The organism is Lamprobacter sp., from assembly GCF_034860625.1.
Taxonomy (GTDB): Bacteria; Pseudomonadota; Gammaproteobacteria; order Chromatiales; family Chromatiaceae; genus Lamprobacter.
In genome coordinates, this window is the sequence record NZ_JAYESN010000025.1 from 1 (window position 1) to 55,723 (window position 55,723).

56 protein-coding genes, 3 tRNA genes and 1 pseudogene (1 of these 60 cut by a window edge) are annotated in these 55,723 nt (G+C 62.1%); 40 read left to right on the forward strand and 20 right to left on the reverse strand.

Annotated elements, in window-relative coordinates:
• Together VBE63_RS08740 and VBE63_RS08745 are read right to left on the reverse strand one after the other, a co-directional pair.
• Positions 1–459, reverse strand: a pseudogene (locus tag VBE63_RS08740) (hypothetical protein); the annotation flags it as partial.
• Between the two features lie 127 nt (positions 460–586).
• Positions 587–1,147, reverse strand: coding sequence for a hypothetical protein (locus VBE63_RS08745; RefSeq protein ID WP_323682633.1), 561 nt, complete (start codon positions 1,145–1,147; stop codon positions 587–589).
• 255 nt (positions 1,148–1,402) lie between these two features.
• Between VBE63_RS08745 and VBE63_RS08750 the strand changes: the two genes are divergently transcribed.
• Complete coding sequence (locus tag VBE63_RS08750) at positions 1,403–2,122, forward strand: MBL fold metallo-hydrolase (protein ID WP_323682634.1); 720 nt, start codon at positions 1,403–1,405, stop codon at positions 2,120–2,122.
• 258 nt (positions 2,123–2,380) lie between these two features.
• Here VBE63_RS08750 and VBE63_RS08755 read toward each other — a convergent pair whose 3' ends face one another.
• From VBE63_RS08755 to VBE63_RS08775, 5 genes are all read right to left on the reverse strand, one after another.
• Positions 2,381–3,100: a hypothetical protein gene (locus tag VBE63_RS08755; RefSeq protein ID WP_323682635.1), complete on the reverse strand. Its 720-nt coding sequence runs from the start codon at positions 3,098–3,100 to the stop codon at positions 2,381–2,383.
• A gap of 294 nt (positions 3,101–3,394) precedes the next feature.
• Positions 3,395–3,850 carry an ATP-binding protein gene (locus VBE63_RS08760; protein WP_323682686.1) on the reverse strand — a complete coding sequence of 152 codons (456 nt, stop codon included), beginning with the start codon at positions 3,848–3,850 and terminating at the stop codon, positions 3,395–3,397.
• A gap of 24 nt (positions 3,851–3,874) precedes the next feature.
• Positions 3,875–4,090 (reverse strand): hypothetical protein, encoded by a 216-nt coding sequence (locus VBE63_RS08765; protein ID WP_323682636.1) that lies wholly within the window; start codon positions 4,088–4,090, stop codon positions 3,875–3,877.
• A complete protein-coding gene (locus VBE63_RS08770) occupies positions 4,080–4,994 on the reverse strand; it encodes a DnaT-like ssDNA-binding domain-containing protein (RefSeq protein WP_323682637.1) in 915 nt (304 codons plus the stop codon). Before VBE63_RS08770 ends, VBE63_RS08765 begins: the two co-directional genes overlap by 11 nt.
• Entirely contained in the window at positions 4,991–5,200 is a 210-nt protein-coding gene (locus tag VBE63_RS08775) for a helix-turn-helix transcriptional regulator (RefSeq protein WP_323682638.1), read from the reverse strand. The genes VBE63_RS08770 and VBE63_RS08775 overlap by 4 nt, the downstream gene beginning before the upstream one ends.
• Positions 5,201–5,945: 745 nt before the next feature.
• On the opposite strand from VBE63_RS08775, the gene VBE63_RS08780 reads away from it, so the two are divergent.
• On the forward strand, positions 5,946–6,071 hold the full coding sequence (locus VBE63_RS08780) for a hypothetical protein (protein WP_323682639.1): 126 nt from the start codon (positions 5,946–5,948) through the stop codon (positions 6,069–6,071).
• A gap of 301 nt (positions 6,072–6,372) precedes the next feature.
• Here the strand turns inward: VBE63_RS08780 and VBE63_RS08785 are convergent, their stop codons facing one another.
• Positions 6,373–6,840 (reverse strand): helix-turn-helix transcriptional regulator, encoded by a 468-nt coding sequence (locus VBE63_RS08785; RefSeq protein WP_323682640.1) that lies wholly within the window; start codon positions 6,838–6,840, stop codon positions 6,373–6,375.
• A gap of 111 nt (positions 6,841–6,951) precedes the next feature.
• Here VBE63_RS08785 and VBE63_RS08790 point away from each other — a divergent pair, with 111 nt between their 5' ends.
• The 3 genes from VBE63_RS08790 (at position 6,952) to VBE63_RS08800 (ending at position 8,352) form a co-directional block, all read left to right on the forward strand.
• A complete protein-coding gene (locus VBE63_RS08790; RefSeq protein ID WP_323682641.1) occupies positions 6,952–7,290 on the forward strand; it encodes a flagellar transcriptional regulator FlhD in 339 nt (112 codons plus the stop codon).
• Positions 7,287–7,823, forward strand: coding sequence for a FlhC family transcriptional regulator (locus VBE63_RS08795; protein WP_323682642.1), 537 nt, complete (start codon positions 7,287–7,289; stop codon positions 7,821–7,823). Before VBE63_RS08790 ends, VBE63_RS08795 begins: the two co-directional genes overlap by 4 nt.
• A 277-nt stretch (positions 7,824–8,100) precedes the next feature.
• The gene (locus VBE63_RS08800) at positions 8,101–8,352 is read left to right on the forward strand and encodes a hypothetical protein (RefSeq protein ID WP_323682643.1); all 252 of its coding nucleotides are present in this window, start codon (positions 8,101–8,103) and stop codon (positions 8,350–8,352) included.
• A gap of 236 nt (positions 8,353–8,588) precedes the next feature.
• Here the strand turns inward: VBE63_RS08800 and VBE63_RS08805 are convergent.
• Positions 8,589–8,664, reverse strand: a tRNA-Thr gene (locus tag VBE63_RS08805).
• Positions 8,665–8,809: 145 nt separating this feature from the next.
• Here VBE63_RS08805 and VBE63_RS08810 point away from each other — a divergent pair.
• The 11 genes from VBE63_RS08810 to VBE63_RS08860 all read left to right on the forward strand — a co-directional run bounded on the left by VBE63_RS08810 (position 8,810) and on the right by VBE63_RS08860 (position 19,990).
• Positions 8,810–8,886, forward strand: a tRNA-Val gene (locus VBE63_RS08810).
• A 186-nt stretch (positions 8,887–9,072) separates the two neighbouring features.
• Positions 9,073–11,004: a threonine--tRNA ligase gene (thrS, locus tag VBE63_RS08815; RefSeq protein WP_323682644.1), complete on the forward strand. Its 1,932-nt coding sequence runs from the start codon at positions 9,073–9,075 to the stop codon at positions 11,002–11,004.
• Between the two features lie 194 nt (positions 11,005–11,198).
• Positions 11,199–11,717 carry a translation initiation factor IF-3 gene (gene infC, locus VBE63_RS08820; RefSeq protein ID WP_323682687.1) on the forward strand — a complete coding sequence of 173 codons (519 nt, stop codon included), beginning with the start codon at positions 11,199–11,201 and terminating at the stop codon, positions 11,715–11,717.
• A 120-nt stretch (positions 11,718–11,837) separates the two neighbouring features.
• Positions 11,838–12,035 (forward strand): 50S ribosomal protein L35, encoded by a 198-nt coding sequence (rpmI, locus tag VBE63_RS08825; RefSeq protein WP_200251268.1) that lies wholly within the window; start codon positions 11,838–11,840, stop codon positions 12,033–12,035.
• Positions 12,036–12,125: 90 nt separating this feature from the next.
• Complete coding sequence (gene rplT / locus VBE63_RS08830; protein ID WP_323682645.1) at positions 12,126–12,491, forward strand: 50S ribosomal protein L20; 366 nt, start codon at positions 12,126–12,128, stop codon at positions 12,489–12,491.
• A gap of 77 nt (positions 12,492–12,568) precedes the next feature.
• On the forward strand, positions 12,569–13,618 hold the full coding sequence (gene pheS, locus VBE63_RS08835; RefSeq protein ID WP_323682646.1) for a phenylalanine--tRNA ligase subunit alpha: 1,050 nt from the start codon (positions 12,569–12,571) through the stop codon (positions 13,616–13,618).
• Between the two features lie 74 nt (positions 13,619–13,692).
• On the forward strand, positions 13,693–16,152 hold the full coding sequence (gene pheT, locus VBE63_RS08840) for a phenylalanine--tRNA ligase subunit beta (protein WP_323682647.1): 2,460 nt from the start codon (positions 13,693–13,695) through the stop codon (positions 16,150–16,152).
• A 115-nt stretch (positions 16,153–16,267) separates the two neighbouring features.
• The gene (ihfA, locus tag VBE63_RS08845; RefSeq protein WP_323682648.1) at positions 16,268–16,567 is read left to right on the forward strand and encodes an integration host factor subunit alpha; all 300 of its coding nucleotides are present in this window, start codon (positions 16,268–16,270) and stop codon (positions 16,565–16,567) included.
• Complete coding sequence (locus tag VBE63_RS08850) at positions 16,548–16,916, forward strand: MerR family transcriptional regulator (protein WP_323682649.1); 369 nt, start codon at positions 16,548–16,550, stop codon at positions 16,914–16,916. The genes ihfA and VBE63_RS08850 overlap by 20 nt, the downstream gene beginning before the upstream one ends.
• A 35-nt stretch (positions 16,917–16,951) precedes the next feature.
• A tRNA-Pro gene (locus tag VBE63_RS08855) sits at positions 16,952–17,028 on the forward strand.
• A gap of 253 nt (positions 17,029–17,281) precedes the next feature.
• Positions 17,282–19,990: a carbamoyltransferase HypF gene (locus VBE63_RS08860; RefSeq protein WP_323682650.1), complete on the forward strand. Its 2,709-nt coding sequence runs from the start codon at positions 17,282–17,284 to the stop codon at positions 19,988–19,990.
• Between the two features lie 186 nt (positions 19,991–20,176).
• Here VBE63_RS08860 and nadB read toward each other — a convergent pair whose 3' ends face one another.
• Positions 20,177–21,832, reverse strand: a complete 1,656-nt coding sequence (nadB, locus tag VBE63_RS08865; RefSeq protein WP_323682651.1) for an L-aspartate oxidase — start codon at positions 21,830–21,832, stop codon at positions 20,177–20,179.
• A gap of 356 nt (positions 21,833–22,188) precedes the next feature.
• Here nadB and rpoE point away from each other — a divergent pair, with 356 nt between their 5' ends.
• The 15 genes from rpoE (at position 22,189) to VBE63_RS08940 (ending at position 37,498) form a co-directional block, all read left to right on the forward strand.
• Positions 22,189–22,767, forward strand: coding sequence for an RNA polymerase sigma factor RpoE (gene rpoE, locus VBE63_RS08870; RefSeq protein ID WP_323682652.1), 579 nt, complete (start codon positions 22,189–22,191; stop codon positions 22,765–22,767).
• A gap of 65 nt (positions 22,768–22,832) precedes the next feature.
• Positions 22,833–23,441, forward strand: coding sequence for a sigma-E factor negative regulatory protein (locus VBE63_RS08875; RefSeq protein WP_323682653.1), 609 nt, complete (start codon positions 22,833–22,835; stop codon positions 23,439–23,441).
• Positions 23,428–24,435 (forward strand): MucB/RseB C-terminal domain-containing protein, encoded by a 1,008-nt coding sequence (locus VBE63_RS08880; RefSeq protein ID WP_323682654.1) that lies wholly within the window; start codon positions 23,428–23,430, stop codon positions 24,433–24,435. The genes VBE63_RS08875 and VBE63_RS08880 overlap by 14 nt, the downstream gene beginning before the upstream one ends.
• Entirely contained in the window at positions 24,432–24,914 is a 483-nt protein-coding gene (locus VBE63_RS08885; protein ID WP_323682655.1) for a SoxR reducing system RseC family protein, read from the forward strand. Before VBE63_RS08880 ends, VBE63_RS08885 begins: the two co-directional genes overlap by 4 nt.
• Before the next feature lie 253 nt (positions 24,915–25,167).
• Complete coding sequence (locus tag VBE63_RS08890) at positions 25,168–26,520, forward strand: DegQ family serine endoprotease (RefSeq protein WP_323682656.1); 1,353 nt, start codon at positions 25,168–25,170, stop codon at positions 26,518–26,520.
• Between the two features lie 101 nt (positions 26,521–26,621).
• Positions 26,622–28,427 carry a translation elongation factor 4 gene (lepA, locus tag VBE63_RS08895; RefSeq protein ID WP_323682657.1) on the forward strand — a complete coding sequence of 602 codons (1,806 nt, stop codon included), beginning with the start codon at positions 26,622–26,624 and terminating at the stop codon, positions 28,425–28,427.
• Positions 28,428–28,510: 83 nt separating this feature from the next.
• Positions 28,511–29,365, forward strand: a complete 855-nt coding sequence (gene lepB, locus VBE63_RS08900) for a signal peptidase I (RefSeq protein WP_323682658.1) — start codon at positions 28,511–28,513, stop codon at positions 29,363–29,365.
• A gap of 178 nt (positions 29,366–29,543) precedes the next feature.
• Entirely contained in the window at positions 29,544–29,783 is a 240-nt protein-coding gene (locus tag VBE63_RS08905) for a DUF4845 domain-containing protein (RefSeq protein ID WP_323682659.1), read from the forward strand.
• On the forward strand, positions 29,780–30,463 hold the full coding sequence (rnc, locus tag VBE63_RS08910; RefSeq protein ID WP_323682660.1) for a ribonuclease III: 684 nt from the start codon (positions 29,780–29,782) through the stop codon (positions 30,461–30,463). Before VBE63_RS08905 ends, rnc begins: the two co-directional genes overlap by 4 nt.
• Positions 30,464–30,467: 4 nt before the next feature.
• Positions 30,468–31,460: a GTPase Era gene (gene era, locus VBE63_RS08915; RefSeq protein ID WP_323682661.1), complete on the forward strand. Its 993-nt coding sequence runs from the start codon at positions 30,468–30,470 to the stop codon at positions 31,458–31,460.
• 252 nt (positions 31,461–31,712) lie between these two features.
• Complete coding sequence (gene recO, locus VBE63_RS08920) at positions 31,713–32,603, forward strand: DNA repair protein RecO (RefSeq protein WP_323682662.1); 891 nt, start codon at positions 31,713–31,715, stop codon at positions 32,601–32,603.
• A 56-nt stretch (positions 32,604–32,659) separates the two neighbouring features.
• Entirely contained in the window at positions 32,660–33,418 is a 759-nt protein-coding gene (gene pdxJ / locus VBE63_RS08925; protein ID WP_323682663.1) for a pyridoxine 5'-phosphate synthase, read from the forward strand.
• 141 nt (positions 33,419–33,559) lie between these two features.
• A complete protein-coding gene (gene gpmI, locus VBE63_RS08930; RefSeq protein WP_323682664.1) occupies positions 33,560–35,155 on the forward strand; it encodes a 2,3-bisphosphoglycerate-independent phosphoglycerate mutase in 1,596 nt (531 codons plus the stop codon).
• Between the two features lie 388 nt (positions 35,156–35,543).
• Positions 35,544–36,767, forward strand: coding sequence for a glucose-1-phosphate adenylyltransferase family protein (locus tag VBE63_RS08935; protein ID WP_323682665.1), 1,224 nt, complete (start codon positions 35,544–35,546; stop codon positions 36,765–36,767).
• An 11-nt stretch (positions 36,768–36,778) separates the two neighbouring features.
• Positions 36,779–37,498 carry an endonuclease III domain-containing protein gene (locus VBE63_RS08940; protein ID WP_323682666.1) on the forward strand — a complete coding sequence of 240 codons (720 nt, stop codon included), beginning with the start codon at positions 36,779–36,781 and terminating at the stop codon, positions 37,496–37,498.
• On the opposite strand, the gene VBE63_RS08945 is transcribed toward VBE63_RS08940, so the two are convergent.
• The 3 genes from VBE63_RS08945 to VBE63_RS08955 form a co-directional block, all read right to left on the reverse strand.
• Positions 37,499–38,434: an isoaspartyl peptidase/L-asparaginase family protein gene (locus VBE63_RS08945; protein ID WP_323682667.1), complete on the reverse strand. Its 936-nt coding sequence runs from the start codon at positions 38,432–38,434 to the stop codon at positions 37,499–37,501. It abuts the gene before it with no gap.
• On the reverse strand, positions 38,435–39,592 hold the full coding sequence (locus VBE63_RS08950; RefSeq protein ID WP_323682668.1) for an ATP-grasp domain-containing protein: 1,158 nt from the start codon (positions 39,590–39,592) through the stop codon (positions 38,435–38,437).
• A gap of 116 nt (positions 39,593–39,708) precedes the next feature.
• Positions 39,709–40,650: a hypothetical protein gene (locus VBE63_RS08955; protein ID WP_323682669.1), complete on the reverse strand. Its 942-nt coding sequence runs from the start codon at positions 40,648–40,650 to the stop codon at positions 39,709–39,711.
• Between the two features lie 333 nt (positions 40,651–40,983).
• Here VBE63_RS08955 and VBE63_RS08960 point away from each other — a divergent pair, with 333 nt between their 5' ends.
• Positions 40,984–41,688, forward strand: a complete 705-nt coding sequence (locus VBE63_RS08960; protein ID WP_323682670.1) for a lytic transglycosylase domain-containing protein — start codon at positions 40,984–40,986, stop codon at positions 41,686–41,688.
• Here VBE63_RS08960 and nuoF read toward each other — a convergent pair.
• Complete coding sequence (gene nuoF / locus VBE63_RS08965; protein ID WP_323682671.1) at positions 41,685–43,325, reverse strand: NADH-quinone oxidoreductase subunit NuoF; 1,641 nt, start codon at positions 43,323–43,325, stop codon at positions 41,685–41,687. The genes VBE63_RS08960 and nuoF overlap by 4 nt on opposite strands.
• The gene (gene hoxE / locus VBE63_RS08970; protein ID WP_323682672.1) at positions 43,322–43,816 is read right to left on the reverse strand and encodes a bidirectional hydrogenase complex protein HoxE; all 495 of its coding nucleotides are present in this window, start codon (positions 43,814–43,816) and stop codon (positions 43,322–43,324) included. Before hoxE ends, nuoF begins: the two co-directional genes overlap by 4 nt.
• A 232-nt stretch (positions 43,817–44,048) precedes the next feature.
• On the opposite strand from hoxE, the gene pssA reads away from it, so the two are divergent.
• Together pssA and VBE63_RS08980 are read left to right on the forward strand one after the other, a co-directional pair.
• Positions 44,049–44,843 (forward strand): CDP-diacylglycerol--serine O-phosphatidyltransferase, encoded by a 795-nt coding sequence (pssA, locus tag VBE63_RS08975; protein ID WP_323682688.1) that lies wholly within the window; start codon positions 44,049–44,051, stop codon positions 44,841–44,843.
• An 86-nt stretch (positions 44,844–44,929) separates the two neighbouring features.
• Complete coding sequence (locus VBE63_RS08980; protein WP_323682673.1) at positions 44,930–45,397, forward strand: CBS domain-containing protein; 468 nt, start codon at positions 44,930–44,932, stop codon at positions 45,395–45,397.
• 154 nt (positions 45,398–45,551) lie between these two features.
• On the opposite strand, the gene hemP is transcribed toward VBE63_RS08980, so the two are convergent.
• A complete protein-coding gene (gene hemP, locus VBE63_RS08985; RefSeq protein ID WP_323682674.1) occupies positions 45,552–45,734 on the reverse strand; it encodes a hemin uptake protein HemP in 183 nt (60 codons plus the stop codon).
• A 152-nt stretch (positions 45,735–45,886) separates the two neighbouring features.
• Between hemP and cobF the strand changes: the two genes are divergently transcribed.
• Positions 45,887–46,654 carry a precorrin-6A synthase (deacetylating) gene (gene cobF / locus VBE63_RS08990; protein WP_323682675.1) on the forward strand — a complete coding sequence of 256 codons (768 nt, stop codon included), beginning with the start codon at positions 45,887–45,889 and terminating at the stop codon, positions 46,652–46,654.
• A gap of 159 nt (positions 46,655–46,813) precedes the next feature.
• On the opposite strand, the gene cobM is transcribed toward cobF, so the two are convergent.
• Positions 46,814–47,599 (reverse strand): precorrin-4 C(11)-methyltransferase, encoded by a 786-nt coding sequence (cobM, locus tag VBE63_RS08995; protein ID WP_323682676.1) that lies wholly within the window; start codon positions 47,597–47,599, stop codon positions 46,814–46,816.
• Between the two features lie 493 nt (positions 47,600–48,092).
• On the opposite strand from cobM, the gene VBE63_RS09000 reads away from it, so the two are divergent.
• The 5 genes from VBE63_RS09000 to VBE63_RS09020 all read left to right on the forward strand — a co-directional run bounded on the left by VBE63_RS09000 (position 48,093) and on the right by VBE63_RS09020 (position 53,366).
• A complete protein-coding gene (locus VBE63_RS09000) occupies positions 48,093–49,529 on the forward strand; it encodes an FAD-binding protein (protein WP_323682677.1) in 1,437 nt (478 codons plus the stop codon).
• A 435-nt stretch (positions 49,530–49,964) separates the two neighbouring features.
• Positions 49,965–51,128 carry a tricarballylate utilization 4Fe-4S protein TcuB gene (gene tcuB, locus VBE63_RS09005; protein WP_323682678.1) on the forward strand — a complete coding sequence of 388 codons (1,164 nt, stop codon included), beginning with the start codon at positions 49,965–49,967 and terminating at the stop codon, positions 51,126–51,128.
• 214 nt (positions 51,129–51,342) lie between these two features.
• Positions 51,343–52,080, forward strand: a complete 738-nt coding sequence (locus tag VBE63_RS09010; RefSeq protein ID WP_323682679.1) for a cobalt-precorrin-6A reductase — start codon at positions 51,343–51,345, stop codon at positions 52,078–52,080.
• Positions 52,081–52,232: 152 nt separating this feature from the next.
• Positions 52,233–52,481, forward strand: a complete 249-nt coding sequence (locus tag VBE63_RS09015) for a hypothetical protein (protein ID WP_323682680.1) — start codon at positions 52,233–52,235, stop codon at positions 52,479–52,481.
• A gap of 27 nt (positions 52,482–52,508) precedes the next feature.
• A complete protein-coding gene (locus tag VBE63_RS09020; RefSeq protein ID WP_323682681.1) occupies positions 52,509–53,366 on the forward strand; it encodes an IS4 family transposase in 858 nt (285 codons plus the stop codon).
• A 35-nt stretch (positions 53,367–53,401) separates the two neighbouring features.
• Here VBE63_RS09020 and VBE63_RS09025 read toward each other — a convergent pair whose 3' ends face one another.
• The 3 genes from VBE63_RS09025 to VBE63_RS09035 form a co-directional block, all read right to left on the reverse strand.
• A complete protein-coding gene (locus VBE63_RS09025) occupies positions 53,402–54,751 on the reverse strand; it encodes a transposase (RefSeq protein ID WP_323682682.1) in 1,350 nt (449 codons plus the stop codon).
• A gap of 238 nt (positions 54,752–54,989) precedes the next feature.
• On the reverse strand, positions 54,990–55,250 hold the full coding sequence (locus VBE63_RS09030) for a hypothetical protein (protein WP_323682683.1): 261 nt from the start codon (positions 55,248–55,250) through the stop codon (positions 54,990–54,992).
• Between the two features lie 172 nt (positions 55,251–55,422).
• Positions 55,423–55,723: the 3' portion of a GNAT family N-acetyltransferase gene (locus VBE63_RS09035; RefSeq protein ID WP_323682684.1), read on the reverse strand. Its footprint extends 224 nt past the window's final position; only the last 301 of its 525 coding nucleotides appear in the window; its start codon lies beyond the right edge, outside the window — the gene reads right to left on this strand; it ends in the stop codon at positions 55,423–55,425.

A 55,723-nucleotide genomic window follows, 5' to 3' on the forward strand; every position in this document is an offset into this window, starting at 1 on the left:
TGTCTGCGCCGTATGCGTCATCAACCCCTGACCGAAGAAGCGCAGCAGAAAAAAGCCCAGCACCAGACCGGGCACCCCGACGCTGAGCGCGAGCGCGACGCTGCCGAGCGCTGCTCCCAGCACCACGCCGGCGACCATCAACGGCAGTGCGACCCGGTCCACGAGATGTCCGGCCGCGATCAGCAGCAGGGCACTGAGCAGGGTGGCGGTCGAATAGACCAGCCCAAGTCCCCCGTGCGAGAGCCCAAAGGTCGCGCGCCATTCGCCGCCGAACAGCGACAGCACAAAGGTTTGGCCGACGGCAGAGAAGGCGACCATCAGAAAGCCGACGCTGAGCAAGCGCCAGTGGCGCAGTAGGGGGATGCAAGGAGCGCCTCCAGGGGACGCAGGATCGCCAGACACGCGGCCTTCACCCGAACGGCGGATGCAGCGCGACCAAGACAGGCGTGCAGTGTTCATCGTAGCGATCTGCACCGGCTGTCATTGTAGGCATCGCAGACGCCGCTCAGCATCCGGTCTGTGCAGCGAAGGCCGAAGCGCAGGGCGCCAGATGACAGAGACGCGTCAGGATCGCCCCGGCTCACGCTCAACGACGAACGACGTCTGCCACGTCAGCAATCGCGGCCTCTGCGCCCCCGAGCGCGAACGCTGTCTCAGCAAACCGACCATCGGCCGCGAGATACCCCAGACTGAGCCTGCTCTTGCAGGCTTGCAGCGCAGCGATCTGGCCCGTTGTCCCGTCCAGCCCATCGGCATGCTCGAGCACGAAGGAGACGTAATGCGCGCCGGCATGATAGAGCGAGGAGGGCGGCTCACCGCTGCGCTGCGCGAGCTGATGCGTCAGCGCATCGCGCGTGAGCCGCTGCCCCGTATCGCCACACCACCAAGCCAGGCGTGCTGTCGAGTCCAGCGCGGGAGCCGTTTTGGAGGGCAGAAAGGTTGCCCAGACCCGCGATTCATTGCTCGCGGCATGGAGCTTCAACTGATCGCCCTGCGCGTTCTTGACCGCCGCGATCTTCACGCGGATGTCATGGCGTGCATCGTAGAAGTCGCTCAGCGTCCAGGGCTCCTGCGCCCAGGAGGTGGCGCAGAGCGTCGACCCGAAAACGATCAATGCCAAGCGCCAGGCTGCTCGCATAGGCTGCATGCTCATGCCTCATGGTGTTGGGAGCGGGTAGAGTCATCCAGTCCTCTAGCACGCGGCTGGCGCCACGCACCGAGACTCAAGACTGAAGCCGACAGTCTGCGGCTGTCGGCGCCGAGGCTCCAGGAGCATGATCAATCGCTATCCGACCAATCAGCCTGGATCAGTGCTGAGTTCCTGCGTTGAGCGCCTGTGCGTCGGAGGCATGAGGCAAACGATGAGACTGGACCCGTGCTCGGCCCGCAACAGGACCTCCCGATGACCGCCAACCTGCGTCTGACCATCCTCTTCGACAACCAGCCGAGCCCCGCCGGGCTGACCGCACTCTGGGGCTTCGCCGCGCTGATCGAGACCGGCGAGCGAACCCTGTTGTTCGATACCGGCAGCAACGGGCGCGTGCTGCTCAAGCACATGGCCGCGCTTGGCCTCTCGATGGCCTCGGTCGATCAGCTGTTCCTGTCCCATGCCCACTGGGACCACATGGGCGGGCTGGATTCCGTGCTCGAGGCCAATCCCGCGCTCAGCGTGGTCCTGCACGAGGGCTTCTCCAAGCACCTGATCCAGGATCTGCACGGCCTCTGCCGTGAGGTGACTGTCGTCGGTGCCGAGCCACAGACCCTTGCCCCCGGAATCATCTCCACCGGTCTGCTCGCGAGTCAGCCGCCCGAGCAGGGCCTGATCCTCAACCTGGGCGGCCTCAGCATGGCGATCAGTGGCTGTGCCCATCCCGGTATGGAGCAGATCATCTCGCGGGGTCGGGCGCTGCTCGGTGAGCCGATCCGCTGGGCGATTGGCGGTTTTCACTTGATGTACGCCGATGATGCCGAGATCACCCGATCGGTGCAGGCCTTGCAGGCGCTCGGGGTGACCGATGTCCTGCCGACCCATTGCACCGGTGATGTGGCCATCGCCGCGTTTCAGGATGCCTATGGCGACCGCTGCGTGCCCGGTGGGGTCGGGCGCCGATTGGAACTGTGAATCCTGCCCATGCGTTGTGGCGTAGGTGGATGCGCTGCGAGCCCGGAACCAGTAACTGATCGTCAGCAAATCGACACAGGCTCCGCAGTTGGCTTTGGGCAGGCCGCCGGGTTGGGCTTTTTCTGACCAATCCGGCCGCAGTGATTGATTCAGCAGCCGCTTTCAAGGTTCGCGCCGTCGTTGCACACAGGCTTATCCACAAGGGTTGTGGAACAGGCTGGCGAACACGCTAGGGAAGGATGTGCGATGGCAGCTGGCCTATTGTGCTGTCTCAGACGCGGTTGTCTCAGAGCCTGCGCTCTGCGAATCCGCCTTCCCATCATCCGCGTCCTCCTGCTGCCCAGCGTCATCATCGTCTTCCTCGCCATCGACCAACGAGCCCGTCGCCAGGGTCAATGCGTTCACCGCGTCATCGGCCGCCAACAGCTCGGCATCTTTACCCGCACGCCGAGCCGATTCGCGCGCGCGGCGCTCCAGATCGATGATGGAGCGCCCAAGCCCGTAGACCAGACGACGCAACCTGTGGGTGGCATCCTTGCGTTGCTTGTTACTGAGCAGACCGGCGAACCAGAGCCCATCGAGGAGCATCAGGATCTTGTCCAGCAACAGCACCAGGCGGACATAGTGGGCCAGCTGCGGCGATGAGAGCTGCAGCGTCACCTCCCGCGGATTCGTGTAGCGCGGCACTGGCACGCCGCCTTCCTCATCGGCCAGCGCTTTGAGCCGTGCATGCTCGTCCTGCAGCGTTTGGGCGACCGCCTCGATGCGCTCCGAGACCAGGGCCTCGATCTGATCCATGTCGGACTCCTCACCGATGATGCGCAGCACCACCGAGATCGAATACAGCGCCCTGACCACGAGCACGAACGAATGGCCACGCTGCAGCACGTACTGGGCATTCTGACTGTGGATGGTCAGGGTCTGGTCGAGAACCGGTTTTGAGAAGCGACGTTTCTGATTGGGTGCGGCGGTGGCCATGCGCAGTCTCCGGGGCAGGGGAAATCCCAGAGGGTAGGGCGAGTCCGGGATTGCCGCAGCCACGAAAGCTCAGCGCGTTTCGGACGATTCGACAGTGCTCAACGGCGATCGCCCGAGCAGCGGCTAACGTGATAGGCAAGGCCCCAACAGAGGGCCGCGCAGCGTATTGAGCGACATCATCAGCCACCCCACTGGAGGTGCAACTGTTCGTTGTCTCGTCCGGATCAATAGACAGTGCCGTCTCCACCTGGGATCACGATCGAGGCGGGCCTTATAGCAACACAACAGGATGCCTCAAACGCTCTTCAGCATCGTCGAGCCCGATCGGCGCGGGCGTTGCCGATAACTCTCCCAAGCCAAGGCGATCAGCACTGAACCGCCTTCGCAGAGGCGATCCATCAGCCGTTCACCAAGAGAGTCGGTCAGCTCATCGCGACTCAGGTTGCTGACCAGCACCGTCGGGCGCAGATCGCTGTAGCGGGCATCGAGCACATCAAACAGCATCGCCCGGCGTTTGTCCTCGTTGCCGATCGCCATGCCGACCTCGTCCATGACCAGCAGGTCGACCCGGGTGAGCATGGCAATGGCCTCGCGCTCGCTATAGGCGGCATCGGACGCAAAACTCGCGCGCATCAGGCGCAAGGCCTCCGACATCGAGAGCAACAAGGCGCTGCGACCGGCGGTCAGCACCTCGGCGACGATGGCGCAAGCGAGATGGGTCTTGCCGGTGCCGGGGGTGCCGACCAGGATAAGACTGTCGCCCTGCGGCGCGCGCTAAACGTGTCCAGCGTAGGCCCGACAGAGCCCAAGTACGCGTCGTTGCTCGGCGGTGACCGCCTGATAGTTGGCAAAGGTCTTGTCGCGATAGCGCGCCGGAATCCCGCTGCGTCCAAGCAGGCGTTCGGAGGTGCATTGTTTTGCGGCACGTTGTTCGGCGAGAATCCGCCGCACCTCCTCGCGTCCGGGTGCGCCCAGTTCCTCAAGCGACATCACCGGCGCGCAGCCAGTCGATTTGATCGAGCGGAGTTGCTCCCGCAGCGTAGTCTTTATCGGCCAGTCGCTGAGGTGTTTCATGGGTCGGCCCCTGGGTCATGCGGGACTGCAGCAGCTGCAGTCGGTTGATGAAGGTGGCATCCCAGCTCTTGCGTGATTCACCGCAGTCGCGCCAATAGATGACGAATTCGTCGATCTGCGCCTGCACCCAGTCGCGCGTGAGACCGCGCTTGTGCGCCCAGGCATAGACCGACGCGCTCGGTGTCCAGGTTGGTGGGATCGGCGCAGCGCGGGTGCATTGTTGAGGCGTCGGGGATGCGCAGACGTCTGGATGGCTCGGCGCCGGTGACTGGGATGAGGGCGTCACCGGCGTTGGTGTCGCTGCTCCGGGAGCACGCATGGCAGCCGAAGCGTCGCCTTGCCGCACCAAGGTCAAATGCTGAGCTTTGCTCGGACGGGTGGTTGGTGGGGCTGACGCTCGCGTGTTGTCGGCAGGAGGCGGCGGAGTTTGATGCGCGCTGTCCTTAGGAGCCTGTCCCTGAGCATGAGACACTTGAGGTGCTCGCGTGAGCGCGTCAACCTCGTCGACAGTGTCCCGGGTCACCCGCTCCTGAATGGCCGGCGTATCCAGCGCCGGACAGAGCAGCTGGTACTGGGTTGGAGACCCACGTCCAGGGCGGTGCCGCTGCAGATAACGGCCATCGAGCCCGGCTAAGGCCTTACTGAGACCGCGTGGCGTCAGTGCAACCAGCTTGGACAGTGCGTTCAACGAACAGTGGCAGGGATGACCACGATGCAGTTGCTCACTGAGCGCCAGCAGGACCAACCGCTGCGATGGGGTGACGCCAGGACACTGCCAGGCCCAGGCGCGCACCGCCTCAATGGGCACGGGTGCGGTCATGGCCCTGCGTGCTTAAGCAGATCGATCACCTCGACATCCAAGGCCTTGGCGATTTGGGTGAGGCTGTTGAGGGTGGGATTCTCAACCCGGTTCTCTAGGCGAGAAATCCAGCCCTGCGTGACCTTGGCTCGATGCGCCAATGTGGTTTGGGAATAGCCGAGCTGCTGACGACGTTGACGGAGAGTGACACCGACTGAACTGCGCATTGAGGGCCTCCCAAGCGAACGACATGAGCGATCAGCGCGCGAGAGGCCTGCTCGATCGACGTCGGGGCTCAAGCGCGCTGCCAGAGAGAGAGCCTAGGCAAAGCGCGGCGCCGATGCAGTGGCGACAGATGCCGATTTTCGGCGTTTAAGGGGATTGACAAGGCCAGATCGCGGGCGCCGTTCCCTGGCCATCGATCGCGATCAGCCGCTGCCGCAGAAGATCGGCTTGGGCGCTCCTAAAGGGCGCCGAACAGCCGATGCAAGGGTTTGCGCGGAGGCGCACGACGGACATGATGCGGATGCGCGGGTCTACTTGGGCCTCTCAGGGGAGTTGCCGAGCGGGTGGATTCCGGCTGGCAGGCTGCGCGGGATCACTGGGTCATAGACCGGGGTGACGAAGGACGCCATGGATACCCTGGCCCCCATGCCCGCTGCCGCTGGTCTCGCACTCGGGCAGCGCCCGGTCGCCTAGTGTCCAGGCATCTGCTGACAGTTGGGGCGCCAACCACTAATCACGCTTGCCTATAAGCAGGCCGAGCAACGTTGCGGTCAAGGCACCAACGAGCGCTAGAAACCCGAAAAGCCCAAGCATGTCGCTCTGAAACGTGGGAAGGTAGCGGACGAAGTAGAGCGTGGCAATGCTACAAAACCAGAGAATGGCACTGATCACCAGCAGCGACAGATTTGGACTGAACACTGGCCCAGAGTTGACGCAGGTGGGTTCTGATCGAGGGAGCAGGTGGTTATGCGCTCCGTGGTTGAAGTCCACTGGCCCATTGCCGAACAGGGCATCGCCCACATGCACATGGAATCCGCCGCCTTCCCACTGCTGAAGTGGTGGCTGCCCGTTTTATACGGATTGCGGGTCTGAATTCGCCTGATCAGGGTCGACAGCGGGTTTGACCTGGTCGGCGAAGCCTCGGATGGCGTCGCGAATCTCATCTTGACGGGTACTCATGGCATCGGTCCTCACATCGATGGGGAGCAAATCAATCGAAACGCGCACCGATCAGCAGACCCTGCGCCGCAGAACAATACCCGATCGCCGCCCGTTCGCGAACTCAGCGCAGCACGTCCTCACCCGACCTGCTGGATCGCGTGTTCGCGGCTGACGGCAAGATGTCGGCCTTGACCGGGAGCCGGAATCAGGGCGCATGGCGGGACGCGCCGCATCAATCGCTCGCGAGTCGCACCAGCCGGAGCATCGGCTTCTCCGAGATCGACTCGCCGTTGCATTGCATCTCGTAGAGCAGCGCGATCAGTTCGGCTTTCTTATCAGAGGCCATGCTGCCGCCGATCTCCTTGAGGCCCTCTTCGACGCCGGCGATCACCGCGCAGAGCGTCGCCAGATCGAGCTTGTCCTCAACCCCATCACGACGCCCTTCCCCAGTGGCCAGCCAACTGAGCGAGACCTGGGCCGTTTGGGCGATCTCGACCAGCTTATCGGCGCCGGGGACGCTCGTGCCCGCGAGATATTTGCGGAAGATACTTTCTGAGATTCCACACTTTTGCGCGAATCCCAGGGTGCTCATGTTGCCCTTGATCTCGGCCAGGCGTTGCGGGAAACCAGCACTATCCCAACCGGGGTAGCCGGCTTGATGCGGGGTTGAGTCTCTCTTAACCGTCTCAGCAGCAGACATGATGGACGTCACTCGCAGTCTTCGATGAACAGATGGTAACGCTTTATTGCGAGTAATATTTGCAGATCTCGCGGTTTAGTGCGTATTATAACGCGAACTCGGACGACTTGTATGCCTGATATGACGATTCCAGAGACTCAGCCGGAAACCGATCTCAACCGGGAGGTGATCGCTTTGAATTTGCACTGGCTTCTGAGCGCGCAGGCGCTGGCACGCGCCGATGCGCAGAAGGCCAGCCTGATCTACGGTCTCGATCGGACGTTGATAGGCCTGCTACGCGAGGCCTCTTTCCCCGTGTTGCGCGCCCTGGCTGAGTCTGGGGTGTTGCACTTTCAGCCGCGGTTTGAGTCGCGTCTGCTTGAGGAACGCTTCGTCGCAACCTCGGCGTCAACCCTGGCGCTCGATCTGCAGGCCGTGCTGCTCGCTGCTGAGCAGATGGAGCGCTCATGAGACTGCAGCAGTTGGCCCGCACACAGCAGGCCGTAGCGCTGATCAGAGGCGGGATGCGCACGACGTTGGTCCAGCGGATCACGGGCTTGCGCGCTGAGTTGGTGCGCGAGCTGCACCGGGAGATTCATGCGGACAAGCCCAAGTCCGGTCCGTTGCCGAGCACGCAGACGCTGCTTGATTCCGTGATCAGTCAGGCCAGCGCGTCACTGTTCATCGCACTCTATTGCGCGCTTGGCGGTCCCGAGACGGAGCGGCAGATCCAGCTTGAGGCGTTGCTGCAGGCCCATCGGTTGTACCGGGAGCAGTGGGACCGCCTTGGGGCTGGAGGGCGTCTGGGAGCGCCGATCGATATCAACGCCGCTTGGGTACTGGCCCGGGATCTAACCACTGGCTTCGCGGCGCGTTTGCCGGCAGTGCCACATCCATTACCTCGCTGCGGACTATTCGCGCACCGCGCTGCAGTGTCCGATCTGCAAACTCAAGCAACGCAGTGTTTGGCGGCCACGGGGTGGTGCGCGGTCGGCGAAGGATAACGAGGCCGTTGAAGTGCGTCACGCCAGAAGATAGCGGGCGTCGCTCAGGCTTGATGCCACAGAGGGCATCCCACCCAATCAACCGGCCGACTATGGCTGTGCTCGGCAAGAGAGCAACAAAAAAATGCCCTTCAAGCGATCAACGCGAATGGGCTGCCATCGGATTGGCGCACCCTGAGTGAGCGCCGTCTCAACACCAGAAGGTCCACATCGTTTTCCAGCGAACGAGCGCAAGTCCGAGGATCGCGTTTTTCTCCATGACCCAAGCAGGATAACCATGCAAACAGCAACGCATCACAACGACAGCATCCGAACCCCCAACGAGCCCCAGGTCGACAACGATCGATTGATCACAGCCGATGAGGTTCGGCGTCTGGCTGGCGGCATCAGCGATATGACATTGTGGCGCTGGATCAAGCTGGGGATCACCCCGGCACCCTTGGTGATTGAGCGTCGTCGTTACTGGTGGCGATCGGCGGTCGTCGCCTCGCTCACGCGCGCTGGTCGGGGTGATGCCGAGGGGATTTAGGAAACAGGCCTGGAAGGAGATTCACCGGATGGGAGCCGCTGACAATCAAGATCTCCGACCGCTAACGCTCATCATCAAAATTCTAGGTCGGCGGCCACTTGCTCTCGTTGATGCGGTCCGCCAGCGTTTCTACGCTCCCGTTCAAACGTTTGCAAAATGTTACCCCTAGCGTTACCCCGGAGTCCTAAATTGATAAAAAGGGTAGCTGAATTTGAGCTTAACCCTTATGTTTTAACTGGAGCCGATGAGCGGATTCGAACCGCTGACCTACTGATTACGAATCAGTTGCTCTACCACCTGAGCTACATCGGCGAGAGGAAGGAGGTTGGATGGACAACCAGCCGCCCATGGTAAGAGATCAGTTTTGCGGCCACAAGGGTTTTGTGCACTCTGGCGATTTTGTCGCGATTTCTGCTTGCCAAGTGTCGTGAGGCGATATATTCTGTGCGGCTTCGACAGGCGCGTAGCTCAGCTGGTTAGAGCACCACCTTGACATGGTGGGGGTCGTTGGTTCGAGTCCAATCGCGCCTACCAATTTAGTCGGTTGTCGGCAGCACGGATGGTGCCGAGCCACCGGAGCCGTCAGCCTTGGCCGTTGCGCGCTGCGCATCGTTTGCCTGGGGCTGGCGGTTTTTGGTTTCTGGCGGGCGCGTTGCGGCTGTCGCCCCATTTCATGTGGCTCCTCGTATCGGCCACCACTGACACCCTGAGGTTTCGAGAATGCCAACGATCACCCTTCCAGATGGCTCCCAACGGCAGTACGCCGAGCCCGTCACGGTGCAGGCGATTGCAGCCGATATCGGCACTGGTTTGGCGAAGGCAGCGTTGGCGGGGCGGGTCAATGGCCAGTTGGTCGACACCTCGTTTCCTATCGACGCCGACGCAATCGTCGCGATTGTGACTAGCCGAGATGAAGAGTCGCTTGAACTGCTGCGCCATGATGCCGCGCATGTGATGGCGCAGGCGGTGCAGGAACTGTACCCAGGCACGCAGGTGACCATTGGGCCGGCGATCGAGAACGGCTTCTATTACGACTTTGCGCGCGACGAGCCCTTTACCCCCGATGATCTAACCGCGATCGAGCAGCGCATGCATGAGATCGTCAAGCGCGATCTGCCGATCCAGCGTGAGGTTTGGGAGCGCGAGCAGGCGATGACGGTGTTTCGCGAGCTTGGTGAGGCCTATAAAGTCGAGATCATCGATGACCTCATCCCGGAGGGCGAGGAGGTCTCGGTCTATCGCCAGGGCGACTGGTTCGATGTCTGCCGCGGCCCGCATCTGCCGAGCACCGGCAAGCTCGGCAATGGCTTCAAGCTGACTAAACTGGCTGGCGCTTATTGGCGCGGTGATTCCAGTAATGTCATGTTGCAGCGCATCTATGGCACCGCCTGGCGTGATAAGAAGGAGCTCAAGGCCTATCTGCATCGGCTCGAGGAGGCCGAGAAGCGGGATCATCGCAAGCTCGGCAAGCAGCTCGACCTGTTCCACTTCCAAGACGAGGCGCCGGGGATGGCGTTCTGGCACCAAAAGGGCCGGATCATCTATCGGCAGGTCGAGGAGTACATGCGCGTCAAGCTCGACGAGTACGGCTATCAGGAGGTCGAGACGCCGCAGGTGTTGGATCGCTCGCTCTGGGAGCGTTCTGGGCACTGGGAAAAGTTCGCCGATGACATGTTCACGACGCAGCTCGATGAGCGCGATTACGCGATCAAGCCGATGAACTGTCCCGGCCACATCCAGATCTTTAATCAGGGGCTAAAAAGCTATCGCGAGCTGCCGCTGAAGATCGCCGAGTTTGGCGTCGTCCATCGCAGCGAGCCTTCAGGCACCCTGCACGGGCTGATGCGCGCACGGCGTTTCACCCAGGATGATGCGCATGTTTTCTGCACCGAGGATCAGCTGCAGCAAGAGGTGTCGACGCTGATCGAGATGGTGTTTGAGACCTATCAGGACTTCGGCTTCGATCAGATCGATCTGGCGCTGTCGCTGCGGCCGCAGAAGCGGGTCGGTAGCGATGATCTTTGGGACAAAGGCGAGGCGGCCCTCGACAAGGCCCTGCGCGACAAGGGGCTGGATTTCCGTGTGCAGCCCGGCGAAGGCGCCTTCTATGGCCCGAAGATCGAGTTCACCTTGCGCGATAGCATTGGCCGTACCTGGCAATGTGGCACCATCCAGGTTGATTTCTCGATGCCGGGCCGGCTCGGCGCCTATTACATTGGCGAGGACAATGCTAAGCAGGTGCCGGTGATGATCCACCGCGCTATTCTCGGCTCGATGGAGCGGTTTATCGGCATCTTGATCGAGCATTACGCGGGCGCGTTGCCGCTCTGGCTGGCTCCGGTACAGGCAGTGGTGCTGACCATCACCGATCATCAGCGTGACTATGCTGATGAGATGGCTAAGGTCTTGCGAGACAAAGGGTTCCGTGTCGATGCCGACTTGAGGAACGAGAAGATCGGCTTTAAGATTCGCGAGCACACCCTGCAGAAGGTTCCCTACCTGCTGGTGGTTGGTGATCGCGAGATGGAGAGTCAGACGCTGGCGCTCCGCAATCGTCAAGGCGCGGACTTGGGCCTGGTTAGCATCGATGACTTGGTGCGGAAGCTAAGCGACGAGGTTGCCCAGCGTGCAACCGGAGTCGTCGAGTCCTGAAGAGTCGCTAGCCTTGGGTCGCTTCTGTGTTGGCGAGGCTCGCTGATCGAGATCGTTCTGCTGGATGATCAAGGGCTTGCCTAGCCCAATGGGTGTGTTATCGAGCGGCGCTGTGGGTTGGCCTCCAGGTTGCTTCCTGGGCTGCTCAGCATCACGCTGCTGTCGGTCTTTTCGTATTTCGGAGGAAGTCTGCTATCGCTGCACCAAAACGTAACCGCGTCAATGAGGAGATCTCGGTTCCCCAGGTTCGCTTGATCGCCGAGGATGGCGAACAGGTCGGTATCCTCGACCTGGCTGATGCCATGCAAAGGGCCACAGAGGTGAGCCTGGATCTCGTTGAGATCGTTCCGAATGCCGATCCGCCAGTCTGTCGGCTGATGGATTATGGACGCTTCCGGTTCGATCAGAAGAAGAAGCAAAACGAGGCGCGCAAGAAGCAAAAGCAGGTTCAGGTCAAGGAGGTTAAGTTCCGGCCTGGCACCGATATTGGCGATTATCAGGTTAAGCTGAAGAATCTGACTCGGTTCCTGAACGAGGGCGATAAGGCGAAGGTCACGATGCGTTTTCGTGGTCGTGAGCATGCGCACCGAGAGCTTGGCCTTGATCTGTTGCGGAGGGTCGAGAAGGATCTCTCCGATATCAGCATCGTTGAGCAACAGCCGCAGATGGAAGGGCGGCAGATGATCATGGTGCTGGGGCCGAAGAAGCATTAACCCAACAGATGATTCGCCATAACGCGTATCCCGATACGCGGCGCCCGGGCCGGGCTTCCGATGCGCCGCATCCAATAAGCTGCCGACAGGATCGGTGGCAAGCACACTACGGAGTGAAAAATGCCCAAGATCAAGACCAATCGCGGTGCCGCAAAGCGCTTCGCGCGCACGGCGTCCGGACTGTTCAAGCGTAATGCCTCGCACCGACGTCATATCCTGACCAAGAAGGCGACCAAGCGGAAACGTCAGTTGCGCAAGAATCATCTGCTGCATAAGTCCGATAACCGGGCCGCGCGGCGCATGATGCCTTACTGCTGAGTCCCGCCAGCCCTTGCCGAGCATGGCGCCATCGGCCAACGCGGCCGAGCCTGCTCAGCCATGACGATTTGAACACTTCGGAGAACGACTATGCCACGCGTTAAACGCGGCGTGACCGCGCACGCTCGCCACAAAAAGATCCTCGACCAAGCGAAGGGCTATTATGGTGCCCGCAGCAAGGTCTATCGGGTCGCCAAGCAGGCGGTGATCAAAGCCGGTCAGTATGCTTATCGTGACCGCCGCCAGCGTAAGCGTCAGTTTCGCGCGCTCTGGATCGCCCGCATCAATGCCGCTGCTCGCCTGCATGGGTTGTCCTACAGCCGCATGATTGATGGGCTTAACAAGGCAGGTGTCGAGATCGACCGTAAGATGCTTGCCGAGCTTGCCTATGAAAACGAGCCAGCCTTCGGTGTGCTGGCGGAGCAGGCCAAGGCGGCTTTGGCCGACGCCTCCTAAGACGCAGCCACTCGCAACGCGCCGTCTCGAGTCGTAGACGGCGCGTCATCTTCGCCTGTGATCTTCTAGAGGAACCCATGACGCAACGTCCTGCTGATGCCGATTCGGCTGCTGACCTGGCCGATCTCGAGTCGGCCGCACTCTTGTCAGTCAATGCGGCCACAGACTTGGCTGCCCTCGACGATGTGCGGGTGCGCTATCTGGGCAAGACGGGCCTGCTGACTCGGCAGCTCAAGTCGCTCGGTGCCTTGCCAAAGGATGAGCGGCCTGCCGCGGGCCAGCGGATCAATGAGTCGAAGCGAGTCGTGCAAGAGGCGCTGGATGCTCGCCGTGCCGAGCTTGAGGAGCAGCGATTGGCGGCCCAACTGCGGGATGAGCGCCTCGACCTGAGCTTGCCGGGGCGCGGTCAAACGCCTGGCGCCTTGCACCCGGTCACGCGCGCCATGACACGCATCGAGCGTCTGTTCGCCAATGCCGGCTTCAGTATCGCCGAGGGACCCGAGGTTGAGGATGACTATCACAACTTCGAGGCCCTCAATATCCCGGCGCATCATCCGGCGCGGGCGATGCACGATACGTTCTATTTCCCGGATGGGCGTCTGCTGCGCACCCATACCTCGCCAGTGCAGATCCGGGTGATGGAGATGCAGGAGCCGCCGCTGCGCATCATCGCGCCCGGGCGCGTCTACCGTTGCGATTCGGATCTGACCCACACGCCGATGTTCCATCAGGTCGAGGGTTTTCTGGTCGACCGAGAGGCGACCTTCGCCGATCTTAAGGGTGTGCTCTACGATTTCCTACGTCACTTCTTCGAGCAGGAAGATCTGAAGCTGCGCTTTCGACCCTCGTACTTTCCGTTCACTGAGCCCTCCGCCGAGGTCGATGTGCAATGCGTGAAGTGCGGTGGTCGGGGCTGTCGGGTCTGCAAGCAGAGTGGCTGGCTGGAGGTGCTGGGCTGCGGCATGATCCATCCAGAGGTCTTCCGCCAAGTCGGCATCGACTCCGAGCACTGGCTCGGCTATGCCTTCGGCATGGGCGTGGAGCGTTTGGCGATGCTGCGCTACGGTGTCGATGACTTGCGACTCTATTTTGAGAACGATCTGCGCTTTCTGTCGCAGTTCGCCTGATCCCAGTCGACTTGATCCTAACCTCAACGTGAACAAGACTATGGCTCGAACGGCGCGTTTACGCGGAGTGCCTTATGCGCTTTAGTGAATCCTGGCTGCGTGAATGGGTCGATCCTCCGCTTGATGCGCAGGCCCTCTGCGATCAGCTCAGCATGGCCGGCCTTGAGGTCGATGCACTCGAGCTGGTGGCGCCCGCCTTTTCGGGCGTTGTCATCGGTGCCGTCGAAGCCGTCGAGCCGCACCCCGATGCGACCAAGCTGCGCGTGTGTCGGGTTGATGTGGGCGATGAGGAGCCGCTGCAGATCGTTTGCGGTGCGGCCAACGTAGCGGCTGGACAGCGGGTTCCTGTAGCGCGTATTGGCGCTGTCCTCCCTGGAAACTTCAAGATTAAGAAGGCCAAGCTGCGCGGCGTGGCCTCGCAGGGGATGATCTGCTCGGCCTCGGAGTTGGGCTTGGCGGAACGCTCGGACGGGATCATGACCCTGCCGGCCGATGCTCCGATGGCTGAGGATCTGCGTGACTGGCTGGCGCTCGATGATCACGCGATCGAGCTCGATCTGACGCCCGATCGCAGCGATTGCCTGAGCATTGCCGGCGTCGCGCGCGAGGTCGGCGTGCTGAACCGCCTGAGCCTGACTGAGCCGGTGGAGAAACCGGTCGCGCCCCTCCTGGATGACCGTTACAGCCTGCAGCTTGAGTCGCCGGCTGCCTGTCCGCGCTATGTCTGCCGCATCATCCGCGATCTTGACCCGACTGCCGAGACGCCGCTCTGGATGACGGAGCGTCTGCGTCGCAGTGGGCTGCGGCCGATCTCGCCGATGGTTGATGTCACCAACTATGTGCTGCTCGAGTTGGGGCAGCCACTGCATGCGTTCGACCTTGACAAGCTTGAGGGTGCGATCCGGGTTCGTATGTCCTGCGCCGGCGAGCGTTTGGTGCTGCTCAATGACGAAGAGGTCGAGCTCGACGATGACACCCTCGTGATCGCCGACGACCATGGGCCGGTGGCGATGGCTGGCATCATGGGAGGGGCCGCCAGCGCGGTGTCTGAGACGACCCGCGATCTCCTGCTCGAGAGTGCTTTCTTCGCGCCCGAGGCGATCGCCGGTCGGGCGCGCCGCTATGGTTTGCACACCGACTCCTCGCATCGCTTTGAGCGGGGCGTCGATCCGATGCTGCAGCAGCGGGCTATCGAGCGCGCCACAACGTTGCTGTTGGCCATTGCTGGCGGTCGGCCAGGTCCGCTGGTGGAGGTGCTGTCGGAGGCCGATCGACCTCAGCCGGTCTCGCTGCTGCTGCGCTGCAAACGTATTCAACAGGTGCTCGGCATCTCGCCGGACGATGCGCAGGTGGTCGATATCCTGACGCGGCTTGGGATGTCGCTGCAGTCGATCCCTGTGGGCGCTGCCGGTGATAACGCCGGGGAACCTACCGCCGAAAGCGCTAGGGAAGGCGCGCGGGGCTGGCAGGTCAGCGTGCCCTCGCGGCGTTTCGACATCCAACGCGAGGTTGATCTGATCGCCGAGATCGGTCGGATCTACGGCTACAACGCCATCCCGGTCACCCATGCGCGCTCGGCCGCCTTGACCCGTGCGCCACAGGAGATGGCCTTCGACATCGACCAGGCACGCCGGACCCTGGTTGCCCGCGGCTACTTCGAGGCGATCACCTATAGCTTCGTCAGCCCGGAGCAGAATCGCTGGTTTGATCCGAGTCCGGCTTCAGCGCCCTTAGCCCTGGCCAACCCGCTCTCGGCAGAGCTTTCGGTCATGCGAACAAGCCTCTGGCCAGGCCTGATCCAGGTCATGCGGCAAAACCTGGCGCGTCAGCAAGCGCGGGTGCGGCTATTCGAGACCGGACTGCGCTTTCTTGGCGGTTCGGCGGACCTTCGGCAGTCGCCCAGTCTAGCCGCTGCCATCGTTGGCTCGGTGCTGCCAGAACAATGGGGTACATCTGAACGTCTGGCGGATGTCTTTGATCTCAAATCGGATCTTGAGGCCGTGCTGACGCAGACCGGGCGGCTCGACGCGCTCCGGCTTCAGCCGCCAGCCTCTGAGCATGAGGCGCATCCGGCGCTGCATCCGGGGCAGAGCGCGGCCTTCTGGCTGGGCGATCAGCCGATTGGCTGGATCGGCACCCTGCATCCATTGTTGGCGCGACGGCTGGAACTACCGAACAGCGTTCAGCTGTTCGAGATCGACCTCGCTGCGTTGGGGGTTGGCAAGCGGCCGGCATTCGAGCCCTTGTCCCGATTTCCCTCGATCCGCCGCGATCTGGCGATCCTGGTGCCGGTTGAGCTTGGATTCGAGCAGGTCCGCCAAACGGTGATGGCTGCCGCTGGTGATCTGCTGAAACAGCTGATCTTGTTCGATCAATACCAAGGTGACAAGATTGAGCCGCACCACAAAAGCTTGGCTTTCGGATTGATTTTACAGGCATCTTCTCAGACACTGGTGGACGCTGAGGTGGACGCTGTGGTGCAGGCCGTGCTCGAGCGGCTTGAACAAGAGCTGGGAGCCAAGCTGCGTACCTGAGCTTGATCGCTCGGCAGGGTAAGGTGTTCCAACGTCTTGGCGCCTTATTTGCTGGCATCCGGCACAGGCCTTTTTATGGCATCCCCCTGAAGGTTTTGAGGAGCAGAGTAGGTATATGGCACTCACCAAGGCGGATATGGCAGAGCATCTGTTCGAAGTGCTCGGGCTGAATAAGCGCGAGGCCAAGGACGTGGTGGAGATGTTTTTCGAAGAGATCCGCGTGGCGTTGGAGAAGGGCGAGCAGGTCAAGCTCTCCGGCTTCGGCAATTTTGATCTCCGCGAGAAAAAGCAGCGTCCGGGGCGGAATCCGAAGACAGGCGAAGAGATCCCGATCACTGCACGGCGTGTTGTCACTTTCCGGCCCGGACAAAAATTGAAATCGCGGGTCGAAGCCTATGTCGGAAACGAGCGTTAGTCTTAAAGAACTGCCGCCGATCCCGTCGAAGCGCTACTTCACCATCGGTGAGGTCAGCGAGCTCTGCGATGTGAAGCCGCATGTGCTGCGTTATTGGGAGCAAGAGTTTCCGCAGCTCAAGCCGGTGAAACGTCGCGGCAACCGTCGTTACTATCAGCACCATGACGTCGTCATGGTGCGCCGCATCCGTGGGCTGCTCTACGAGCAGGGCTTCACCATCGGTGGGGCTCGCCAGCAGTTGAGCGGCGAAACGGCCAAGAAAGATAGCACCCAGAGCCATCAGATCATCAAGCAGGTGCGTCTGGAGCTTGAGGAGATCCTGCAAGATCTTCGCCGACGCACCCGTTGACCCTTCGCGTGCAGGGGGTTATGCTGGTCGACTTTCCGGGCGTAGCGCAGTCTGGTAGCGCACCACAATGGGGTTGTGGGGGTCGCAGGTTCGAATCCTGCCGCCCGGACCATCACTCGCTGTCCATGACCTGTTTCCCGATGATTGTCAGGCAGTGGCTCTCACATCAGGCTCTTGTTGATGGACGCTTTCCTAAGAACGCGGTAATGGCGCTTGCTGTTACCGCGTTTTTTTGTGGTTGCCGCCATGCTCGCTCCTGTTGTGGCCAGCGCTATTGCCTCATGTCGTCCTGACAAGGGCGCAAGGCGGCGATTCTCCTTCGCGCCACGCGCGTGCATCGAGCGGGTGCGCAGAGGAACAAGTTGATGTCAAATGCCCAATCCTCTAGACAGCGACTGCGCCTGCATACCGCGGCTGAGGGTGAATTGATCCGCGTCCGTGGCCTGGTGCAAGGGGTTGGCTTTCGGCCAACGGTCTGGCGTTTGGCGCGCGATGCTGATCTCCTGGGGGATGTCTGTAACGACGGTGAGGGCGTGCTGATTCGGCTCTGGGGCAGCAGTGCCGAGATCGATGACTTCTGTCGGCGCCTGATGGTCGAGTGCCCGCCGCTGGGGCGTATCGATGGCATCGAGCGGCGGCTCTGTGAGGGACCGGCGCCTGCAGACTTCAGGATCCTCGAGAGCGGGGCGGGGCGGGTGCACACTGGCGTGGTTGCGGATGCTGCAACCTGTCCGGCCTGCGCGACGGAGATCGCTGATCCAAGTGATCGTCGCTATCGCTACCCCTTCACCAACTGCACCCATTGTGGACCGCGACTGAGCATCATTCGCTCGATCCCTTATGATCGTGCCAACACCAGCATGGCCGAGTTCGAGATGTGCCCGGTCTGCGCGGCTGAGTATCAAGACCCGGCCGATCGCCGCTTCCACGCGCAGCCCAATGCTTGTCCTGTCTGTGGTCCCAAGGTCTGGCTAACGGATGCAGAAGGGCGTGATCTGACTCTGGCTGCTGATGATGCCGATCAGCGCGCGGCTCAGGGGGCTTCTTTGGGCGCTGATTTGGAGGCTGGTTCATCGCTTGAGTCGGCGCCGGATGTAGAGGCGTCGCCAGCGGCTCCGCCAACGCAAGGCCGATGGGTTGATCCCGCGGCGCGGGATGCGATCGATGCCGCCAGCCACCTGCTGGCGCGGGGTGCGATCCTGGCGATCAAGGGCCTTGGCGGCTTTCATCTGGCCTGCGATGCGACCCAACCGGCGGCGGTTGCCGCGCTGCGAGCACGCAAGCATCGGGCGGCCAAGCCCTTTGCGCTAATGGCCAGGGATCTGGATGTGATCCGTCGCTATTGCACGGTCAGCCCGGCTGAGGCAGAGCTGCTGAGCTCGGCAGCGGCGCCAATCCTGTTGCTGGATCAGCTTGAGGTAGGAGCTGCGGTTGCGCCACCCAGCACCAGCACCAGCACCTCATCGGTAGCGCGCTTGGGCTCATCGGCGGTCGCTGGCAGCTCGGCTGACCCAGGTCGAGACTCAGGCCCCGGCGTCGGCGAGAGCCCCAGGGCTGGCCAACTCACTAGCCAACTCCCAGGCGCTGATATGGCTGGACGCGGAACGACTCCGATCGCGGCAGAGGTAGCCCCTGGTCAATCAGCACTGGGCCTGATGCTGCCCTATAGCCCCTTGCACCAGCTGCTGCTGCAGGCCTGGGACCGGCCCTTGGTGATGACCAGCGGCAACCGGAGCGATGAGCCGCAATGCATCGAGAATGCGGAAGCGCTAGAGCGCCTGGCTGGAATCGCCAATGCCTGGCTGCTCAACGATCGAGAGATCGTCAATCGGGTCGATGATTCGGTCGCGCGCCTGATTCAGGGCCGCACGTGCTGGCTGCGCCGGGCGCGTGGGGCGGCGCCGACGCCGCTCAAGCTGCCCGCCGGTTTCGAGACCGCGCCTCGGGTGCTGGCGCTTGGGGGCGAATTGAAGAATAGCCTCTGCCTGCTGAGCGACGGGCAGGCGACCTTATCGCAGCACCTCGGTGATCTCGAAGAGGCGCGCACCGCGCGTGAGTTCGAACGCACGGTCGGCCTGTATCAGGCGCTGTTCGAGCATCAGCCGGAGATCATCGCCATTGATGCGCATCCGGACTACCGCTCGTCCGCATTTGGGCGGCGGCTGGCGGTCGAAACTGGCGCCCGCTTGGTCGAGGTGCAGCATCATGCGGCGCATTTGGGCTCGGTGCTCGCGGATGCCGACTGGCCACTCGATGCCGGTCCAGTTCTCGGGGTGCTCTTCGATGGCCTGGGTTATGGAGCGGACAAGACGATGTGGGGCGGGGAGTTCCTGCTTGGCGACTATCGTCAGTGGCAGCGCATTGGCCATCTGCGACCCTTTAGCCTACCGGGCGGGGAGCGCGCGATTCGCGAGCCCTGGCGCTGCCTCTATGCGCAGCTTGAGAGCAGCCTGGGCTGGGCGAACTGCCTAGAGCGTTGGAACGGCGTGGAGCCCGTGCGAGCGCTTCAAGAGCGACCGATCGCGATGCTGGCTGAGATGATCAAAAAACAGCTGAATGCGCCGCGCACCACCTCGGTTGGACGCCTGTTCGATGCGGTTGCGGCGGCGCTTGGGATCTGTGCCGAGGGCATCGCCTACGAGGCGCAGGCGGCGATCGAGCTCGAGACCCTGGCGCGGGGCGCGCTGGGTGGGGTGGATGGCGACAGTGCATGCCCGAGCGGTTACCCGTTTGCCATCGACAGTGAGTCCCAACCCTGGCAGCTCGATCCGGCGCCGATGTGGTCGGCACTGCTCGATGACCTGGCGGCCGACGTGCCGGAGTCGGCGATCGCGGCGCGCTTCCATGGCGGCTTGGCTTCAGCCGTTGCCGAGCTAGCTGCCCAAGCAGCGCATCGCTATGGTGTCGAGACCGTCGCGCTCTCGGGCGGGGTGTTCCAGAATCGCACCCTGTTCGAGACGACACTGAAAACCCTGAGCGATTCCGGGCTACAGGTGCTGACACACACGCGCGTTCCAGCCAACGATGGCGGTCTCGCACTCGGGCAGGCGGTGATCGCTGCGACCGTGCCCTGATGAGTCTTCGCGTTTGATCGGGGCAACCCAAAAAGAGCCTTGCAACTGCAGATGACGCAGATAAGCGCAGCGCGCGCAAGACGCTTCTACAGTTTCACCTATAAACTGCAGATGACGCAGATGTGCACAGATTAAAATAATATAAAACAATGCTCTTTTTCGGTTTAAAGAAGTGAAGATGCAGAATCAGGAACAGCCATGGGTAGGCGGCTGCTCACCCCAGCCTCCGCTGCGGGGGCGATAGCGGTTTGGGATCAGCACCGTCGGGCGTAGCTGGCTAGGGTCTTTTTGCGGGAAGTCGAGAGTGTAGTGCAGACCACGACTTTCGCGTCGGCGTTGCGCCGATTGGATGATGAGATCAGCGACGTCGACTAGATTGCGCAGCTCGAGCAGGTCGGTCTTGACCCGGAAATGGCTGTAGTGCTCAATGATCTCCTGGCGCAACAGGTCGACCCGGCGCTTGGCGCGAAGCAGGCGCTTGTTGGTGCGGACGATGCCGACATAGTCCCACATGAACCGGCGCAGCTCCTCCCAGTTGTGCGAGATCACCACCTCTTCATCGGCCTGGGTGACGCGGCTCGCATCCCAGGCCGGCACCTCGGGTGGCGTGGGCCAGTCGCTTTCCAGCTCAGCGATGTCTTTGGCGGCGAGCTCGGCGAAGACGAGGCATTCGAGCAGCGAATTGCTGGCCATCCGGTTAGCGCCATGCAGCCCGGTATAAGCCGTCTCGCCGATCGCATAGAGCCCTGGCAGGTCGCTGCGGGCGCGGGCATCGACCAGCAGCCCGCCGCAGGTATAGTGGGCAGCGGGGACCACCGGGATCGGCTCGCGGGTGATGTCGATGCCGAGCTCGAGGCAGCGCGCATGAATGGTCGGGAAGTGCTCGGTGATGAAGTCGGCCGGGCGGTGCGAGATATCGAGATGGACGAACTTGCTGCCGGTGCGCTTGATTTCGTGGTCGATGGCGCGCGCCACCACATCGCGCGGTGCCAGCTCGGCGCGGTCATCGAAGCGCGGCATGAAGCGGTCGCCGTCAGGCAGCTTCAGCTCCGCGCCTTCGCCGCGCAATGCCTCGGTGACCAGGAAGGATTTGGCCTTGGAATGGTAGAGGCAAGTCGGATGGAATTGCATGAACTCCATGTTCGCAACCCGACAGCCGGCGCGCCAGCCCATCGCGATGCCATCGCCAGTGGCGACATCGGGGTTGCTGGTGTAGAGATAGACCTTGCTGGCGCCGCCACTGGCAATGACGACGAAGCGGGCGAGGAAAGTGTTGACCTCGTTGGTCTTATTATCAAGCAGATAGGCGCCGAGGCAGCGGTTGTCGGCGCCGCCGATCTTGCGACTGGTGATGAGGTCGACGGCGGCGTGATGCTCGAAGAGCTCGACGTTGCTACGCTGGCGCACCCTATCCGTGAGGGTCGTCTCGACCGCGCGGCCGGTGGCATCGGCGGCATGGATTACGCGCCGATGGGTATGACCACCTTCACGGGTGAGATGGTAGCCGCTGGAACCGCTGCCGCTGTCATCGCGAGTAAACTCGACGCCAGCGTCGAGCAGCCAGTGGATATTGCCGGGACCGCGCTCGACGACGAGGCGCACAATCGACTCATCGCAGAGCCCATCACCGGCCTTCAGGGTATCCTGTACATGGGCATCGATGGTGTCGGTGGCATTGAGGACTGCCGAGATGCCGCCTTGGGCATAGAGGGTATTGCCTTCCTGAAGCTCGCGTTTCGAGACCACGGCCACTGAGAGTCTCTGTGGCAAGCGCAGCGCGAGACTGAGGCCAGCGGCACCGCTGCCGATAATGAGCACGTCATGGCGGTAGAGCTTGGGCATGATGTCAGGATTCCTCGCGCGAGCAGAGACGGATAATGACGGTTTTGTTGCAATCAGTCCTCGGAGCAGAGTATGCCGCAGGCTGGCAGTTGCGTCGCCTGTCTGTCATAGGGACGGGGTTGGCGACTGCGGGGTGGTGCAGTCGGAGACGCCTCTGATTCAGATCTTGTCTATGCTTTGTTGTCGACAAAGATTGGACGCTGTGCGTTCGATCAGCATATTAAGCGGGCAGCGGTTAAACTGTTGGATGGCATTGCGACAAATCAAGGCGCCAACTGCTCGACAGAGAACTTTCATTGGAGGGGTGGTGTCAATGCGGCAGGTAAGCGGAAATCGGCCGGCGCGGGAGTGGCCGCGTGTCTGAGCGTGAGGTTGATCAAGCGCTCGTCGAGCGTGCGCAGGCCGGTGATCGGCGTGCTTTCGATCTGCTGGTGCTCAAGTACCAACAACGGATTGCCGCGCTCATTGGTCGCTACTTACGCGACAGTGCCGAGGTCTTGGATGTGACCCAGGAGGCCTTTTTGAAGGCCTATCGAGCGCTGCCGGGGTTCCGCGGCGAATCGGCGTTCTATACCTGGATTTACCGTATCGCGATCAACACGGTGAAGAATTACATGGTCGCTCAGAGTCGCCGTCCGCCAGGGGATGACGTTGACGCCGAGCTAGCTGAGCAGATGGACATGGGCGCGGCATTGCGTGACAGCGCAACACCGGAGCGCGAAGCGCTGACCGATGAGATTGCCCAAACCGTGCAGGAAGCCTTGGATGCACTGCCAGACGATCTGCGAGCGGCGATCATGTTTCGCGAGATCGATGGTATGAGCTATGAGGAGATTGCGACCACGATGGAATGTCCTATTGGAACCGTACGCTCACGGATCTTTCGCGCCCGCGAGGCGATTGATAAACGTCTTCGGCCGCTGCTCGAGGGATGATCTGAGCCATCCTAGCCTGCGGGCCGAAACCACCCCATGAACGACTGACGAGCGAAGGCGACAGCATGACCACACCCACTGCGGACCAAGGGCACCTGGCAGCATTGATCGATGGCGAGCCCGGTCCCGGCGGATTCGAGGTTGCGATTGATGCTGCCGAGCGAGATGCTGAACTGCGTGCCCGTTATGAACGCGCACTCCTCATCGGGCAGGTGTTGCGAGGTGAGCCTTCGTTGCCCTCGGCGCGCCTAGTGAGTGCTCGGGTCTCGGATGCGCTGGCCACTGAGCCGGTGGTGATGCGTCCGACCAGGCGACGACCCGCACAGCAGTTGACGTCGATCAGCCGGGCTCCGATCAACCGTTCAGCGGCAGGGATTGCGATTGCGGCGAGTCTGGGCGCGCTGGCCATCCTGGTGGGCCCTGGGCTGATGACTGGGCGTGACAGGGGGCCAGCTCAGGCGGGGGCACCGATGGCCCAGTCTGCGCCAGCTGAAGGCCTCGAGCATCTGGTGCCGGCCACACATCTGGTCGAGCGCTGGGCGGTCATGGATGAGCCCGCGAGCTCAACGGCTCTGGACGAGCTACTGGTCGATCATCGCGAGCGCGCCTCAGCCTCAGGGCTGACCGGTTTCATCCCCTATGCGGCTGTGGTGGGCCCCAGTGGCGTTCGTTGACGCGATGCTGCGCCGCTTGCTCCGTCGTCGCATGAGGTCTGCCGGCCTGGTTGGCGGTCCTCTGCTGCTCGGTCTGCTCTTGCCATGGAGTAGCGCTTTGAGCGATGGCGAGCGTTCTCCGGTTGATCTGCTCGGCCAGATGTCCAGGGCGCTCTCTGAGCTGGAATACGAGGGTACGCTGGTCTACCTCAACGGGCATGAGCTCTCGACCCTGCGGATCGCGCACCGTATCAGCGGTGGTCAGGCGCATGAGAGCCTGCTCGCACTCAGCGGCCCGGTGCGGGCCGTCGCCCGCAGTCGGCAGACCGTGACCTGCGTGCTGCCGGATGCGCGCGCGATTTCGGTGCCGCGGCATCTGGGCAGTGCGGCAACCTTGCACAGCGGTTCACTTGATGCAGAACGCTTGCGTCCGTATTACCTGATCCATGGTCTCGGCCGGTCGCGGGTTGCGGGGCGCGATACCCATGTCATTGGCATCATCCCGCGGGATAATCTGCGCTATGGCTATCGATTCTATGTTGACGAGCAAACCGGCCTTCCGCTGAAGACCGACCTGATGGATAGTTCAGCGACGCCGATCGAACAGGTGATGTTCACCGAGATCGAATTCCTGAATGGCGATTCGACCGAGGCTGCCGACACCACGCCAACGCTAGCCTCGAAACCGCCGGCTTCGTCGCTGTCCTCGGCTCCGGTTGATGCCGCGCCCTGGTGGTTTTCTGAACTGCCCTTGGGCTTCGAGGTGGTTGCCGGCGATGCGTCTGCTGCGGCGAGTGCCGCGATTCAGCGCCGTTGGTTCATGGTGAGTGATGGCCTTTCCACGGTCTCGGTCTACATCGAGCCGGATCAAGGCCATGGACTTGCCGGCCACAAGCGAGTAGGGGCCATCAATGCGGCCGGGCGCTCGCTCAACGGCTTTCAGATCACCGCGGTTGGCGAGGCACCATTGCCGACGGTGAAGGCGATCGCTGCCGCCGTTGAGGGACAGCCATGATCGAAGAACAAGCCATCGTCGTCTCCAGCGAGGCCGGCATTGCCGAAGTGGAGATCGTCCGTCGTTCCACTTGTGGTGCTTGCAGTGCACGCTCCGGTTGCGGCGTCTCGCTGCTGGATCGGGTGCTTGGCCGTCGCCCGCAGCGGCTGTTGCTGGTTGACAAGCTCAAGGTGCGCGCGGGCGATGAGGTGATCGTCGGCATTCCCGAGGGCGCCTTGTTGAAGGCTGCAGTCGCGGCCTACATGGTCCCGCTCGTCGGCCTCTTGGCCGGCGCCCTCCTGGGTGATCTGATGCTGAGCGACGTTGCCGGTGTTCTGGACCAGGGGTGGCCATTGCTGACCGGCGTCCTTGGATTTGTTGCTGGACTCGTGGTGACGCGCCTCTACAGCCGGCGGCTGGCGACTGACCCGCGCTGGCGCGCCGTCTTGTTGCGTCGAGTCACCCAGAGCCTCTCCGTCGGCCTCCCTCGCGTGCCCTGACGTACTCCTACCGCGGCTGGATCAAACGCACCTCTCGCATCGGACTGCAGTCGAGGCGGCCCGCTTCTGTTATCGTTATCGGTTGTCGCTACTGGCTTCTGCCGGTTTCGGGTGCGTTTGCCACCGTTCTTCTGGGGTCTTCATGCGTCATCGGTATCTGCTTCTGCTCGTTCTCATGGCAGTTTGCCTGTTCGGATCTGCTCAGGCCGAGCCCGAGCCCGAGCCCGAGCCCAGTCGTGCTGTGGAACCTTCCGTGCAGACTTCCGCGCTGCCGAACTTCATTTCGCTGGTCAAGCGCTATGGCCCATCGGTGGTCAATATCAGCAGTAAGCAAGGCTATGGACTGGGGCCGCAGGAGTTCGAGTCCGACGGGGGGCTGCCTGAAGATAGCCCGCTCTACGACTTCTTTCGCCGCTTTCTAGATGAAGATCGGCCGTTGCCAGACGATGGCGATCAGGGACGCTCGTTGGGCTCGGGCTTCATTCTCAGCCCTGATGGCTACATCCTGACCAACGCCCATGTGGTTCAAGCCGCCGATGAGATCATCGTGCGCATGAGCGACCGGCGTGAGTTCGTCGCGCAGGCAATCGGCACTGATGAGCGCAGTGACATCGCGCTGCTGAAGATCGATGCCAGTGACTTGCCAGCGGTCGAACTGGGGCGCTCCGAAACGGTCGAGGTGGGCGAATGGGTCTTGGCGATCGGCTCACCGTTCGGCTTTGAGCACTCGGCAACGGCCGGCATCATCAGTGCCAAGGGCCGCTCGTTGCCGTCGGAGAACTATGTGCCTTTTATCCAGACCGATGTGGCGATCAACCCAGGTAATTCTGGCGGGCCGCTGTTCGATCTGGAGGGCCGGGTGGTTGGTGTGAACTCCCAGATCTACAGCCGCACCGGCGGTTTCATGGGGCTCTCCTTTGCAATCCCGATCGACGTCGCGATCGATGTTGTTGAACAGCTCAAGGAGAAGGGCAGGGTGAGTCGCGGCTGGCTCGGTGTCTTGATTCAGGATGTGACGCGCGATCTCGCTGAGCCCTTTGGGCTGCAGCACCCGGTTGGGGCGCTGGTCTCGCAGGTGTTGCCGGAGAGCCCGGCGGAGAAGGCGGGGCTGCGCGCCGGCGACATCATCTTGACATTCGATGGGTTCGAGGTGCCCACCTCAAGTAGTCTGCCGCCGCTGGTGGGTGTCACCAAGGTTGATGTCACGGTGCAAGTCGAGCTTTTGCGCAATGGCGAGCGGCGCCAGCTGGCTGTGACCCTGGCTGAACTGCCAGAGGATGAGATGGCGACCCGCCATCCCCGCCATTCGGTCGAGCCGGCGTCAAACCGCCTCGGACTTGTGATGAGGGAGGTGCCAGAGGACCAGCGTGAGTTGCTCGGCCTGGAGCGCTTGGGCGTGTTAGTGGACCGCGTCGAGACCGGGCCTGGTGAGCGCGCGGGTCTTCGAGCGGGTGATGTGATCCTGCACTTTGGCAACGAGCCAGTCCAGGGCCTAGCGCATTTTGATCGGCTCGTGGAGGCGGCCCCTGCCGGCGAGTCGGTCGCGGTGCTGGTGCAGCGAGGCGATGGGCGCATGTTCTACGCACTGCGACTGCCGCCGGAGTAGTCCGCGGCCGCAGTGCGCGCCCGATGCGTCTCTCTGATCGCTTGCATGAATCGCTTTCGCTTTAACGTCTCATCCGGATAACCCCAAGGATTTCGCCCCCGATGGCCGATCTCAGTCACATTCGTAACTTCTCGATCATTGCCCACATCGACCATGGCAAGTCGACGATTGCCGATCGCTTCATCCAGCATTGCGGCAGCCTGACCAACCGCGAGATGAGCAACCAGGTGCTCGATTCGATGGACCTGGAGCGTGAGCGCGGCATCACCATCAAGGCGCAGAGCGTGACCTTGGATTACCCGGCCAAGGATGGGCAGATCTACGAGCTGAACTTCATCGACACGCCGGGCCATGTCGACTTCTCCTATGAGGTCTCGCGCTCGCTGGCGGCTTGCGAGGGCGCACTGCTGGTGGTCGATGCCGCGCAGGGCGTGGAGGCGCAGAGCGTGGCCAACTGCTACACCGCGATCGACCTCGGCCTCGAGGTGCTGCCGGTGCTGAACAAGATCGACCTGCCTTCGGCCGAGCCGGAGCGGGTGATCAACGAGATCGAGGAGATCATCGGCCTGGATGCCGAAGACGCGCTGCGGGTCAGCGCAAAGACCGGGCTCGGCATCCCCGAGCTGTTGGAGATGTTGGTGGCGAAGATCCCGCCGCCGGTCGGTGATGCCGATGCGCCACTGCGGGCGCTGATCATCGATTCCTGGTTCGATCCCTATGTCGGCGTGGTGTCGCTGATTCGGGTCAAAGAGGGTACGCTCAAGCGGCGTGACAAGATCAAGGTGATGTCGGTCGGGCGCGTGCATCAGGCCGATAATGTCGGCATCTTCACGCCCAAGAAGACCCCGCGCGAGCAGCTTGGCCCGGGTGAGGTCGGCTTCGTCGCCGCTGGGATCAAGGAGGTCGATGGCGCTCCGGTGGGCGATACCATCACCGGCGCTGACCGGCCAGCGACAGAGCGGCTCGCCGGCTTCCGCGAGATCCGTCCGCGCGTTTTTGCCGGGCTCTATCCGATCTCCTCGGATGATTACGAAGACCTGCGCGATGCGCTGGCCAAGCTGCGGCTCAATGAGTCGGCGCTGTTCTACGAGCCCGAGACCTCGCAGGCGCTCGGCTTCGGCTTCCGCTGCGGCTTCCTCGGCATGCTGCACATGGAGATCATCCAGGAGCGGCTCGAGCGCGAATATGATCTGGAGCTGATCACCACCGCCCCTACCGTCATCTACGAGGTGGTGTTGAACGATGGCGAGGTGATCAATGTCGACAACCCCGCCAACCTGCCAGAGACCAATAAGATCCAGGAGATCCGTGAGCCGATCATCGAGGCGCATATCCTGGTGCCACAGGATCTGCTCGGCGGCGTGATCAACCTCTGCGTCGAGAAGCGCGGGGTGCAGAAGAACATCCAGTTCCTCGGCGGCCAGGTGCAGGCCAGTTATGAGCTGCCGCTGAACGAGGTGGTGCTGGATTTCTTCGATCGGCTGAAGTCAGTGAGTCGCGGCTATGCCTCGTTCGAGTACGAGCTCAAGCGCTTCGATGCGGCCGATCTGGTCAAGCTGGATCTGATGATCAATGGCGAGCGGGTCGATGCGCTGTCGCTGATCGTGCACCGCTCCAATTCGCTGCACCGCGGCCGCGAGCTCGCCGAGCGGATGAAGGAGTTGATCCCGCGGCAGATGTTCGAGGTCGCCATCCAGGCCGCGATCGGCACCAAGATCATCGCCCGCACCACGGTCAAGGCGCTGCGGAAGAATGTGACCGCTAAGTGCTATGGCGGCGATGTGACCCGCAAGCGCAAGCTGCTGGAGAAACAGAAGGCAGGCAAGAAGCGCATGAAGCAGGTTGGGCGCGTCGAGATCCCGCAAGAGGCTTTCCTTGCGGTGCTTCAGTCCAGCAAGGATAATTGACTGATTTTACGTTTCGTTACTGATCGCCGACGAGTCTGCGGCGTTCGGATTACCGTCATAGGATCAGGAGACGCCCCCGCGCCATGAGCTTTGATTTTCCAACCTTCCTCGTCGCTGCGACCTTCTTGACCGGCGGTATCTGGCTACTGGATGCCCTGCTGTGGGCGCCCAAGCGTCGCCGACAGGCAGCCGCAGCCGCGAGTGGCTCTGGCGATAAGGCTGCTCAAGCGCCAACCGGCAGTTACAAGGAGCCGGTACTCGTCGAATATGCGCGCTCATTCTTTCCTGTCATCCTGATTGTGCTGTTGCTGCGTTCGTTCGTGGTCGAGCCCTTTCGTATCCCATCAGGCTCCATGATGCCGACCCTCTTGGTGGGCGATTTCATCCTGGTGAACAAGTTCTCTTACGGGCTGCGCTGGCCGGTGCTGAACAGCAAGTTTCTCGATCTCGGTGAGCCCGAGCGCGGTGATGTGATCGTGTTCCGCTTTCCTCGCGATGAGTCGGTCGACTACATCAAGCGTGTCATTGCGGTGCCGGGTGATCAGGTTTACTACCGGGACAAGACGATCTACGTCAATGGCGAGCCACTTGCGCAGATTCCGCTCGGCGATTACCTCGATGACAATGGCCAGCCAACGGGGCTGCTTGAGGCCGTTGAGGAGGTCGACGAGAAACGCGAGCACCAGATCCTGATCAACCCCCGCACGGGTGATTTCCCCCATTCCTGCACGGTGCTTGGGCGTGGTCCAGTGGAGGTGCCTGAGGGACAGTTTTTTGTCATGGGCGATAATCGCGATAACAGTAACGACGGGCGCTGCTGGGGCTTTGTGCCCGAGCAGAATCTAGTCGGCAAGGCGTTTGCGATCTGGATGAGCTGGGATAGCCATCGGGATGGCTTCCCGATCGCATTGGGTCGCATTGGTGACCTGATCCATTAAGCAGGCCATCGCAACCATGATGTCGCAACCATGACACCGCAGCCGTGACACCTCAGCTACAGAAACAGCCGAGGGCCTTTCAATCCTTAGGGCGGTTGCTGAACCCGCGCCCTATCGGTGCTCAGACCCTGCGGCCGGGCGTTCAGCGTGGGTTTGGGCTCGGCAAGGTGGCAAGGTGATGGAGCGAGTTGTCGAGCGTCCTGAGCTGGCGAATGCCGGGCCGCGAGCCGTACTGGCCGCCGTGACGCGTCAGCTTGGGATCGACAATCTGCGCTCGGTGGAGGCGAAGGATTTCCATGTGACACGAGAGGGTGAAGAAACCCTGCTGTCGGTCGACTACCAGGTGCAGGAGCACATCGGCTACAATGTTGATGTGCTGATGCACTTTCAACATGCGGTCAGGCAGCCGCGACCATGACGACTGATCCCTTGCGTCTGGCGACCTCGCTGATCGGTCATCCGCCCGGGTCAGTGGCTCTGATTGAGCAAGCGCTGACCCATCGTAGCGCAGGGCCGGTCAATAATGAACGACTGGAGTTCTTGGGCGATGCGCTGCTCGGATTCGTCATCGCCGAAGTGCTGTTGCAGCGCTTCCCGGATGCCAGCGAAGGCGACCTGACCCGGCGGCGGGCAACCCTGGTCAATCGTGAGGCCTTGGCGAAGATTGCGCGGTCGTTGAGCCTCGGCGACTATCTGCGGCTGGATTCGGGCGCTCTGCGCTCCGGTGGTCATGCGCGCGACTCGGTACTCTCCGATGCGCTCGAGGCCCTGATCGGCGCCATTTATCTGGATCAAGGCTTCACAGGTGCGAAGCAGATGATCCTGCGGGTCTTTGCCGATGCGCTGGCCGATGTCGCGAATCAGGAGGCGCGCAAGGACCCTAAGACGCGGCTACAGGAATGGCTTCAGGCGCGCCGTCGTGGCTTGCCTGAGTACGAGGTCACTGCAGTGACCGGTGAGCAGCATGCGCAACGCTTCCAGGTGCGCTGCCGGCTTCCTGACGACGGCCGCGAATGTCTCGGTGACGGCTCGAGCCGGCGCCGTGCCGAGCAACAGTCTGCAGAGACCATGCTCGCCCAGCTGAGCGATGAGGATTGAGCGTATGAGCCAGTCCACCGATAAACACCCGGTAGGCTCTGGCGCCTCTTGTAACGGCGCAGAGAAGGCGGAGGGCGCGGCTTCAAGTCGCTGTGGCTATGTCGCCATCGTTGGGCGACCGAACGTCGGCAAGTCGACCCTGCTGAATCGCCTGCTCGGGCAGAAGCTCGCGATTACCTCGCACAAGCCGCAGACCACCAGGCATAACATCCTCGGCGTCTCGACGCTGGCCGGTGGTCAAATCCTCTATGTCGATACTCCGGGGCTGCATCAGCGTGGTGGCAATGCCTTAAATCGCTATCTGAACCGGGCGGCACGGTCGATCCTGACTGACGTTGATCTGGTGCTACTGGTGGTTGAGGCGCTGCAGTTCAGTGACGAGGATGCCTCGGCGCTGGCGGAGATTGCTAAAGCAGGCACGCCCGCCATCGTTGCCGTCAATAAGACCGATCGCGTCGCCGACAAGGCGCGCTTGTTGCCCTATCTGCAGTCGCTGTCGGAACGGCATCCGTTCGTTTCCATCGTGCCGGTCTCGGCACTGAAGGGGGATCAGGTCAAGCGCCTTGAGGCCGAGGTCTTGGTGGCCCTTCCCGAAGGTGAGCATCTGTTTCCGGACGACCAACTGACCGATCGCTCCGAGCGCTTCCTGGCCGCCGAGCTTTTACGTGAGCAGTTGATGCAGCGCTACGGTCAGGAGCTCCCCTATCGGACCACGGTCGAGATCGAATCCTTCACCTTGGAGCAGCCGAGCGGCAAGCAACAGGCTGAAGAGCCGCGCGCGCGCATTCATGCCCTGATCTGGGTCGAGCGTGAGAGCCAGAAGGCCATCATCATTGGCCGCCGGGGCGAGGCGCTCAAGGCCGCGGCGTCGCAGGCGCGGCTGGAGATGCAGAAACTCTTTGGTCGGCGCGTGCATCTCGAGGTCTGGGTCAAGGTCAAGGACAGCTGGAGCAGTGACGAGGCCGCCCTGGCAAGTCTTGGCTACGCTGAATACTAATCAGCTGATGCTGGGCTTGATGCTAAGCCGTCCTTGGCAGAACCTAAAAAGAGCATTTCAACCGCAGATTACGCAGATTAACGCGGAGATTTCAATACATTGCAGTTGTTCATTGCTTGACCTGTTAGGTGGTCTTGTTAAAACCTCTAAGCCATTGTTTTATATTATTTTAATCTGTGAGAATCTGCGTCATCTGCGGTTTATAGGCTGAACCAACTCGCGTAACGACTCAAGGCTGGCCTAGGCGTCTCGATGAGCCTGCAGACCCTCAAGCGCGGCTTTGTGCTGCATCGTCGCGACTATCGTAATACCAGTCTGCTGCTCGAGGTCTTTGTCGCCGAGGAGGGTAGGCTGGCCTGTGTGGCTAAGGGGGCAAAGTCAGCCCCACGAGGACGCTCCGCGCTGGCCGCGATACTCCAGCCTTTTCAGCCGCTTTGGCTGGGCTGGGCTGGCCGGGGCGAGGTCAAGACCCTGACGCGAGCCGAGGCCGCCGCGCCCAGCATCGCGCTCACTGCCGAGCGACTCTACTGCGGTTTTTATCTGAATGAACTCCTGATGCGGTTGCTCAATCGCGAGGACCCTCACGAAGCCTTATTCGTCTTCTATCAGCAGGCCTTGGCCGATCTTGTAACCGAGCCTTTGGATACCGTCTTGCGTCGCTTCGAGCTGCGACTGCTTGAAGAGCTGGGCTACGCACTTGATCTTCAGCACGACCGTCAGGGCGAGCCGATTGATCCGGCTCGATACTATGGGTACTCACCAGACTCGGGTCTGCAGCCGGTACCGGATGTCGGGGGGAGCCGGCTAAGCTTATCGGGCGCTGCCGTTGCTGAAGATTCCCCGTCTCCGCTGTCGACCGCAGGGCGGACTTTCCCCGAGCCGGCCGATACTCGAGCAATGTCCACTGGCGACTCAGCTAGCGATCCAACTCGCAACAGGTTGTGCGCGGCAGGGGCGGCAGGGGCGGCCGCGATGCCCGGGGTGCTGATCAGCGGCGTCACGCTGGAGCGACTGGCATCCGGCACGGCGTTACAGCGCAGTGATACCCTGGCTGCCCGCGCCTTGATGCGGGCGGCGCTGGCGCCTCATCTTGGGCCGAAACCGCTGCGCAGTCGCGAGCTGTTTCGCCGCCCATTGAGGTGATTCAATTCGCACGATTCAATCTCCACTCGATTCAATCCCGATTCTTAGGAACCATCATGCATGAGCTCACCGGCGCGCCGATCCTCCTCGGCGTCAATATCGACCATATTGCGACCATCCGTGCCGCGCGCGGCACCCGCTATCCGGAGCCGATCCAGGCCGCGCTGGTCGCCGAGCAGGCCGGCGCTGACGCGATCACGCTGCACCTGCGCGAGGACCGCCGGCATATCCAGGATCGCGATGTGCACCTATTGAAAGGCATCCTCCAGACGCGCATGAACCTTGAGATGGCGGCGACACCGGAGATGGTGCAGATTGCTTGTGAGGTGCGTCCGTCTGATTGCTGCCTGGTGCCCGAGCGGCGCGAGGAGCTGACGACCGAGGGTGGACTCGATGTCGCTGGCCAGATTGGCAAACTGACGGAGCAGTGCGTGCGTTTAGCCGAGGCCGGGGTGCGTGTGTCGCTGTTCATCGATCCTGATCCGGCCCAGTTGGAGGCGGCGGTTGAAGTCGGTGCACCGGTGGTTGAAATCCACACCGGTCGCTATGCGGATGCGGCGACACCCAAGGTGCGAGCCGAGGAGCTGCAGCGCATCGCGACTGCGGTTGCGCAGGGCCGGACACTCGGCTTGCAGGTGAATGCCGGGCATGGTCTGGATTATCCGAATGTCGAGGCCATTGCGGCCCTGCCCGGCGTGCGCGAACTCAATATCGGACATGCCATCGTTGCTCGCGCGCTGTTCTCGGGCCTGGCGCCTGCGGTCTTCGAGATGAAACGCCTGTTGGTGCAGGCCGCGCTGTTGCGGTCTGAGTGAGCATGCAGGACAATGGTTCTGTCCCCATCGATCTGGAGGTCAGAGTCGAACCTTTCTCGCGGTCATCACATCTCGGTGGAAAAGGAACGTCTCTTGCTTCATCTTGTTCCGAGACAACCCACAACCTAAGGATTTCCGATCATGACCACCACTGCAGAGTCGGCGACCCCGAGACGCCCGGTCGTCTTGGTCATTCTCGATGGCTTCGGCATCAATCCGAGTAAGCTCCACAATGCCATCGCACAGGCGAAGACACCGCGGCTCGACGAGTACTTCTTTCGTTATCCCTATACCCAGCTGAATGCCTCTGGCGCCGGTGTCGGTCTGCCGACCGGGCAAATGGGCAACTCCGAGGTCGGGCACATGACGCTCGGCAGCGGCAGTCTGTTACGTCAAGACCTGGTGCTGATCGATGATGCGATCGCCGATGGCAGCTTCTTCAAGAACCCGGCGCTGCTCGACGCCGTCAAGGTCGCTAAGGCCAAACAGCGACCACTGCAGCTGTTAGGCTTGGTCTCCGAGGGCGGTGTGCACAGTCACTCGCGTCATCTGTTGGCGCTGATCGAGTTGTGCCGGCTCGAGGGGGTGAGGCCGCTGGTGCATATGATCACCGATGGCCGAGATACCGCGCCAAAATCGGTGCTCAACGGCCTCGGCGAGATCGAGGCGGCGTTGGAGGGCGCGAATGGGCGCATCGTCACCGTTAGCGGTCGGTATTATGCAATGGACCGTGATCGCCGTTTCGACCGCACCGAGCGTGCCTGGCGGGCGATCGTGCTCGGCAAGGGGCGGGGCGCGTCGACTGCGCGGGCGGCGATCGACGCCGCCTATGCCGCCGGCGAGGGCGACGAGTTCATCCATCCGAGCGTGATCGGCGACTGGAAGGGACTCGAGCCCGATGACCCGATGCTGTTGTTCAACTTCCGCAAAGACCGGCCGCGGCAGATGGCGTCGGCGCTGGCGCTCGACGCCTTTGATGGCTTCGATCGCGGCTCGGCACCGCGCGCTGATCTGACCTGCATGATGGTCTACGACAAGCGCTTCGGGCTGCCGCATGCGTTCGATCCAGAGATCCCGCGGACGACCCTGAATCAAGTGCTCAGCGCCCAGGGCATCGCGCAGTTCCATTGCGCCGAGACTGAGAAGTACGCGCATGTGACCTTCTTCTTCAATGGTGGCAGCGAGGAGCCAGCAGCAGGCGAGGTGCATCGATTGATCCCGTCGCCGATGGTCAAGACCTACGACCTCAAGCCCGAGATGAGTGCGGTACAGGTCGCCGATGCGGTGGTCGAGGCGATCGAGACCGGTGATTACGGGTTCATCGTGGTCAATTTTGCCAATGGCGACATGGTTGGCCACACCGGCTATATGGACGCCGTGGTGCATGCGGTCGAGGTTCTTGATCAGCAGGCCGGTCGGGTCCTAGATGCGGCGGTGGCCAACGGCTACTCGGCGCTGCTGACCGCTGATCATGGTAATTGCGACATGATGGTCGATCCGGAGACGGACGAGCCGCACACTCAGCATACGACCAACCCCGTGCCCTTTATGGTCGTCGATCAGGAACGCTGGGTGCTGCGGCCGAACGGCACCCTGGCCGATGTGGCCCCAACGATCCTTGAACTGATGGGGCTGCCAGCGGTGGCCGAGATGTCAGGTCAGTCGTTGCTGTTCGAGGCGATGGCCCCGCAGCCGAATGTCTCGGTTGATCGGCTTGGGCTGGCGAGGACAGGCTGATTAGCCCGTCGGCAACGCTGGTCAGACGAGGTGCTTGCACCAGTGCAGGGCGTCTGGGAGCAAGCCTGCCCAAGGATGGCGCACCCCGCCGGCGAGCCTATCCGGTCGCCCTGTCTCTTCATGCCTGATCCACCGGGGGTTATCCCTATGCCGCCGCATCGCCTGGTCTTGTTTGCTGTGCTCAGTCTTGCAGGGGCCGCCTTGGCCTACAATGCGTTCAGAATCATCGACGGGGAGTCTGGTCCAGACTGGCCTGACCCTCCGATCACCTGTTGCCGAGATGAGCCACAGTCGGTTCGCGATGGTAAGAGTTGAGGCGCAACACCCTTGGCGTGATCAGGCAGGGGGCTGTTCCTCCTCGCTGGTCTGGATACCCTGAGAACTGCCCATGTCTTCAAAGACCCTGACCTTTGTGTTTGCCGCCGAGCGCGGAACCCCCATCGCCCTGACGGAGCATCGCTGCAAGGCGGCCGTGCCGGTGGCCGGCAAATATCGTGTCATCGATTTCACGCTGGCGAACTGCCTGCACTCTGGGCTGCGTCGGGTGCTGGTCTTGAGTCAGTACAAATCGCATTCGCTGCATAAACATCTGCGTGACGGCTGGTCGTTGTTCAATGCCGAGCTCGGCGAATTCATTACCGCAGTCCCGCCGCAGATGCGTTATGACAGCGGTTGGTATCGCAATGCCATGGATGCCTTGCGTCAAAACCGCTACCTGATCGAGCGCAGTTCGGCTGAATCCGTGTTGTTGCTCGACGGCGGGCTGGTCTACCGCATGGACTATGCCGAGCTGATCGAATTTCACCGCGAACAGGGCGGTGGGGTCAGCTGTGCTCTGCGTCAGGCTGGTCCTGGGGCTGCCGCGGGTGGGGTTAAGGTCGAGGTGGATGAGGCAGATCGGATCACCGCTATCGGGCCAGCTGTCGAGGATGGCGAGCCCTATGCCTCGACCATGGGTGTGGTGCTGATCGACAAGGCGCTCTTGCTGGAGCAGATCGAGATCCTTGCCGAAGTGACCGAGGCGGGCATGGATTCGGGGGTGGATCTCGTCACCCAGCTCGTGTCGCCGATGATTGATGGTCGTGCGCCGACCGCATGCACGCCAACGGCCTATCGCTTTGGCGGCAAGCGCGGTCGCGTGTCCCAGGATCGTTATTGGAGTGATCTTGGCTCGACCGATGCCTATTTTCGCGCCAACATGGATCTGCTCAAGGCCGAGTCACCGCTCGATCTCTATCAAGCAGACTGGAACATCCTCACCTACCAAGGCCAGTATCCGCCGGCGCGCACGGTGCCAGGACCCACCTCGGGCAACGAGGGGGTCTTCGTCAACTCGATGCTTGCTGCGGGTACCGTGATCCGCGGTGGTGGCGTGAGTCATTCGGTGCTCTATCCGCGCGTTCAGGTTGAGGATGGCGCTATCGTCGACGAATCCATCCTGTTTGAGGGCGTGCAGGTGGGTGCTAATGCGCGTGTGCGGCGCTGTATCTGCGATAAGGAGGTGGTGATCCCAGCAGACGCCTGCATCGGTGAGGACCGCCGTGCTGACGCTGAACGCTTCGAGGTGTCCGATGAGGGTATCGTGGTGATTCGCAAGGGGCAGGGCATCTGAGCCAAACGCGGATGGCCAAGTCCGCGCCGATGGCTGCTCTCGATGGGCACCTCGATGCGCCCTTCGATGCATCTCTGCATGCATCCCCCGATGCGTCTCTGTTTGCGTCTCTGTTTGCCGCCTATGGCGAGCAGCACTGGTGGCCGGCCGAGACGCCCTTCGAGGTCATGCTGGGTGCGGTGCTGACTCAAAATACGGCCTGGACCAATGTTGAGCGGGCCTTGAATCAGCTGCGGGCGCAGATCCCGCTCAGCCCGGAGGCGCTATTAGCGCTCGAAGAGCCTGTGTTGGCAGAGCTGATCCGGCCCTCGGGTTATTTCAACGTCAAGGCGCGCCGGTTGCGGAGCTTCTGCTCAGCGCTGATCGAGGCCGGCGGTGAGACCGCGCTGTCGGCGCTGCCAACCGATGAGCTGCGGCGCTGGCTGTTGGCGATCAATGGCATTGGACCCGAGACTGCTGACGACATCCTGCTCTATGCCTTCGAGCGGCCCGTCTTCGTCGTCGATGCCTACACCCGGCGGCTGTTTCGCCGCCTCGGGCTGATCGCTGGCGATGAGGACGATGAACAGATCCGACAGCGAGTGGAGACCGCACTCGGGCCGGATACGGCCTGCTTCAATGAATATCACGCGCTGATCGTACGCCACGCCAAGGAGGTCTGTCGTGCGCGTAAACCGGACTGTGAGCGCTGCCTACTGCGCCCTGGCTGCCAGCAGCGCGAAGGCGACTGACTAGAAACGGCAGATGGTCTCGCCGCCATGCTCGATCCAACCATGGATCATCTTTTTGGTGGTCATGCCACTGGCGCAGCGACCCTCGTGATCAATGCAGATCAGGCCGCCGCGTCCCGCGACCTTGCGGCTGAGGTAGGCGAGCCCATCATCGACCGCGGAGCGCGCCGTGCCGCCGCAGAGCTCGATTAGGTCGGCCACGGTCTTGGCGAAGACGGTGCGCATGAAGTCTTCACCGTAGCCGGTTGCAGAGATCGCGCAGCTGGCATTGTCGGCGTAAACCCCGGCGCCGATGATCGGCGAGTCGCCGACTCGTCCCATGCGTTTGTTGACGATGCCACCGGTCGAGGTGGCGGCGGCTAGGTTGCCGTGGCGATCACGCGCGACGGCGCCGATGGTGCCGTATTTCTGGTCCTCGCCCTCGTCGTCATGGTCGAGTGTCATGCGCCCGCGCAGGCGCGCCTGCTCCAACTGCTGGATGCGATCTGGGGTGAAGAAGTAGTGATCCGGCGTTAGGCGGACCTGGCAATGTTTGGCGAACTCCAGCGCGCCGTCGCCGATCAGCATCACATGCTCGCTGCCGTCCATGATCAGCCGTGCTAATTGTACCGGGTTGGCGATATTGCCGATGCCCGCAACGGCGCCAGCCGCGAGGTCGCGTCCGTCCATGATCCCCGCATCCATCTCGACCTTGCCATTCTCATTCAGCACTGAGCCGCAGCCGGCGTTGAAGAGCGGGTCGTCCTCGAGCTGTGAGGCGCAGCTCTCGACGGCTTCGACGGCGCTGGCGCCGCGCTCAAGAATGGCGCGGCCGTGCTCAAGGATGACGCGGATGCTTTCCAGATAGCGCACCGCGATCCGTTCGTCGGCGACATTGTCGAGCGCGCCGGCGCCACCATGAATCATTAGGGAGAAGGTGTCGATCATACCGTCCATTTAGAGCCGCTGGCTGAGGAGGAGCGCTAACGCCTGTTGACGGTCAGGGTCACCAGCGAGCAGCACCAGCAGCTTGCCCACCAGCACCGGGCCCCAGTTTACGAGAATAACCCCTTCGCCAGTGCGCGGGTCATATTCGATCCCACTCAGGTCGATATCCGCCAGCATCCGATGCTGGGTCGGGAAGGTCCGCGCGAGCCAATGCTCGATGCCGAGCTTGCGAGCGATCATGGTCGGATAGGAGGCGCCGTTCCAGCGTGGATTGCACTCGATCGCGAGATGCTCGCGTCCTTCGTCGGTATCGATGACGGCGACGTCGAACGCGAACACCCCGCGCATGCCTTGTTCGACAAGCCAGTCGGCCATCGGCTCAACCACCGCCCAGGGTGGCGCTGGCACCGGATGTCGGTTGCCTTGATGTACGCAGCCGTCGAGGATCTGCTCAGTTGCGGCCAGCCGCTCTGCGCGGCCGTCGATGGCCTCGTACTGGAGGTTGAGGAAGCAGTCGGTGCGGACCTCATCTTGGATCTGAACCGGAACGTTCGGCTCGAAGGTCTGGATCGCGGCCTGTAGGGCTTGCGGATCATCACAACGATAGATGCCAACCCCCGAGACCGAGACCGCGGCTTTGAGATAGCAGGGATAGGGCGCGGCGCCCATGTCATCGGCGCTGATCTGCGTCACCTCATCGAAGCAGAGGGTTCGGGGAACCGGCACGCCAAGATCATTTGCCAGAGCCATGAAGCGATTCTTGGAGTTGATGTAGTCGACCGTGCGATACCAGCGTTCGTCGGGGCGTTTACGCTGCTCGGCGTCACCGAAATAGAACACCGAGGGTTCATGTTCAGGATGCGCGGCGAGTCGCCCCGTATCGACATCCCAGATCACCTCTCGGCTATGGCTGAGGCCAATGCGCGCATAATGGTTACAGATGGCCGTCCATTGCGGCCTGAGGTCGGGATGCAGCTGGATCAGGTCATCGGGATCGCTGGCGCCTAGGGCGCGGCCTGAGTAGAGCTGGTTGCCGAGCACGCCTTCGGCGGTGCAGCCCATGATGTCGTGGTTGAGGATTCTCGGCGTGCGTGCCGGTTGAATCATGCCCGCCAGCTTGGCGCCGGCGGTGGGAGATCGAGTCGAGTCATTGATCGTTGGGCCCATGCTGACGTCCTTCCATCCATCGCGTTTGGTTTCGGTTGCGAGACGTCCGTCTGGTAAGCAAACCCCAGGCCAGCTTGCCGAGGCTTGACGCAGGAAGGTCGGTGCCAGGCAGCCGCTCAGCCCGGCGGGCCGAGCGGCTTCGTCTTGCGCAGCCGCGGCTCGATGAAGGTACGCCGGAACTGATGGCAGGTGTCGATGAGCTCGCGGCAGCTCTTTGGCATCGGCGCGCGCGCGCGCACCATGTGGCTCACCAGGGCGGTGCTGGATTTTAGGATGCGATTGCCTTCCTGAGCCTCATGGATCTCTTCCATTGATGGTGCTGGCGGCAGGTGAGGCTGAATATTCCGCAGCCGATCGCCAGCAACGACGAAGGCCGGCCAGACGTGGAAGATCGCGGGGTCGGTGCGCAGGATCTCGCACTTGCGCTTGGCGCATTCGCCGAGCTCGTGCAGCAGGGGGCTAATGCCAGTGACTTGCGTACTGCCCTCAAAGGTCGTCGTCAGGGTGGCGGTGATGCGGTCGATGTCGCGCATGGTCATCGCCATCTTCAGGTAACGGCTTTCGTAGAAGGCGGCGATGGGCTGGCTGAAGGCCTTGAATGGCTCGCCCCAGAGCTCGTCGATCCCTTCGTCACCACCGCGGTGGCGCACCATGTGGCCAAGGTCGAGGGCTTCGAGCAGGTAATCGCCGCATTCGCGCATCAGCGCGTCATCGGGCTCGATCTCCACGCCGTCCGCTTGGAGCTCGACCAGCTTGGTGAAGATGGTCGCCGCACGGTTGAACAGCGCGCCGGCGAGCATGGCCCCATTGACCCGCTTACGCTCGGGGTTGGTCTCGGCTTCATACGCGGCGCGAGCCTCGGCGAGCCGAATGCCGGGGATGTTGATGCCGTGCTCAACGTGGTTGAACAGGCGGCGGGTGAGCGCCTCGATCAGCGCCTTCTTCGCCGACAGGGTCTCTGGCGGAGGCTCGTAGTACTTGATCCAGTACCCGTCGTAATGGATGCAGCGCCGTCCCTGCACCTCGGCGATGGTTCCGTTTGGGATCTTTTCGCTCATCGGGCTTATTGTGCGCTTTGTGTCAGGTCTGGGTGCGGCCGTGATCGCAGACGAGATGCGTCTCGATGGCGAATGCTCAGGCGCGCCGGCGGTGCTAAAGTCAAGCGATGCTGTTAGGGGGAACGAGATTCCAGCCTGTATCATCGGGCCTGAAGTATCGCAGTATCGATCCCCTTGCTGCCAGTGCTCATGCCCTGGGCCTGCCTGTTATCAATGCCATGTCTCATGATCATCGGGTGTATCGGAATGCGATGCTGTGTCTCTAGCCTAGCCTTACTCGTTTTGATCTGCCTTGTTTCGGTGCCGGCTTGTGCCGATATCGCGCAGGCGAAGATGGTCTCTGAGCCCAAAGCAGCGCAGTCGACCTCTCTGCCGATCCCGCCGAGCGGCCCGGTTCCGAGCCGAAAGGCGCTCAAGGCCTTAGTCGAGCAGACGGCGAGGCGCTACGGCGTCGAGGTGGCCTTGGTCGATGCCCTGGTGATTGCGGAGTCTGGGTATGATCCGCGCGCGGTGTCTCCAGTGGGTGCTGTTGGGCTGATGCAGGTGATGCCCGCGACGGCAGCGGATTACGGAGTCAACTCGGTCGAAGCCCTGTTCGATCCACAGACCAATGTCCGTACCGGGATTCGTCATCTCAAGCGCTTACTCGGGCAGTTCGGCATCGGCAAGGCGGTGATGGCCTATAACGCGGGTGAGGGCGCCCTGAGTCGCCATAACGGCTTTGTGACCTATCCCGAGACCCAGCGTTACACCCATCGCGTCCTGAGCCATTATCTCAGCAAGAAGGGGATCGCACCCTATTCGCTCGAGGCGCGCGAGTTGACTGGTATCAGGCTGACGCCGTCCATGGCTAAGGCGAGTGCGACAGTCGCAGGAAGGGGCGCTGTGCGTCAAATCGATCCCTCACGCCTGCGCCTGCGCATCCGACCCACCCTGTCCGAGCGTGCGCTCGACCCGGGTTTGCACAGTAGCGGGCCTCATAGTAAGCCGATGTTTGAGCTGCAGCGGCCGAAGCCGAGTCTGAAACCGCGAAATTAACCTGCGACCGACTGACCGGCGAGCTTCTCCTCATATTCGTTGCGGAAATAACGCAGCGTACTCATGACCGGGTTCGGAGCGGTCTGCCCGAGTCCGCAGAGGCTGGTAGCCTGAACCACCTCGCAGAGCTCTTCCAAGAGCGCAAGGTCGGCCTCTGTCGCGTTCGATTTGGCGATCTTATCGAGTAGCGCGTGCATCTGCTGGGTGCCGGTGCGGCAGGGCACGCACTTGCCGCAGGATTCGTCCATGCAGAACTCCATGAAGAAGCGTGCGACATCGACCATGCTCGAGGTCTCGTCCATCACGATCATGCCGCCGGAGCCCATCATGGTGCCAAGCGTCTTTAGGCTGTCGTAATCGACGGCGATGTCGAGATGCGCAGCGGGAACGCAGCCACCTGAAGGACCGCCGGTCTGCACCGCCTTGAACGCCTTGCCATCCGGAATGCCGCCGCCGATGACCTCAATGATGTCGCGCAGGCTGGTGCCCATGGGCACCTCGATCAGTCCGGTATTCTCGATGGTGCCGGCGAGCGCGAAGACCTTGGTCCCTTTTGAACGTTCGGTGCCGATGCTGGCGAACCAGTCACCCCCCTCGCTGATGATGGGCGCGATGTTGGCGTAGGTCTCAACATTGTTGATCAGCGTTGGGCGCCCGAAGAGTCCGGACTCCGCCGGGTAGGGCGGACGTGGGCGTGGCTGGCCGCGTCCGCCTTCGATCGAGGCCATCAGCGCAGTCTCTTCGCCGCAGACGAAGGCGCCGGCGCCGAGCCGGATCTCGACATCGAAGTTGAACTGCGTCTCGCAGACATGATGCCCGAGGAAACCCTGCCGCTTGGCCTTGCGGATGGCTGTCTTCAAACGCTCGACCGCTAGAGGGTACTCGGCGCGCACATAGATATAGCCTTTGTTGGCGCCAATCGCATAGGCCGCGATAGCCATGCCTTCGAGTACACGGTGGGGGTCCGATTCGAGGATCGCGCGGTCCATGAAGGCGCCAGGATCGCCCTCGTCGGCATTGCAGATCACATATTTCTGCTCGCTCGGCATCTTGGCAACGGTTGACCACTTGAGGCCGGTTGGGTAGCCGCCACCGCCGCGTCCGCGCAGGCCGCTGGTGGTGACCTCTGTGACAACCTCGGCTGGGGTCATCTCAGTGAGCGCCTGTACCATGGAACGGTAGCCGCCAACCGCTACGTAGCCCTTAAAGCTATCTGGGTCGATGATGCCGGCATGTTCAAGCACGATCTTCCTTTGCCGGTTAAAGAAGGGCAGGTCACTTGGGCAGCGATGTGCGGCGAGCGCCGTTTCGGCGCTGGCGTCGGCACTGGCGGCGCTGATCAGCGCATCGGCCTGGTCGGGTGTGACGTCACGGTAGATCTTGGACTCGCTGAGGCTGGCATCGCGTTCGCTGAGCGTAACCAGGGGACCGGCCGAGCAGAGGCCCATGCAGCCAACGCCCTTGACCCGGCAATGGTCGGCGGCGTGTGTTTCGCGCGCCTTGTGCAAGGCGTCGAGTACCGGCTGTGCACCAGACGATTGGCAGCTGGCCGCCATGCACACACGCACCTCGTGCGAAACATCAGCGGCTTCTTCGGTGTAGGTACGGGCGAGTTCGTCGAGCTCGTCGAGGTTCATTCGCGTGTCTCCTGCTCGATGCGCTCGACCAATTGATCGGTGCCGAGCTTGCCGATGACGTCACCATCCAGCACCACGGCTGGCGCAAGACCACAGGCGCCGACGCAGCGTGCGGTCATCACCGAGAGCGATTTATCTCCCGTGGTCTCACCAGGGTTGACCCCAAATCGCTGCTCGATACCTTCGATCAAGGCTCCGGCCCCTTTGATGTAGCAGGCGGTGCCGGTGCAGACCACGCAGGTATGACGGCCCTGCGGCTTGAGCATGAAGAGGTGGTAGAAGGTCGCAACCCCGTAGACCTTGCTCAGCGGCAGATCGAGCGAGTCGGCCACAAACGTCATGGCATCGGTGTCAAGAAATCCGAAGGCATCTTGGACACTGTGGAGGGCTTCGATCAAGGCGTGCTCGGCGTAGCCGTTACGCCGCATCGTCGCGTTGACCAGCTTCCAGCGCTTATCCGTGCTGGGCAAGTCGGGTCGTTGTCTCTGCATGGTTGGGCCCCTTCGTTGAGTGCCTTGAGGGTACGTTGCGGGTACGTTGCGGCAGGTGCGGATCGGTCGCCAAGCGCCATTAAATCGCGACTTGGTGCTCAGCTCCAAACGAAGAATCGATGACGGCCCTCCTGATGCCCTTCACCTGATGCTCTTCAACAGTGCCGCCGCTGGCGTCTATACTGGCCGCGAGCCTGATGGTACCGTCGGGCCCCTGCGCGAGCCCACCCTCATGGCTGATTCCGAGTTCGACCCCAACGACCGCCCAAGCGTATCGCGTTCGGCTGACAGGCGACGCGGCATTTATCTGCTGCCGAACCTGTTCACCACGGCGGCGCTGTTTGCCGGATTCTACGCCGTCCTGTCGGCGAACGCGGGTCAGTTCGAAGCCGCTGCCCTCGGCATCTTCGCGGCCATGGTGCTCGATGGCTTCGATGGCCGCATTGCGCGCATGACCCATACGCAGAGCGATTTTGGAGCTGAATACGACAGTCTTTCGGATATGGTGGCCTTTGGTGTGGCCCCGGCGTTGGTGGCCTACGAATGGGCCTTGTCCGGGCTCGGCAAGCTCGGCTGGCTGGCCGCCTTTATCTATACCGCCGCAGCGGCATTGCGCCTGGCGCGGTTCAACACCCAGGTTGGTATCGCCGATAAGCGCTGGTTCCAGGGACTGCCAAGCCCGTCCGCCGCCGCGATGATCGCCGGCGCCATCTGGATCGGCACCGACAACGGGATCAGCGGGGCGAGCCTGAGTCTGCTGATGGCGCCGCTCACGGCTTTCGCCGGGCTGCTGATGGTCAGCAACTTTCGCTATCACAGCTTCAAGGTGCTCGACCTGCATGGCCGTGTGCCCTTCATGTTCATCGTGCTCTTGATGCTTGGCTTTGCGCTGGTGGTTCTCGATCCGCCAGTCCTGCTGTTCTTGATGGCGTTCATCTACGCGATCTCCGGGCCGATTCTCACCCTGATCCAGCGTCGGAAGCGCCTGAATGAGGGGCGCCGCCGGCGCAAGGGCTCAGGCTGCTAGGGGTCTGAGATGATCACTAAGGCTATAATCCTCAAATCCGGCCGCGGCCGGGTTACACCCTAAAAAGAATGGAGGAGAGTAGAACGATGAAAGTGCGCGATGTGATGAGTGGGTCGGTACGATCGGTCAAGCCCGATACCAAGATCGTCGAGGTCGCATCATTGATGTGCCTCTTTCGGTTCCATGGCGTGCCCGTGGTGGACGATGACAACCGATTGATCGGGATCATCGCTGAAAAAGATCTGTTACACAGCCTCTTCCCGACCGTTGAAAGCTTGATGACCGAGGGCATGCACTCGGTGGACATGGATCGCCAGATGGGCCGCTACGGTGAGATCTTGGAGAAAAGGGTCGATGAGTTGATGACCAAGCACCCGATCTCGGTCGATCCCGACATGCATGTGCTTCGTGCTGCGACGGTCATGGTGAAGCATCAATTTCGGCGGATTCCAGTGGCCGAAAAGGATGGGGCGCTCCTCGGTATGCTGAGTTTGGGGGATGTCCATAAAGCGATCTTCCACGCCAATATGAGGGGTGCCTTGAAGACGTCCTAGGCCGTTGCTTGGCTTCGTGGTCAATCGAGTCGCGTTCTTGCGGCTCAGGATGGATGCGCCCGCAGACGATGCTGGTCGTTGCATTGCGGGGGTTGCGGTCTTGAGCGTTCGGGCTGACGGCCAGCAATGCCTGATCGTCGACCCGAACGCCCGGCTACTTGACCAGAATCAGTTTGTCATTACGGGTTAACAGCAAGGTGTAGCTTGCGTCACCATGCTCGATGACGACCCGACGGCTTCCTTGGAGCAGCTGCTCGCTGTGCAGGCGACGTTCTTGTGCCGACGAGGCGCCGGCGGCCACCTTGTCGGGGGATTGAGGATGCATGCGTGGACTCATGATCACCTCTCGTGGATGCGCTGGGAGTGAAGGGGCTCGCCGAGCATTGCTTGGCAGTCTCTAGAGTCTTGATGCTAGCGAGCTTAGGATGGTTTTGCAATACAAATGAGACTGACTAGCATTAATGATATTTCTGGGCTGGAGTTGCGGTCTTGAAGCGCTTGACGTTGATCGGGATTGGACCTGGCGGACCTGAATACCTGACCCTGCAGGCCATCGAGGCGATGCGCTGCGTGGATGTCTTTTTCATGCTCGAGAAAGCGGGGCGCGGCAAAGAGGAGCTGCTGGAGGCTCGACGCCGCATCATGGATCGCTACCTCGAGCCCGGCCGCTATCGGGTTGTCACCGCGAGCAGTCCGCTGCGGAGCACGGCCGAGGGGTATCGGCAGGGCGTCGCGGACTGGCATGCAGCCAAGCACGCGCTCTTCGTTGAGCTGTTCGAGCGGGAGCTCCTTGATGGCCAGTGTGGCGCCTTTCTAATCTGGGGTGATCCCGCGCTCTACGATCAGACGGTGAGCCTGATCAGCGCCATCGTCGCCGCAGCTCCTGACCGCTATGCGCTCGAGGTGATTCCAGGCATCACCGCCGTACAGGCGCTGACCGCCCAGCATCGCATCCCGCTCAATCGTGTTGGCGAGGCAATCCAGATCACGACTGGCCGGCAGATGGCGCAGTGCGATCCGAGCAGCCTGGATCATGCCTTCGTCATGCTCGATGGTGAGGAGAGGTTTCGACGCTTTAGCGGTCAGAACATGGACATCTACTGGGGCGCTTATCTTGGCACCGATGACGAGCTGCTCATTGCGGGCGACCTAGATGAGGTGCTTGATGAGCTGCTAGAGACCAGGCGCCGCGCGCGTGAGCGCAAGGGTTGGATCATGGATACCTATCTGCTCCGGCGCCGCGTTCTTGACGACTGATGAGCCCAGTGCCGGACTGTCGACATTTGCAAGCGGAGCCAGCCGGGCAGCCGCGCAACCTGTTTGTCGAGCATCACCGCCTACTCATGTGCGGCTGACGTGGTCGGACAAAGACGCGACATGTTGCGGTAGGCGGAGCTGACCGACCACCCCTTCCTGTCAATCGCTACCGGCCTGTGCAGGACGAAACCGGCGCGGGAAATTGGCGTCATAGAGCTTCGAGGTCTTGGCCTCGATCAACGCGCGTGCACCCAGCGCTGGGCTAGCCAGGATCATCGCCTGACGCTCGATGCCGGCCGCTTGGCAGCGCGTAGCGATATCGGCCAAGGTGCCACGCAAGACCTGTTCTTCGCCCGGCCAGGTGGCCTTGTAGACGACGACGATCGGGGCCGATTCAGCCCAACCAGCGCCGATCAGGGTTTCAGCGACCTGCGCGATGCGATCGATGGCCAGGAAGATGCAGAGGCTGCACCGATGTGAGGCCAGCGATGCCAGCGATTCGGTCTCCGGCATCTTGGTGCGCCCGGCCAGGCGGGTGAAGATGACGCTCTGGGTCACCTCCGGTAGCGTCAGACATTCACCGGCCGCCGCCGCCGAGGCCATGGCTGAGGAGACGCCGGGGACGATGCCGATCGGGATCTGGGCGCGATCCAGCGGCCGCGCGAGCTCGGCGAGTGCACCGTAGAGGGTGGGATCACCGGTTTGTAGCCGGACCACGGTCTGGTGCTGAGCTGCGCGCTCAAGCAGCCAGTCGGTAACCTGCTCGAGATCCATCGATTTGGAATCGGCGATCTCGCAGTCGGCCGAGGCCCACTGCAACGCGGTCTCAGCGACCAGCGAGCCGGCATAGAGGATGGCACCAGCCTCGGCCAAGAGCCGCGTGCCGCGTACGGTGATCAGATCCGGCGCACCTGGCCCGGCACCGACGAACCAGACCTTACCCATGCGGGGTTTCCTCGCGAGACAGGGCTGGGCATAGCCTGGATGGGCACAACCCTAAGTGCGCAGGTGGGCTCAACGAGGAGAGCATCGTGGAGTGTTTCTTGGAGCGGGTGAGGGTAAGGGTGAGAGTGATCAAAGGAGTGGGCGTCATAAGTAAGGAAACCAACAGAAGTTTGAACCAGAGATGCTTTGGGCCACCGATGAACAGACGATCGATACCGAGGGCTGAACAAGAACTTCAGTATCTCGCAGGGCAGTTTCAGCGGATCGTCGGATCGGATCAACCTAAGGCGATTTCTGTCAAAACTCATACCGCCTTGCTTGTCTTTTCGCTCGCCTTCTTCGTCGCGTTGTCGGTCACATAGCCCGGCAATGCTTCCGACAACGCTCCTTGAAGGCAAACGAAAATCCTACGCAATTCGGTAGGAGATTTTCCGGCAATCGCCTAAGTGCCCCATCAGCCTGTCAAAGATGCTCATCCTGAAGGCCATCATCAATGCCGCAGCCTGATGTGCTCGTCGTCGGCGGCGGTGCCGCGGCGCTCTGTGCCGCGATCACGGCGCGTCGCGCGGGTGCCTCGGTGCTGCTGCTCGAGCGCGCACCGGCAGGTGAGCGCGGTGGCAATAGCCGACATTCACGCAATTTCCGCTATGTGCATGAGGGTCCGTCACCGTTCTCGGCCGGCCCTTACCCCGAGGCCGAGTTCCGCAGCGACCTCGCGCGGGTTGCCGGCAGCGATCAAGACCCGGCGCTGTTGCGCCTGTTGATTGAGCGCTCGACTGATCTTCCCGACTGGCTGCTTGGCGCCGGCGTGCAGTTACAGCCGGTTGCAGGGGGTGGGCTGCCGCGCTCGCGCAAGACCGCTTTCCTGCTCGGCGGCGGCAAGACCATGCTCAATGCCCTTTATGCAACCGCTGCCCGGTTGGGCGTGGAGATCTGCTACAGCGCCAGCGTCGAGTCGCTTTTACTCGAAGACGGCGCTGTGCAAGCGGTGCATTATCGTCTTCAAGAACCAAGTCAGGATGCAAAACCGGAAGCAAAGCCAGAAGCAAAGCCAGAAGCAAAAAAGTCTCCAAAAAATACCTGTGAACCTAAGGTGGCACAAGCGCAGCGGTTCAACCAATCGAGCCTCATCGGGGAGCAGGGTGGGCGGCTCGTCTATCCCAAGGCGACGATCCTCTGCTCGGGCGGTGCGCAAGCGGATCGGGCGTGGCTGCGAACGCACTGCGGCGTTTGCGCCGATGGCTTCATCAACCGCGGTACCCCCTATGCGACCGGCACCCTGCTCAACAGCCTGCTGAGCCAGGGCGTTGCGGCGGTAGGCGACCCGGCAACCGCCTATCTGGTCGCCGTCGACGCTCGCTCGCCGGCCGATGACGGCGGCATCGTGACCCGGGTGCGCTCGATGCATGCCGGTATGGTTGTCGATCGCCATGGCCAGCGGCACTATGATGAACGCGCGGATACCGCCTCCACGCGCTACGCTGCCTGGGGCCAACGGCTTGCTGACTTCCCAGGGCAGATCGGCTATCTGATTCTCGACCGGCAGGGGTTGCAGGTCGAGGCGCCGTCATTCTATCCGCCCATCAGCGCCCCTCGCATTGGTGGTCTCGCTCAACAGCTCGGTATCCCAGCGGCCGCGCTCGAGCAGACACTAGACAGATACAATGCCGAGGTGCGACCGTTCGAGCCACCCTTTTTCGCCTATCCGATGTGTCCCGGGATCACCTTCACCTATCACGGCGTCGCCGTTGATGCCTCGCTGCGCGTCTGTCATCAAACGCATGGTCCGATCGACACTCTGTTTGCGGCCGGGATGCTGATGTCGCCGAACCTACTGAGTCGCGGCTATCTCTCCGGTCTGGCCCTGATGATCGGGCTGGCGACTGGGCGCGCGGCTGGGGAGGGCGCTGCGCGGGGTGTCAAGAGTTGAGCCGTATGGCGAGAGTCATAGGATCAAGCCTTCACCAAATGACGATAGTCGAACAGCAGGGCATTGAGCCGCAGGTCCGAGAGTTGGGAAAATGGCTATAACTCGACTTTGGCCATTTTGGCGGCCTGCCAGGGCGCTAACTGCCTGAAAAACCGTGAGGGCGAAAATTTAGAGGGGGTCGGTAAGCCTGAATCCTCCAAAGTAGACCCCTCGCTGATTTTTTGCCAAACCGCAAGCCCTTGATTATAAACAGCATGAGGGCTTGGAAAAATGGCCAAAGTCGAGTATAAGTAATTGTTTTATAATAATTTCAATCTGCGTACATCTGCATTATTTGCGATCTATAGGTTGATGAGATAAGGCAACAGCGGTGCGGAAAATGACTGACCTTGCGGCGGTGATCGATGGGCGGCATACTGCCGGATCGATTCAGCAATGACGATGGAGAGGCTGGATTGGGCCGCTCAACGGTCTGCCGTAGAGCAGCCGCAACCAACCGCCGAGGCCGAGACGCGACGCGCGCTGCATCTCTGTAACGTCTGTGGCTACTGCAACGGACTCTGTCCAGTGTTCGACGCCGCAAAACGCCGCCCGCTGCTGGCGGGCGGGGATCTGGACCAGCTCGCCAATCTTTGCCATCACTGCCGCAGCTGCTTCTATGCCTGCCAGTACGCGCCGCCACATCCGTTTGCGCTCAATCTGCCGCGCGCGCTGGCGCGCACCCGCGCCGACAGCTATGCAAGGCATGCCTGGCCGCAGCCCTTGGCACAGCTGTTCGCACACCCGCAGCGGGCGGCGCTGTTGGCCTCGCTGATCACGACCCTGCCATTACTGCTGCTGGTGCTGATCAGCGGTCCAGTTGATCAGGTTTGGGCGGTGCATCAGGGTCCGGGGGCCTTCTATCAGGTGCTGCCCTGGGGTTGGATGGTGCTGCTTGCTGGGCTTTCGCTAGGCTGGTCGCTAGTCGCGCTTGGGGTGGGTGTGCGCCGGTTTTGGCGGGCGGGCGCGGGGGCTGATGACCATGCGCTGTTGCCTCAGGGACGGCGACGCTCAGCGCTGAAAACCGCGTTGTTGGAGGCCTTAGCACTGAGCCATCTGCGCGGCGGGGGTGCTGGCTGTGCGGATCTTGACGCCACCCCCTCGCTCTGGCGCCGCCGTTGGCACCATGCGCTCTTCTATGGTTTTCTACTCAGCTTCGCCGCCACTGTTGCGGCGACCCTCTACCATCATCTGCTCGGACGCCTGGCGCCGTATCCCGTTTGGAGCGCTCCGGTGCTGCTTGGCAGTGTTGGAGGGCTGCTGATGCTAATGGGGGTGATTGGTCTTGGATCGTTGAGGGCACGCGCTGATCCGGAGCCCAACAGGCCCGCCACCCAAAGCGCCAATCAGGCGCTCTTATGGCTGCTCGGCGCCGTCGCCCTCAGTGGGCTGCTGCTGTTGCTTTGGCGGGAGACGGCGGCGATGGCACTGCTGCTGATCCTGCACCTCGGGCTGGTGCTGGCGCTGTTTCTGCTGCTGCCTTATAGCAAACTGGTGCATGCCCCCTATCGATTAGCCGCGCTCTGGCGCGATGCGTTAGAGCGGCAACAGCGGGGATAGCTGCAGTGATAACAGTAGGGACAGCAGAAGTATGAACAGAAAAAGTATAAACAGCATTCTCATCCTTGGCGGCACGACTGAGGGTTATGCGCTGGCCGAGGCCTTGAGCGGGTCAATCGCGTCGGGTAGATCGAATGCGGAGAGATCGGATCACCGCCTAGTCTCTGAGTCCCGCCGGTCTCCGACAGCCAAGCAGCGGCAAGGACAGCGGCCCATGCAGCCAACTGCCGACCCTGCTCATTGGCGCGTCATCAGTTCGCTCGCCGGTCGCACCAGCAGCCCGCGGCTGCCCTTGGGTGAGACCCGCATCGGTGGCTTTGGTGGGGTTGCCGGGCTGGTCGACTATCTGCGCGAGCAACGCATCGCGGCCGTTATCGATGCGACTCATCCGTTTGCCGCGACCATGGGTTGGCACGCAGCCGAGGCTTGCCAGACGCTCCGTCTACCATTATTGCGGCTGGAGCGGCCCGCCTGGCAGCCCGTGCCCGGTGATCGCTGGCACCCGGTGACGGACTGGGACATTGCTTGCGCGACGCTGCAGGAACTCGGGGCGCGCCGCGTGCTGCTTGCGCTCGGACGCCAGGACCTCCAGCCTTTCGTTGGTCTGACGGGGGTCCATTTCCTGATCCGTTGCGTCAGTCCACCAGAGCCGCTGCCAGCCTTCGCAAACGCTGAGCTACTGCTCGCCCGCGGCCCTTTCGACCTGGCCAGCGAGCGGGCGCTGCTCGATGCGCATCGCATCGACGCCATCGTCTGCAAGAACAGCGGCGGCGAGGCGACGTCAGCCAAGCTCATTGCCGCGCGCGAGCGCGAGATCCCCGTCGTGATCCGGCAGCGTCCGCCACGCCCGGCACTGCCGAGCTGCGCCGATGTCAGCAGCGCAGGAGATTGGCTGGCGCAGGTGCTGATGACAGAACAGAGTGCCCTGGGCAATCGCATCAAGAAATGGTAATGTTAGAGATTATTTATTTGCTCGCAAAATCAGCATGATGGGGCACGTAGAGCCAGAATTTCTGAGCGTGGATAGAGCGAAGGCTCTGTACAGTACAAATCAATTAAATCCTTGATAAAATAGGACTTTAACCACCAACCCCTGTTCTGACCGTGACCGAACTCGACTCAGTCAAGGCACTCCGTGGGGTGCTGAGCACCCATCTGAACTGGCATGGCGCGCGCTTGGAGTTCCTCGCCCGCTTCATCCTAGCGCTGCTACAGGTGCGCTCGGTGAACCTCGCGCGGCTCGCACCGGTGTTCTCCTCGAGGTCGAAGATCCGCTCCAACGACATCCGTCTGCAGCGATTTTTCCGCACCTTCACGATCGATCAGGCCGACATCGCACAGACCCTCGCCTAGCTGCTGTTGTCCAAGGACAGGCCCTGGGTGCTAACGCTCGATCGCACCAACTGGAAGCTCGGGCGGGCCGAGATCAACCTGTTGGTGCTCGGCGTGTCCTACCGGGGGCTGAGCCTACCCTTGTTCTGGAGCGCCCTGCCCAAGGCGGGCAACTCCAACACCGCCGAGCGCGTCGAACTGCTCGCGCGCCTGCGCGAGACGTTCCCGGTGCAGCCGCTGGCCTACCTGCTCGCCGACCGCGAGTTCGTCGGGCGCGCCTGGGTTGAAGCGCTGCGTGAGCAGCAGATCCCGTTTCGCCTGCGCCTGAAGGCCAATGCGCGCATCCGCCGCTCCCGCTCGGGCGAAGAGGCCCCGTTGCTGCGTGCGTTTCAAGACCTGCAAGTCCACGAGCAGCGGGTGCTGCGCAAGCCCCGTTGGCTCTGGGGGCAGCCCCTCTACCTGAGCGCCAAGCGCCTGGAAGACGGCGAATGGCTGCTCATCGCCAGTGAGGCCTATACCGCCCATGCGCTGCAGGAGTCTGCCGAGCGCTGGACGATTGAAACCTTGTTCGCCGCCCTTAAGGGCCATGGCTTCCACCTCGAAGACACCCATCTGACCAAGCCCGAACGCTTGGAGAATTTGCTCGGCCTGCTCGCCTTGACCAGTACCTGGGCTTTGCATGCTGGACTCTGGGCCCATGAGCAACAGCCCATTCGCGAAAAAAAAACACTTCAGCGACCGCAGTTTAGCGTCTTCCGCGACGGGCTCGACCTGCTCCAGCGCCTCGTCGCTCAGCGCGAGACCTTCGGGGCTCAATTCCTGCGGCTGCTCGGCTTCCTCCTCGATGGACAGCCCTTGGAGCTCCATCCCATGATGGTCTGCGAGATGCGCCTGGTCTGGCCATAAGTGCCTCAATCTCGACTTTGGCACTTTTTGGCCCCTCAGGCCGTCGCGGCAAGCTGATCGAGCAAGCGCTCCAAGCGCTGAGGCGAAATTTGCACAGGGTCTTGCGCGCTGGCTGAGCTGTCGAAATCGGTTTCGCCCCAAATCCGGCGCCGGACCAAGGCCAGGCAATCGGAGAACGTCGCCTCCGGCTTGAGGTACCAGGCGCTCGAGCGCGCCAGGGTGGGCCAGTGCTCACGCCAGCGATGCACCATCAGACAGACCAGCGAGAACAGGGCCATGAGCACCGGCGTGGTGCGGGCGATGGCCAGGTCGCTCCACTGACGCTGGGTCTCCACGCCGAGGTGGCGGCGGGTCTCCTCGAAGGTCACCTCCAGCGACCAGCGCCAGACGAACAGCTCGATGACCCGTGCCGGGGTCAGGCTCAGCGCCGTGGTGAAGAAGGCTTGGGCCGGCAGGCGCCCCTCGGGATCGACCACCAGCACCCAGCGGATCGGCAGCGGGGTGATGCCAGGGGTGTGCCACAGCGCGGTGTCGCTGAGTACGCGCAGCGTCTTGCGTTGGCCCCGGTACCAGGCGACGGTCACCGCCTCGCCCTGGGTGCGCGCCTCCTCCACGCGCTCGGCGAGCTTGGTCAAGCGGGCCCCTTTCCGGGGCTTGCGTCCTCGCCGTCCGGCCGGCACCGGCTCGGGGAACCCAAACAGCCGTGCATCCAGGCGCAGACGACTGATCAGCGTGGCCTGATTGACCACGCACTCCCAGCCCAGGTGGAGGCAGGCATAGCGCCCATCGCCGATCAGGATCCACGGGCGTCGACCCAACCAGCGTGCGACCAGCCGCACCATCACGACGGTCCAGTCCAGGGTGGTGCGATGCCGGCGACCGGCCTCGCGGTCGGCCTGCTTGGAGGGCCTCAGCAGGGTCAGAAACGGCAGGGCCCACATCCGCTGACTCCAGGGCATAGGCACCATCAGCGCCATCACGAGCCATTCCACGCCCAGACAGGTCACCACCTTGCCCCGGCTCGAGCGCACCGCATCCCGATACACCCCTTTGGCGCGGATGCGCGGACCGAAGCGCCGCTCCAGGGTCTCGTCGATCACCATGACAATCGGGAGGCTGTGGGGCAGCAACGCCAGCAACAGCCCCAGTAGGATCTGCGCGCCGCGCAGTCCTGACCAGCGCGCGCGGTTGAGCACCCGATGGTCACGCTCGAAGCGCCGCTCGCCCGAGAGACCCATCGCGCGCAACGCAGCGGTGACCGTACGCGGCCCCTGCGCAAGCAGGGTGCCGATCACCAACACCTGCGCATGCGCCCAGGTCGGTCGCGTGAACAGCACGGCAAACGGTTCTAAAACGGCTACAATCGTCAACGGCAGGGCGAGCATGGGCGGTTCGGTTTGGCGTTTTGGTCGACATCAGACGATACCGCCCACCTCGCGCTGCTGCCAACCGCGCTGCCGCCGGCTGCTGCCCCGCCGACGCTGGCCGATCACCAACCACGAAACCGCTCAGCAAAATGGCCAAAGTCGAGAAAGGAAGATATTACTAAAAGTCTTGCACTGAAAGAGTATAGTTTGGATTAGCGATTGGGACAATCAAAAAACTGGAGCACAACCTTCTTTTTTACCTGAACGCTCCTTGCACAATCACCTCAATACGTTCAATGACATCATCCGGCAGGATAATAAACTGCGAGCGTTTATTACGCGATAACTGCCCATCATTACCTTGAATCATGCGCACTAAACGGCTGATGTCTTTTTGCGGCAAATCGAACTCAGCATCAATCTCTCTGCAAGCTCGATCATACCCTTGCAAAAACCTAAGTTCGCTAGGGATTTCCTCTTCGAGAGCATACTGGATCATCGTTGCTAGAAAAGTCACTTCTTGATCAGCGCAAAGGTATCGATAGGGCACAACGCCAGGGTCGCTTAAAATCTCCGGGCCATCGTCATGGCGGCGATAATCTCATAACTGGTCACTGGCTCGGAAAAGCCCGTCAGCATGCGGTGATAGTCGGGAATGTGGCGCATGATCACCGCCGAGACCGGCACGATCAGATCCGGTGTTTCAGCCAGGCCATCGCATCCTGCATCGTCAGGATGAGTGCCTCGCTGTCGGGGAGCGCCTGGAATCCATGATGCTGGTAAAAGGTCGCGGCTGGTGGATCGATGGGGTCGACGATAATGGCCCAAACCGCGACCTGCCTGGACGCGCGGACGATGCGCGTGATCGCATCCAGGAGCAGGTCTGATCCAAATCCCTTTCCCTTCTGCCGCTGGTCGACCGCCAGTTCGCCGATGCGCGCGACCGGGATTGGGTACTTGGGCAGCCCTTGGCGCAGAGTCTGCGGCAGG

Coding starts and splice junctions, on each gene's coding strand:
- VBE63_RS08745 (WP_323682633.1), bottom strand. CDS start 1,147: ATGCAGCCTATGCGAGCAGCCTGGCGCTTGGCATTGATCGTTTTCGGG.
- VBE63_RS08750 (WP_323682634.1), top strand. CDS start 1,403: ATGACCGCCAACCTGCGTCTGACCATCCTCTTCGACAACCAGCCGAGC.
- VBE63_RS08755 (WP_323682635.1), bottom strand. CDS start 3,100: ATGGCCACCGCCGCACCCAATCAGAAACGTCGCTTCTCAAAACCGGTT.
- VBE63_RS08765 (WP_323682636.1), bottom strand. CDS start 4,090: ATGTCGCTTGAGGAACTGGGCGCACCCGGACGCGAGGAGGTGCGGCGG.
- VBE63_RS08770 (WP_323682637.1), bottom strand. CDS start 4,994: ATGACCGCACCCGTGCCCATTGAGGCGGTGCGCGCCTGGGCCTGGCAG.
- VBE63_RS08775 (WP_323682638.1), bottom strand. CDS start 5,200: ATGCGCAGTTCAGTCGGTGTCACTCTCCGTCAACGTCGTCAGCAGCTC.
- VBE63_RS08780 (WP_323682639.1), top strand. CDS start 5,946: ATGCGCTCCGTGGTTGAAGTCCACTGGCCCATTGCCGAACAGGGCATC.
- VBE63_RS08785 (WP_323682640.1), bottom strand. CDS start 6,840: ATGTCTGCTGCTGAGACGGTTAAGAGAGACTCAACCCCGCATCAAGCC.
- VBE63_RS08790 (WP_323682641.1), top strand. CDS start 6,952: ATGCCTGATATGACGATTCCAGAGACTCAGCCGGAAACCGATCTCAAC.
- VBE63_RS08795 (WP_323682642.1), top strand. CDS start 7,287: ATGAGACTGCAGCAGTTGGCCCGCACACAGCAGGCCGTAGCGCTGATC.
- VBE63_RS08800 (WP_323682643.1), top strand. CDS start 8,101: ATGCAAACAGCAACGCATCACAACGACAGCATCCGAACCCCCAACGAG.
- thrS (WP_323682644.1), top strand. CDS start 9,073: ATGCCAACGATCACCCTTCCAGATGGCTCCCAACGGCAGTACGCCGAG.
- rpmI (WP_200251268.1), top strand. CDS start 11,838: ATGCCCAAGATCAAGACCAATCGCGGTGCCGCAAAGCGCTTCGCGCGC.
- rplT (WP_323682645.1), top strand. CDS start 12,126: ATGCCACGCGTTAAACGCGGCGTGACCGCGCACGCTCGCCACAAAAAG.
- pheS (WP_323682646.1), top strand. CDS start 12,569: ATGACGCAACGTCCTGCTGATGCCGATTCGGCTGCTGACCTGGCCGAT.
- pheT (WP_323682647.1), top strand. CDS start 13,693: ATGCGCTTTAGTGAATCCTGGCTGCGTGAATGGGTCGATCCTCCGCTT.
- ihfA (WP_323682648.1), top strand. CDS start 16,268: ATGGCACTCACCAAGGCGGATATGGCAGAGCATCTGTTCGAAGTGCTC.
- VBE63_RS08850 (WP_323682649.1), top strand. CDS start 16,548: ATGTCGGAAACGAGCGTTAGTCTTAAAGAACTGCCGCCGATCCCGTCG.
- VBE63_RS08860 (WP_323682650.1), top strand. CDS start 17,282: ATGTCAAATGCCCAATCCTCTAGACAGCGACTGCGCCTGCATACCGCG.
- nadB (WP_323682651.1), bottom strand. CDS start 21,832: ATGCCCAAGCTCTACCGCCATGACGTGCTCATTATCGGCAGCGGTGCC.
- VBE63_RS08875 (WP_323682653.1), top strand. CDS start 22,833: ATGACCACACCCACTGCGGACCAAGGGCACCTGGCAGCATTGATCGAT.
- VBE63_RS08885 (WP_323682655.1), top strand. CDS start 24,432: ATGATCGAAGAACAAGCCATCGTCGTCTCCAGCGAGGCCGGCATTGCC.
- lepA (WP_323682657.1), top strand. CDS start 26,622: ATGGCCGATCTCAGTCACATTCGTAACTTCTCGATCATTGCCCACATC.
- lepB (WP_323682658.1), top strand. CDS start 28,511: ATGAGCTTTGATTTTCCAACCTTCCTCGTCGCTGCGACCTTCTTGACC.
- VBE63_RS08905 (WP_323682659.1), top strand. CDS start 29,544: ATGGAGCGAGTTGTCGAGCGTCCTGAGCTGGCGAATGCCGGGCCGCGA.
- rnc (WP_323682660.1), top strand. CDS start 29,780: ATGACGACTGATCCCTTGCGTCTGGCGACCTCGCTGATCGGTCATCCG.
- era (WP_323682661.1), top strand. CDS start 30,468: ATGAGCCAGTCCACCGATAAACACCCGGTAGGCTCTGGCGCCTCTTGT.
- recO (WP_323682662.1), top strand. CDS start 31,713: ATGAGCCTGCAGACCCTCAAGCGCGGCTTTGTGCTGCATCGTCGCGAC.
- pdxJ (WP_323682663.1), top strand. CDS start 32,660: ATGCATGAGCTCACCGGCGCGCCGATCCTCCTCGGCGTCAATATCGAC.
- gpmI (WP_323682664.1), top strand. CDS start 33,560: ATGACCACCACTGCAGAGTCGGCGACCCCGAGACGCCCGGTCGTCTTG.
- VBE63_RS08935 (WP_323682665.1), top strand. CDS start 35,544: ATGTCTTCAAAGACCCTGACCTTTGTGTTTGCCGCCGAGCGCGGAACC.
- VBE63_RS08940 (WP_323682666.1), top strand. CDS start 36,779: ATGGCCAAGTCCGCGCCGATGGCTGCTCTCGATGGGCACCTCGATGCG.
- VBE63_RS08945 (WP_323682667.1), bottom strand. CDS start 38,434: ATGGACGGTATGATCGACACCTTCTCCCTAATGATTCATGGTGGCGCC.
- VBE63_RS08950 (WP_323682668.1), bottom strand. CDS start 39,592: ATGGGCCCAACGATCAATGACTCGACTCGATCTCCCACCGCCGGCGCC.
- VBE63_RS08955 (WP_323682669.1), bottom strand. CDS start 40,650: ATGAGCGAAAAGATCCCAAACGGAACCATCGCCGAGGTGCAGGGACGG.
- VBE63_RS08960 (WP_323682670.1), top strand. CDS start 40,984: ATGGTCTCTGAGCCCAAAGCAGCGCAGTCGACCTCTCTGCCGATCCCG.
- nuoF (WP_323682671.1), bottom strand. CDS start 43,325: ATGAACCTCGACGAGCTCGACGAACTCGCCCGTACCTACACCGAAGAA.
- hoxE (WP_323682672.1), bottom strand. CDS start 43,816: ATGCAGAGACAACGACCCGACTTGCCCAGCACGGATAAGCGCTGGAAG.
- pssA (WP_323682688.1), top strand. CDS start 44,049: ATGGCTGATTCCGAGTTCGACCCCAACGACCGCCCAAGCGTATCGCGT.
- VBE63_RS08980 (WP_323682673.1), top strand. CDS start 44,930: ATGAAAGTGCGCGATGTGATGAGTGGGTCGGTACGATCGGTCAAGCCC.
- hemP (WP_323682674.1), bottom strand. CDS start 45,734: ATGAGTCCACGCATGCATCCTCAATCCCCCGACAAGGTGGCCGCCGGC.
- cobM (WP_323682676.1), bottom strand. CDS start 47,599: ATGGGTAAGGTCTGGTTCGTCGGTGCCGGGCCAGGTGCGCCGGATCTG.
- VBE63_RS09000 (WP_323682677.1), top strand. CDS start 48,093: ATGCCGCAGCCTGATGTGCTCGTCGTCGGCGGCGGTGCCGCGGCGCTC.
- tcuB (WP_323682678.1), top strand. CDS start 49,965: ATGACGATGGAGAGGCTGGATTGGGCCGCTCAACGGTCTGCCGTAGAG.
- VBE63_RS09010 (WP_323682679.1), top strand. CDS start 51,343: ATGCAGCCAACTGCCGACCCTGCTCATTGGCGCGTCATCAGTTCGCTC.
- VBE63_RS09025 (WP_323682682.1), bottom strand. CDS start 54,751: ATGCTCGCCCTGCCGTTGACGATTGTAGCCGTTTTAGAACCGTTTGCC.